This window comes from Stenotrophomonas sp. 05N37 (assembly GCF_056397365.1).
Window position 1 is genome coordinate 165356 of the sequence record NZ_JBFTNG010000003.1, and the last position, 56952, is coordinate 222307.

The window sequence follows — 56952 nt, forward strand, 5'->3', positions numbered from 1 at the left end:
CTACGGTAGAGCCGAGCCACGCTCGGCTGCTCTTCGTGCCGGCAACATGACCGCCTGACCAACGCCGCCTGACCAACGGCGCCTGACCAACGGCGTCGGACCAAGGGCGTCGGACCCAGGGCGTCGGGCAGGTGCCATGCCGGCAACCGCGACGGCGCTTTGATGGGTGTTGCCTTCGGACGCGCACGCCGCGCTGCGCGCGGTTGCCGAGCATGGCTCGGCACTACCGGTCATGGGCGGTGCGGGATTGCCGGCGCGTCATCCGGTCATGGGCGGTGCGGGATTGCCGGCGCGTCATCCGGTCATGCGCGGTGCGGGATTGCCGGCGCGTCATCCGGTCATGCGCGGTGCGGGATTGCCGACGCGTCATCCGGTCATGCGCGGTGCGGGATTGCCGACGCGTCATCCGATCACGCGTGATGTGGCATTGCCGGCACGGCATCCGGCCATATGGCCTGATGCCACGTCGGTAGAGCCGAGCCATGCTCGGCTGCTCTCCGTTCCGACAACATGACCGCCGAACCCAAGGCGTCGGGCTGGTTCCATGCCGGCAACCCCGAGGGCGCTTTGATGGATGTTGCCTTCGGACGCGTATGCCGCGCTGCGCGCGGTTGCCGAGCATGGCTCGGCACTACCGGTCATGCGCGGAGTGAGATTGCGGCGCGTGATCCGGTCATGCGCGATGCGGGATTGCCGGCGCGTGATCCGGTCATGCGCGATGCGGGATTGCCGGCGCGTGATCCGGTCATGCGCGATGCGGGATTGCCGGCACGTGAACCGGTCATGCGTGATGCGGGATTGCCGGCGGGTGATCCTGTCATGCGTGATGCGTGATGCGAGATTGCCGGCGCGTGATCCGGTCATGCGTGGTGCGGGATTGCCGGCGGGTGATCCGGTCATGTGCGATGCGGGATTGCCGGCGCGTGATCCGGTCATGCGTGATGCGGGATTGCCGGCGCGTGATCCGGTCACGCGTGGTGCGGGATTGCCGGCGCGTCATCCGGTCACGCGTGATGTGGGATTGCCGGTACGGCATCCGGTCATGTGGCCTGATGCCACGTCGGTAGAGCCGAGCCATGCTCGGCTGCTCTTCGTTCCGGCACCATGAACGCCAGACCAAAGAAAAAAAGCCCGGCGCATTGGCCGGGCTTTCTCGTCACGGCATCAACCGCGCATCACACCCGGCCGAACACCAGCGCCGCGTTGGTGCCGCCGAAGCCGAAGCTGTTGGACATCACCGTGTTCAACTGCGCCTCCTGGCTGGCGCGCACGATCGGGAAACCTTCGACCAGCGGGTCGAGTTCGCCGATGTTCGCCGAGCCGGCGATGAAGCCGTCGCGCATCATCAGCAGGCAGTAGATCGCCTCGTGCACGCTTGCCGCGCCCAGCGAGTGGCCGGACAGGGCCTTGGTCGAGGACAACGGCGGGATCGATTCGCCGAACACTTCGCGCACCGCCTTCAGCTCGGTGACGTCGCCCAGCGGGGTCGAGGTGCCGTGCGTGTTGAGGTAGTCGATCGGGCCGGACAGGTTGGCCATGGCCATGTTCATGCAGCGCACCGCGCCTTCACCGGACGGGGCGACCATGTCGGCGCCGTCGGACGTGACGCCGTAGCCGACCAGTTCGGCGTAGATGCGCGCGCCACGGGCCACGGCGTGGTCGTAGTCTTCCAGCACCAGCATGCCGCCGCCGCCGGCGATGACGAAGCCGTCGCGGTCCTTGTCATACGGGCGCGAGGCCGAGGCCGGGGTCTCGTTGAAGCGGGTGGACAGCGCGCCCATGGCGTCGAACATCACGCTCATCGACCAGTGCAGGTCCTCACCACCGCCGGCGAACATCACGTCCTGGGCACCGTGGCGGATCAGGTCGGCGGCCGCGCCGATGCAGTGCGCGGAGGTCGCGCAGGCGGCGGACAGCGAGTAGCTCAGGCCCTTGATCTGGAACGCGGTGGCCAGGCACGCCGACACGGTCGAGCACATCGTGCGCGGCACCATGTACGGGCCGACCTTGCGCACGCCACGCGCGCGCAGGATGTCGGCCGATTCCACCTGCCACTGGCTGGAACCGCCGCCGGAACCGGCAATCAGGCCGGTGCGCGGGTTGGCGACCTGGCCCTCGTCCAGGCCGGCATCGGCGATCGCATCGCGCATGGCGATATAGGCGTACGCCGAGGCATCGCTCATGAAGCGCTTCACCTTGCGGTCGATCTGCGCGTCAAGGTCCAGTTCGATGTTGCCGCCGACGTGGCTGCGCAGGCCGGCTTCGGCGTGGTCGGGCAGGGTGCGGATGCCGGCACGGCCCTCACGCAGTGCGCTGGACACCGTGTCCAGATCGTTGCCCAGGCACGAGGTAATGCCCATTCCGGTAATGACGACGCGACGCATCAGAAGTTCTCGGTGGAGGTGAACAGACCTACGCGGAGGTCCTTGGCGGAATAGATTTCGCGGCCGTCCACCAGCATGCGGGCGTCGGCCTGGGCCATCACCAGCTTGCGGTTGATGACGCGGGTAATGTCGATTTCGTAGCTGACGAGCTTCGCTTCGGGCAACACCTGGCCGGTGAACTTCACTTCGCCACAGCCCAGGGCGCGGCCGCGGCCGGGGGCGCCGAGCCAGGTCAGGTAGAAGCCGGTGAGCTGCCACATGGCATCCAGGCCGAGGCAGCCGGGCATGACCGGGTCGCCGATGAAGTGGCAGCCGAAGAACCACAGGTCGGGGCGGATATCCAGTTCGGCGCGTACCAGTCCCTTGCCGTGGGGGCCGCCGTCGTCGCGGATGTCGGTGATGCGATCGAACATCAGCATCGGATCGTTGGGCAGGCGACCGCTGCCCGGGCCGAACAGTTCACCGCGGGCGCTGGCCAGCAGTTGTTCGCGCGAGAACGCGTGGAGACGAGTCATGGAAAGCGCAATCCTGAAGAAGTTGCCATCGGGTGAAGCCGGCCCTGGGGCGGCTGTGTTGCTGGGTTACAAGTGCGCAAGAGTGCAGAGGAAAAGTGATTCAATCAAACGTTTTAACCGTACGCTGGCGTAGTGTTTTCAGCTTGAAAAACGCATGTTGTTGTTATGAAAAGACCATACTCAGGCGTGTGGCTGTAATCTTGTTCATCTAGCAATCCGCTTCCAGGCCCGAGCCTTCCCGACGTGTCCGTTCTGCGCAAAATCATTCACGTGGACATGGACGCGTTCTACGCGTCGGTGGAGCAGCGCGACGATCCGTCGCTGCGCGGGCGTCCGGTGGTGGTGGCGTGGAAGGGCGCACGCTCGGTGGTGTGCGCGGCATCGTACGAGGCGCGGGTGTTCGGGATCCGGTCGGCGATGCCGGCGTTGCGCGCGGAGCGGCTGTGCCCGGACGCGGTGTTCGTGCCGCCGGACTTCGTGCGTTACAAGGCGGTGTCGCGGCAGGTGCGGGAGATTTTCCTGCGGCATACCGACCTGGTGGAGCCGCTGTCGCTGGACGAGGCGTACCTGGATGTGACGGTGCACAAGGGCGGGATGACGGTGGCGACGGAGATCGCGGAGATCATCCGGGCGCAGATCCGGGAGGAGACGCGGTTGACGGCGTCGGCGGGGATCGCACCGAACAAGTTCCTGGCCAAGATCGCCTCGGATTGGCGCAAGCCGGATGGTCAGTTCGTGGTGCCGCCGCATCGCGTGGAGCGCTTCCTGACGCCGCTGCCGGTCAATCGCGTGCCGGGCGTGGGCAAGGTGATGGAGGCCAAGCTGGCCGAGCTGGGGATCGCGACGGTGGGTGATCTGCGCGCGTTGCCGCTGGAGCAGCTGGAAGGGCGGTTCGGCAGTTTCGGTGCGCGGTTGTACCACCGCGCGCGGGGGATCGATGAGCGTGCGGTGGAGCCGGACCAGCCGGTGCAGTCGATTTCGTCGGAGGATACGTTCGCCGAGGATCTGCCGCTGGATGCACTGGACGCGGCAATCGTGGAGCTGGCGGGAAAGACGTGGCAGGCGACGCGGAAGACGGAGCGGGTGGGGCACACGGTGGTGCTGAAGTTGAAGACGTCGCAGTTCCGGATCATTACGCGGAGCTTTACGCCGGAGTCGCCGCCGGAGTCACTGGAAGAGTTGCGCGATATCGCGTTGGCGTTGCGGGCGCGGGTGGATCTGCCGGCGGAGACGCGCTATCGGTTGGTGGGGGTGGGGTTGGGGGGATTCCGGGAGCGTGAGGCGGTGAGCCAGCCGGGGTTGTTCGATCATCTTGATGACTGTTGAGCGTTGGGTGGCGTTTGAAGATCTACGTCAACGTCAACGTCAACTGCAACTGCAATAACGTCAAAAGCTGTGGTGTCCTTGTGCAGACGGTTTGGGCGGCGTGGGTGGGGCTGCGGGACACGCCGTGAATCCATCCCTGGAGGCTCGCGTGCGCCATCCATGGCGCACGACGGTCCCGCAGCCCCACCCACGCCACCCTTTGATACCGTGTCGGTGGGCTGGGGAAGTGCAACGGCTACTGCAACTGCAAGTGCAACTGCGACTGCGACTGCAACTGCGACTACAACTGCAACTGCAACTGCGACTGCAACTGCAACTGCAACTGCGACTGCGACTGCAACTGCAATTGTGACTGCGACTGCTAGGAGCAGCACCCTGTTTAGGGAGGCGGAATTTTTTTTCTAGTTGGGTTGCATTGGGATCGATCGCCGACCGTGCTTCATCATCTGGCGGTGGCATGAGCTGCGAACGATGGGGTGCCTCATCGCTGGCGGCAGTTTGCGCCGCAATCGGGTCGCATCCCGATTGATCGCCGATCGTGTTTCAACATGCGGTGATGGTTCGAGCTGCGAAAAGTGCGGCAGTTCTACATCGCTTCAATCCAACGTCACGGCCACTGCATTTCACCCTTGGCGACCTTCGCACTCACCTCCAACGAGCTGACGCCCTGGAGGGTGGGGTAGCGTTTCTTCATCGCGGCAATCAACGCATCGGCGTTGCGGCTGCGTGCGGTTTCTTCGTCGAAGGCGCGGATGTAGGCCGCTGTGAAATCGAGGGCGCTGCTGTCCAGTTTCGCGCCGCTGGCGTAGTGGCCAGGGATGACGCGGGTGGGCTTGAGGGCCTTGATGGTGGCGAGGGTGGCGAGCCACTTGGCATGCGACTGCGCGCTCTGGGTGTCGGCCATCCAGACGTGTTCGCCGGCGACGATGGGAATGCCGCCGAGGACGGTGCGCAGGGAGGGAATCCAGACGACGGTGCGGTCCGGGGTGGGGCCGTCGAGGCCGATGATGCGCAGCGGCTGGCCGTCGAGGGTGAGGGCGGTGCCGTCCAGCACCTGCGGGATGACGATGCGTGCGGGTTTGTCGGCGCCCATCTGCGGGCCCCAGTAAGCGAGTTTGCCGGCCTGGGTGGCGGTGATGTGGGCGACGGTCTGGGCGGTGGCGACGATGCGGGCGTCGGGGAACGCGTCCTGCAGGGTGGCCAGGCCGAAGTAGTAGTCCGGGTCGCCGTGGCTGATGTAGATGGTGGTGAGGTGCTTGCCGGAGTCGCGGATGCGCTGCACCAGCTGGGCGGCGTCGGAGGCGGCGAACTGGGCGTCGATCAATACGGCGTCGTGCTGGCCGGTGATCAGGGTGGAGGCCACCGAGAACAGCGCCGTGTCGCCGGGATGGTAGGGCTGCACGTGCAGCGCATGGGTCTGGGCGGCGGCAGCGGAGGCCTCGCTTACGGCGGGGGCGGTCACGCCAAGCGCGGTGGCGACGGACAGTGCGAGCGTCAGGGCGGTGCGCGGGAAGTTCGGCATCTCAAGGTTTCCTGTGCGGTACAGCCCCGGCATCACACCGGGACGGGGTAGAGCCGAGCCATGCTCGGCTGCTCTATCGGCGCCGACCACAGGCCGGCGCTTCGGTACGGCCCGGCATCACACCGGGACGGGGTAGAGCCGAGCCATGCTCGGCTGCTCTATCGGCGCCGACCACCGGCCGACGCTTCGGTACAGCCCCGGCATCACACCGGGACGGGGTAGAGCCGAGCCATGCTCGGCTGCTCTATCGGCGCCGACCACCGGCCGGCGCTTCGGTACGGCCCCGGCATCACACCGGGGCCGGGTAGAGCCGAGCCACGCTCGGCTGCTCTGTCGGTGCCGACCACCGGCCGGCGTTTCGGCACGGCCCCGGCATCACGCCGGGACCGGGTAGAGCCGAGCCATGCTCGGCTGCTCTATCGGCGCCGACCACCGGCCGGCGCTTCGGCACGGCCCCGGCATCACGCCGGGACCGGGTAGAGCCGAGCCATGCTCGGCTGCTCTGTCGGTGCCGACCACCGGCCGGCGCCTGCTTCAATACGCAACCGTCGCGATCTGGCGCACGTACTGCGGCGTCTCGATCTCACTGACGAACGCATCGGCGTAGTCGGCGTAGCTGATCCGGCTGTGGCCGTCGGCGGCCGCCAGGAAGGTCTTTGCCTGGGTGCGGAAGCCGCCGCGCTGCGGACCCGGGCCGATCTCGGCAGCGGGGGAATAGAAGGTCCAGTCGAGGTCATCGACGGCCTGCAGCTGCCTGAGCGTGTCGCGGGCGGCCAGGGCGACCGGCTTGTAGGCGTCCGGGAAGCCCTCGGTATCCACCAGCTGCACGCCGGGGGCCACTTCCAGGCTGCCGGCACCGCCGACCATGATGAAGCGCGGCACGCCGGCCTGGCGCGCAGCCTTGACCAGCGCCGCGCTGACGCTGGTGACGGTGCCGGGCGCATCGCCCGGACGCGGGCCGAAGGCGCTGGCCAGCACATCGTGGCCGGCGATCACCGCCGCCAGGGCATCGGTATCGTCCAGCGCGGCGACGGCCAGCTGGGCGCCGTCCAGTTCGGCCGGCAGGTCGTTCTCACGGCGCACGATGGCGGTGACCTGATGACCGCGGGCGAGGGCCTGGCGGGCGATTTCACGACCGATGTTGCCGGTGGCACCAACGAGGGCAATCTTCATGGGGGCGGATCCGTTGAGGAAGGAAGGCCAGCGTATGCGCCATGAATCGTACGAAAAACCGCGTATAACGGTCTAATTTGTTGCACGGATCGATCAGATGGACCGGATAACCGCGATGCATGTGTTCGTGGAGGTGGTCGAGCGCGGCAGTCTCACCGCCGCGGCCGAGGCGCTGGAGATGTCGCGGGCGATGGTCACCCGCTACCTGGCCGAGGTGGAGCGCTGGCTGGGCGCGCGGTTGCTGCACCGGACCACGCGCCGGATCAGCCTGACCGCGCCGGGCGAGGCGGCGCTGCTGCGGTTCCGGCAGATGCTGGCGATCGGCGATGAGCTGCACGGCGAGCTGGCCACCGACAATCCCGAGCCGCACGGGTTGATCCGGGTCACGGCGAGCGTGTCGTTCGGGCAGATCCACCTGGCCGCGGCGGTCGCCGATTTCGTCAAGCGCCATCCGCTGACCCGGGTGGAACTGCTGCTGGTGGATCGGGTGGTCAACCTGGTCGAAGAGCGCGTGGATATCGCCGTGCGCATCTCGCGCGCGATCGACCCGGCGCTGATTGCGCGCTGGCTGGCGCCGTGCCGCTCGGTGCTGTGCGCGGCGCCGTCGTACCTGTCCGAGCGGGGCACGCCGACCACCGCCGACGAACTGGCCGGGCACAACTGCCTGACGCACCATTACGTCGGCAAAAGCGTGTGGCACCTGCAGCGCGACGGCCGTGCGATCGCGGTGGCGGTAGGCGGCAACATCAGCGCCAACGAAGCTTCGCTGCTGCTCGAAGCGGTGCGTGCCGGTGCGGGCATCGCGATGCTGCCGACCTACCAGATTGCCCCGCTGCTGCGCAGTGGCGAGCTTGTTGAAGTGCTGCCCGAGTACGACGTGGAAGGACTGGGCATCCATGCGGTGTACGCATCGCGCCGGCAGCTGCCGACGATCATGCGCAGCTTCCTGGATTTCCTGGTGGAGCGTTTCGCGAGCCCGGATTTCCTGGCGCGGATCTGAGGACGACGTGCGTCGCCTCGCACGCGCGGTGCAGTCAAGTGCGGGTGAGCGGGCGCGCCCAGCGCGCGGCGTACACTGTGCCTTCCCACGTCGTTGAAGCGAGTCGCGTCTTGTCGTATCCGTATCCGTTGGTGGTGTTCGATCTGGATGGCACGCTGGTGGACAGCGCGGCCGATATTGCCGAGGCGCTGAACCGCACCCTGCAGGACTGGCAGTTGCCGCGCGTGCCCGAGGCCACGGTGCTGACCTGGATCGGCGATGGGGTGCGGCGGCTCGTGGAACAGGCCTTCGATGCGGCGGGCAGCCAGACCGACCTGGACGCGGTGATGCCCGGTTTCATGCGTCACTACGAAGCCTGCCTGCTGCGCAGTCCGCGCCTGTTCGACGGCGTCGAGCCGGCCTTGCAGGCACTGCAGGCGCGTGATGTGCGGCTTGCCATCTGCACCAACAAGCCGTCGGCTCTGGTGGCGCCGCTGCTGCAGCATTTCGGCCTGCAGGCGGTGTTCGCCGTGGTGCTCGGCGGCGATTCGCTGCCCGAGCGCAAGCCGAGCGGCGCACCGCTTCGGCATATCGCCGCGCACTTCGGCGTAGCGCCGGAGGCGGCATTGATGGTGGGCGACTCGATCACCGATTACCGCGCTGCCGTCGATGCGGGCATGCCGGTGGCGCTGGTGCGCTATGGGTATCCGCGCGGGCTGGACCTGGACACCGTCCAGGCCGTGGCGGTGATGGATGACCTTCAGGAATTGCTGGCGCTATAGCGCGGGTGAAGCCCTGGTCCACGGAGTAGGCGTGGGGTTGGTGAGACGGCCGGTGGTTGGCGTGTTTTGCTGTTCCAAGGCTGCTTGCCCGCTGTCGTGGGTGTTGTTGGGGGAGCGGGAGCGCGTCGCGCCTTGGTGGCGCGACGGCTGGAAAGGCTGCCGAGCATGGCTCGGCACTACGGCATGCCTGGGGTGGAGCGGCATTCGGGCTGCCGAGCATGGCTCGGCACTACGGCATGCCTGGGGTGGATCGGCATTCGGGCTGCCGAGCATGGCTCGGCACTACGGATGCCTGGGGTGGATCGGCATTCGGGCTGCCGAGCATGGCTCGGCACTACGGATGCCTGGGGTGGATCGGCATTCGAGTTGCCGAGCATGGCTCGGCACTACGGGATGCCTGGGTGGCTCGGCATTACCTCGGCTGGTAACGCACGCTCAGGCGGTACTCGCGGCCGGGCTGGTTGTACCAGCCCACCGTTTCGTACTCGCGGTCGAACACGTTGCTGACCCGACCCAGCACCGACCAGTCACGGCTCAGCGCGTATTCCAGGCGCAGATCGACCGTGCCGTAGCCGGCCAGGCGCACCGTGTTGGCCGCATTGTCATAACGCTTGCCGGCACCGTTGGCCGTGATGCCCGCGCGGAAGCCGCCGAAGCTGCGGTCGATGTCCAGGCGGGCGGTGTTCTGCGCGCGGCGCGCCAGCCAGTTGTCGAACTGCGCGCTGCCATCGGTGCGGTTGCGCGGATCGGTGTGGCTGAGCTGGGCATTGACGTCGAAGCCGGCCCAGGCGATCGCGCCGGTCAGTTCCGCGCCGCGGATACGCGCCTTCTCCACCTGCGACATCATGAAGGTGGTGGCGTCGTAGGTGATCAGGTCATCGATGCGCGTTTCGTACACATCCAGGCCCCAGCGCCAGCCGTCGCCCTGCTGGGCGATGCCGAGGTTGGCGCTCTTGGAGGTCTCCGGATCCAGGCCCGGCACGCCGCTCCACGGATCGTAGAGGTCGCTGAAGGTCGGCGCCTTGAAGGCGGTGCCGTAGCTGGCGTTGAGGCGGAAGCCGCTCCCCAGTTCCATGCCCCAGCCGAGGCTGCCGGTGGTGTGGTTGCCGAACTGTTCGTTGTCGTCGTCGCGCACGCTGGCCTGCAGGTGGTGCGCGCCGAAGCGGCCCTGGTACTGCAGGAACACGCCGGTGTTGTCGCGGCTGTCGACCAGGTAGCCGGCGCTGCTGCCGTCCAGGTTGTCCTGGCTCCAGTCGACGCCGGCGCTGAGCAGCTGGCCGTCGGCGATGCCGATGTCGGCCTGCGCCGAGGCGCTGTCGCGGTGGGTCTGCGCCGCGCCCAGCCAGGTGCTGCCGTTGTAGTTCTCCGACTCGTTGTCGGCGCGGCCGACGTTGACGGTCAGGTTGAAGCGCTCGCCGGGGCTGTAGCGGACCTTGCCGCCGAGCACCTGCTGCAGCGTCTCCGAGTAGTTGTAGTAACCGTCGTAGTGGTTCTCGCCCTTGGCGCGCAGCGCGGTGCCTTCCACGCTCAGCGCGTCGGTCAGCGCGTAGCCGCCACGCAGGCTCATGGACAGGTTGCGGTAGCCGTCGCGGTCGGGTTCGTCGGCGCCGCAGCCGGCGAACGTGGCCGCATCGCCGCGGCAGGCGTTGATGCCGTCGGTGTGCTGGTAAGCGATGTCGGTGCCGAACCAGCCGCGCTCGCCGCTGCCGCCGAAGCCGCCGCTGGCCTCGCGCAGGCCGTTGCTGCCGCCGCCGAGCTGCAGGTGCGGAGCGAAGGTGCCGGTGTTGCGGCGGGTGAAGATCTGGATCACGCCGCCGATTGCATCGGCGCCGTACAGGCTGGACTGCGGGCCGCGCACGATCTCGATGCGTTCGATCTGCGCCAGCGGCAGGTCCTGGATCATCGCCAGGCCGAGGTCGCCGGTATTGATCCGCACGCCGTCGACCAGCACCAGGGTGTGGGCCGAGTTGGTACCGCGCAGGAACAGCGAGCTCTGCTTGCCGAGGCCACCGCTGTTGTTGAGGTTGATGCCGGCACGACCACGCAGCAGGTCCTGCAGCGAGGGCGCCTGGCTGCGCTCGATCTCGGCGCGGTCGATCACCTGCGCCGGCGAGATGCTGTCCTGCAGGGCGATCGGGGTGCGCGTGGCGGTGACCAGCACCTGGTCCAGCGCGGCGGTGTCGTCCTGTGCGGATGCCAGCAGCGGCAGGGCCGACAGTACGGCCAGGGAAAGAACGCGGGTTTGCAGCTTCATCGATGACTCCATGCACCGCGCACGCCCGCGCGGCAAGGGGTGGGGATGATCGCGCTGCAGGGAGTCACTCGACGGAGAGCGGGCACACGGCGCCGCTTGCCGCCGCCATGCCCGCCGCATCGCAACCAGTCGTCTTCCAGGCCGGTCTCCGGGCTCGCATGTCGATGGCGGTGCCATCGCGCCAGGCGCCTTCCCATGCCGGAGCACAGTGGCGTGTTGCCTGGTGTATCCATGCTTACCGTTGCGGGGGCAGCGCCGGAGTGGCGGCGTGGCACAGGGCCTGACGCGTCACCGGCTTCCCGTTTCAACCTGGCGGCATCGCAGCCCCAGGTCACCTGAAAGTGCGCGCAGTCTAAGCCATCGGCCGGGGGGATGGAGCGCAGCGGTTAGAATATGCCTCGCTTTTTCGATGTGATCTCCATGACCCCACTGTGGTTGCAGCACCCCGGCACCGACGCCCGTGACCCCCACCGGCCCGTCGCAGCGGGTCGCCGGCGGGGCGTGGCATGATCCTCGACCTGATCCGCCACGCCAGCACCGGCCGCGATGGCCACCTGGACGGTCGCACCGACCCGGCCCTGGACGAAGGCAGTACCGATGCCCTGTGCGCCCGATATGCCGCGCTTGGCTGGGAACGCGTGCTGAGCTCGCCGCGGCAACGCGCGCTGGCCACCGCCGATGCGCTGGCGCTGCCGCGCGGGCTGGCCGTGATCGCCGATGACGAATGGGAAGAACTCGATTTCGGGGACTGGGATGGCCTGGCGCTGGACGCACTGCCGATGCAGCAGCTGTCGGCGTTCCACCTGGACCCGCATGCCAACCCGCCGCCGCATGGCGAGAGCTGGGGCCACTTCGAGCGGCGCATCGTGCGTGGCCTGCATCGCCTGCTGGATGAGCCCGACGCGCCGTCCACGCTGATCGTCAGCCACGGCGGACCGCTGCGCATGGTGTTGTCGCAGGTCTGCGGGATGCCCATGGCGATGTGCTGGGCGCTGCGCATCGATCACGGCACGCGGTTGCAGCTGCGCGTGGAGCGCGAAGGCGACCGCCTCTGGGGCGAACTGCTGGAACTGCAGCAGGCCTGATCAGGCGTGCTCGTCGTCCGTGTCGAACGGCGGCGCATCGCCGCTGTCGTCGTCATCGCGGCGCTCGGCGGTGCGGTCGTAGACCGGGCCGGATGCCGGCGGGGCCTTTTTCAGCGGCTTGTCGGCGATGATCGCGTCGTACTCGGCGACCAGTTCGATCCGGCGCGCTTCCGGCAGCTCCTGCCAGTGGCAGTCCTGCAGCGCGCCTTCCAGCGAGTAGAGCAGGTTGAGGCTGGGCTTGAAGCCGGCCCGGCGAACCTTGACGAAGGCGCCGACCGCGCCGATCGCGGTCAGCTCCTCGGGCGTGCGCAGACCGACCTGGCGCAGCCATGCCGCGCTCTTGGGACCGATGTTGCGCAGCTTGACGCTCATCCCAGAGCCTCCACGAAGACCGCGGCGATCGCTTCCAGCCCGGCCTGGTCCTCGGCATCGAAGCGCGCCAGTGACGGGCTGTCCAGGTCGAACACGCCGATCAGCGTATCGCCCTTGACCAGCGGCACCACCAGTTCCGAGCGCGACGCCGAATCGCAGGCGATGTGGCCGGGGAAGGCGTCCACGTCCTCGATGCGCTGGGTCACCCGCTGGCTGGCGGCCGCGCCGCACACGCCCTTGTCCAGCGGGATGCGCACGCAGGCGGGCAGGCCGTGGAACGGGCCGACCACCAGCTCGGTGCCGTCGTAGAAATAGAAACCGACCCAGTTGAGGTGCGGCAGCGCGTGGTAGACCAGCGCGGACAGGTTGGCGGCATTGGCGATGCGGTCGCGCTCGCCATGCACCAGCGCGCGGGCCTGGGCCAGCAGCTGGCCGTACTGTTCCGGCTTGCTGCCGGTGAGCGTGGAAGTATCGAACATGGGCCGAGTCTAGCAAGCAGCGGGCTGCGCCGGGACCGTCGATAATGCACCGCACTTTCCCGACCGCTACGCCGATGACCGCCAATCCGCCCCCCGCCCTGTACGTGACCGGTACCGACACCGGCATCGGCAAGACCTTCGCCAGCTGCGTGCTGCTGCACGCCTTGCGCCGGCAGGGCGGCCGCGCGGTGGGCATGAAGCCGGTGGCCAGCGGCTGTGAGCTGACCGCGGACGGCCTGCGCAACGAGGACGCTACCGCGCTGCTCGCGGCCAGCGACCCGCGCCCGGCCTATGCCGACCTCAACCCGTACGCCCTGCCCCTGCCGCTGGCGCCGGAGCTGGCCGCCGCCGAGGCGGGGGTGAGCGTCGCGCTGGCACCGATCGAGGCCGCCTTCGCGCGTTTGCGGGCGCAGGCCGACACGGTGGTGGTGGAGGGGGTGGGCGGCTGGCTGGCACCGTTGTCGGGCATGCTCGACCAGGCCGACCTGGTCAAGGCGTTTCGGCTGCCGGTGGTGATGGTGGTCGGCCTGCGCCTGGGCTGCCTCAACCACGCGCGCCTGACCGCCGCGGCGATCGCGGCCAGCGGGGCAACCTGCATCGGCTGGATCGGCAACGAGGTGGACCCGCAGATGGCGCGCATCGACGACAACATGGCCTTGCTGCGCGCGCGCCTGGCGATGCCCTGCCTGGGGCGGCTGCCGTTCGCGCCCGGGGCGGACCCGGCCGGGTTGGCGGATTGCCTTCGCCTGCAGGAGGCGTAAGGCGTCCGAGCGCGGCGAGGCAGCCACGCATGGCGTGGCACTACCGTGGGAGAGATGCAGCCACGCATGGCGTGGCGCTACCCTGGCCGGCCCCAACCGGGTAGAGCCACCCCATGGGTGGCTGGCGCGGAGTGCGGTTGAGGGGGGCGTTCATCCGCCGCGCAGGGCGCAGGCCAGTCGGCCCAGCGTGCTGATCGCCGCCACATAGCGCTCGTCCAGCTCCTGGCAGCAGGACAGCCGCAGGCAATGCCGGTAGCGCGCGCCGCGCGAATAGACCTGGCCGGGCATGAACACCACGCCGTGCGCCAGCGCCTGCTCGAACAGCTCGCCGGTGTCGATGCCCGGCGGCAGTTCCACCCACAACAGGAAGCCGCCGGTGGGCTGGGTGGCCAGGGTGCCGGCCGGGAAGTGCTGGGCGATCAGGCTGCGCACGTGCCGTACCTGGTCGCTGTACAGGCGACGCAGCCGACGCAGGTGCTGCTCATAACTGCCCGCTTCCAGGAACGCGCCGACCGCTTCGCCGAGCAGGCGCGGTTCGGCCCCGGTGGACTGGAACTTGAGCAGCTGGATGTCCGCAGCGAAGCGCCCGGCATCGAGCCAGCCGATCCGGTAGTCCGGGGCCAGGGTCTTGGAGAAGCTGCTGACCACCATCACCCAGCCATCGTCATCGAAGGCTTTGAGCAGGGGCGACAGCGGCTCCTGGAACTGCAGTTCGGCATACACCGCGTCTTCGATCAACGGAATCCGATGGTGGTTCACCAGCGCGGCCAGCCGCTGCTTCTCGGCCACCGGCATGGTGAAGCCAAGCGGGTTATGCACGCTCGGCATGGCCACGATCGCGGCCAGCGCGCCTTGTTCGAGCTGCGCGGCGACGGCGTCCACGTCCAGCCCGAGGCGCGGGTCGGTGGGCAGTTCGATCGCCTTCAGGCCCAGGTTGCTGAGCAGTGGATACAGGTTGAAATACGACGGCGCTTCGATGCCCACGGCATCGCCCGGCCGGGTGACCGCACGCAAGGCGAGCTGCAGCGCTTCCATCGCGCCGTGGGTCAGCACCAGGCGTTCGACGCTGGTGTGCAGCCCGAGCCGCGGGCCGCGCCGCACGATCTGTTCGAGCAGGCGGGTAGCGGCATTGGGGCGCGCGTAGGTTTCCACCATGCCGGCGCGGCGCAGTACCTGTGCGGTGCTGCGGGCGAGCTTGTCGCCGGGATAGAAGCGGCGGCCCCGGGGCCCGGCGAAGGCGAGGTCGACGATGCCGGGCTGCTGCTGCGCCGCCAGCACACGGGCCATCATCAGCTGCTGGGCCTGGGTGGTCGCCAGCGAGGGGGCCTGGCGCAGCGAGCGGGTGGGCTCGGCCAGTCGCGCGCTGACCACGAAGCCGGCCTTCGGCTGCGGCACCACCAGCCCGGCGTCTTCAAGCTGGCGATAGGCGGCGATGACCGTGTTGAGGCTGAGCTGGCGCTGGGCGGCGAGGCCGCGCAACGAGGGCAGCCGCGTGCCCACCGGGAGCCGGCCGCTGTGGATCGCATCGGCCATTTCGTCGGCCAGGGTCTGGTAGAGGTTGGCTGCCATCGGGTGCCCGCAGGAATCTGTAACCATGCGGATGGCCGAACGCTGGCTCTGTATCCGCTTCCTGGCGCAGCCTAGCATGGACCTGTCAGCGCGCCAGGCCACCGCCGCCGCGCATCCTGGTCATTCCCTCGCGCACGGCGGTGCGGTGTTCGCCGTGCGTTTTTTTTCAGATCAACGGCCGGCGTGTGCGGGCTTTCGCTGGTTTGGGCGGGTACGGGTGGGCTTGCGGGACACGCCGCAAGTACGTCCCTGTAGGCTCGCGTACGCCATCCATGGCGTACGACGGTCCCGCAAGCCCACCCGTACCCGCCCCAGACAGTTGGCTGGTGCGCAGCGAACAGGCTCAAGCACAGCTACAGCGGCAGCCGCAGCGAAGCATCAGCTACAAGCATCAGCCTTGCTGTCTTTGATTCGCGCTTCCAGGGTTTTCGACGGCTACCAGCCCACTGTCTGGGGCGGGGGTGTGGGGGTTCGCGGGACCGTCGTACGCCAGGGATGGCGTACGCGAGCTTACAAGGAGGTACTTGCAGCGTGTCCCGCGAACCCACACACCCCCGCCCAGCGCGGAAGAGGCGCAGACATCGACGCTCCAAAGCAACAGCACCACCACGCAGAAGAGTCGACACCAAGAATCAGCTTCCAGCGATCGCCAGGGATGGCGTACGCGAGCTTACAAAGAGGTACTTGCAGCGTGTCCCGCGAACCCACACACCCCCGACCAGCGCGGGAGAAGCGCAGACATCGACGCTCTAAAGGAAAAGCATCACCGCGCAGACAACGTCGACACCAACCTCGGCTTCTCGCGGTACAGCGTCGGGTACTGCTGCTTCAGGGCCGCCACCTTGGGCGCATCGTTGATCTGGATGTACTGCGATTCCGGATGCAGGGTGAGATAGTTCTGGTGATAGCCCTCGGCCGGGTAGAACCGCTTGCCGCCGTCGACCTGGGTGACCACCGGCGCCGCATACGCCTTGGCGCGCTGCAGCTGGTCGATATAAGCGCGCGTGGCGTCGCGTTGTCTGGGGTCATCGACGTACACCGCCGAACGATACTGGGTGCCGCGATCCGGACCCTGCCGATTGAGCAGCGTCGGATCATGCACCACCGAGAAGAACACCTGCATCAGCTGTCCGTAGCTGACCTTCGACGGATCGTAGGTCACCTGCACCGCCTCGGCATGGCCGGTGCGGCCACTGCCCACGCGCGGATAGCTGGCATCGGCCGTGCTGCCGCCGATGTAGCCCGACACCGCGTTGTCCACCCCGTTGACGTGCTGGAACACCCCCTGCACGCCCCAGAAGCAGCCACCGGCGAAGACCACCTGCGCGCGCGTGATGCCGGGTTGTCTGACATCGGCGCTGCCGCTCGGTGCGGGCACGGTGACCGGCGCCTGTGCCTGCGCGGCATGCACCGGGCCATCCACACTCAGCACGGCGGTGAGCGTGAGTGCCGCGATCACCGCGGCGATGCCGCCGGCAACCAGTTTGTCCATTGCGATCTTCATCGAAGGCCTCCAGGGCTCAACCGAACGTAAAGGCGTAGGCGTGCACACCCGGATCGAGGAACTCGATCTCGAACGTCCGTTCGCGCACCTCGCCGGATTGGCGGATCAACTGATACAACCGGTGCCCGCCGACCTGGCCGCTGCCGTCGGCCGACACATCGCCGCCGGCGGCAGCACCCGGCGGCTGGCCGTCGATGCGCACGCGGTAGCGCACCGGCCTGCCATCCACCGCCGGGGCCAGCACCAGGTGCAGGTCGCGGGCATGGAAGCGGAAGGCGATGCGGCCCCCGGGCGCCTCCAGGCGAGCGTCTTCATCGCCCACCGTCCAGCGCCCGCCCAGCGCCCACTGGTTCAGCGCCAGCGTGGCCGGCACGGTGTAGTCGGTGGCCCGGTCCGGCTGCTGCCCGCCGGGCGAGGCGAAGCTCTGCGCGCGTGCATGGCCGAGGTAGGTCTCCGGCGACTTCAAGTTGCGCATGTCCGCCTGTTGTTCCACCCCATCGCGCGGTGTCGCGCCCGCCATCGCCATCGCCTGCGCCGGCTCGCCGGGCAGCGTGTTGCCGGCCTCGCGCAGCAGTTGGCGGATGATCTGCTCGGACTGGGCGTAGTTGCCTTCGCCGAAGTGGTGCGCGCGGATGCGGCCCTGTGCATCGATGAAGTAGTGCGCGGGCCAGTAGCGGTTGTTGAAGCCGCGCCAGATCGCAAAATCATTGTCGATGGCCACCGGGTAGGTGACCTTCAGGTCTTTCACCGCGCCCTGCACGTTGCCCAGGCTGCGCTCGAAGGCGAACTCCGGCGCGTGCACGCCGATCACCACCAGGCCATGGTCGCGGTAGCGCTCGGCCCACTCGCGCACGTAGGGCATCGCGCGCAGGCAGTTGATGCACGAGTAGGTCCAGAAATCGACCAGCACCACCTTGCCGCGCAACGCCTCGGCGCTCAGCGGCGGGCTGTTGAGCCAGCCGGTGGCCCCGGCCAGCGAGGGCAGGGTGCCTTCCACCGGCAACGGCGTACCCGCCGGTGCGTCGGCGGCCATCATCATCGATCCGCCCGCCGCCGGCGCCTGGACGGGCAGCACATCCAGCAGGCCCTGTTCCAGCTTGGCCGTGCTCACCGTGGACAGGCGGGTCAGCACGCCGGTGTCCCAGCCCATGCCGATCGCCACCACCGCCACCAGCGCGGCCACGCCCAGCGCGCGGCGGATCCACTCGCCCACGCCCAGGCGCTGCTTGAGCGCGGCGAACACCCGCCCGCCGATCCAGATCGCCAGGGCCAGCGAGGTCGCCGCGCCCAGCGCGTAAGCCAGCAGCAGCCCGCTGGTGCCGACGCTGGCGCCATGCAACGCCGCGCCGGTGAGGATCAGGCCGAGGATCGGCCCGGCGCACGGTGCCCACAGCAGGCCGGTGGCGATGCCGATCAGCAGCGAGGTGCCCACCCCGCCGCGGCCGGCGTCACTGGCGGCATCGGCCGATGCGCTCAGCCGCGCGCCCAGGCGCTGGAACGGCGACAGCAGCCGGTTGGCCAGCGACGGCCAGAGCAGGGCCAGCGCGAACACGGCCATCACCACCAGCGCGATCCAGCGCCCGATCTGGTTGGCCTGCGCCACCCATTGGCTGCCGACCGCCGCCAGGCTGGCCACCACCGCGAACATCAGCGTCATGCCCACCAGCAGCGGCAACCCGCTGCGCAGGAATGGCCGGTCCGAACGGGCGAACACAAAGGGCAGCACCGGCAGGATGCACGGGCTGAGGATGGTGAGTACGCCGCCGAGGTAGGCCAGGACAAGCAGGAACATGGTCAGATCCTTCCAGGATGCAGGGGAAAGCGGCGCTCAGGCCGCGCTGAAGCTCATCGCCACGCCGTTCATGCAGTAGCGCAGGCCGGTGGGGCGGGGACCGTCATCGAAGACGTGGCCGAGGTGGCCGCCGCAACGCCGGCAATGGGCCTCGATGCGGATCATGCCCAGGGTGGTGTCGCGGTCTTCCTCGACCGCGCCATGCAGCGGTGCCCAGAAGCTGGGCCAGCCGGTGCCGCTGTCGAACTTGGTGGAGGAGGAGAACAGCGGCAGCGCGCAGCCGGCGCAGTTGAACGTGCCCCGCCGGTGTTCCTTGTTGAGCGGGCTGCTGAACGGCCGTTCGGTGCTCTGCTGGCGCAGCACGGCGTACTGCGCCGGGCTGAGCTGTTCACGCCACTGCGCGTCGGTGCGCATCACCTCGAAGCGACGGGCCGGGGCGGCCGGTGCGGCCGGGGCCGGGCCGCTGCACGCGGCCAGGCCGAACAGGCCGGCGGCGGCCGTCATGGCCCCCATGCCAAGCACATTGCGACGGGAGTAACGCATGGCCGATCTCCAGGTCTGGATACGATGCGGCCATGCTGCGCCCGGCCCGGTCAACGAATCCTCACGCAGGATTAAATTTTCCGTGACACATCCGGGGGCGGATCGGCCGACAATGCAGGCCATTCCCCAGACCGGCCCGCCCGTACCGATGAGCAGCGCCAAGCGTGTCCTGATCGTCGAAGACGATGTCCACATCGCCAACCTGCTGCGCATGCACCTGCGCGACGAGGGCTATGAGGTCACCCATGCCGCCACCGGCGACGAGGGCCTGGCCCTGCTCGAGGCGCAGCCGTGGAGTGCGCTGGTGCTGGACCTGATGCTGCCCGGCGTGGATGGGCTGGAAATCTGCAAGCGGGCCCGGGCAATGACGCGCTACACCCCGATCATCATCACCAGTGCGCGCGCCAGCGAAGTGCACCGCATCCTCGGCCTGGAACTCGGGGCGGACGACTACCTGGCCAAACCGTTCTCGATGCTGGAGCTGGTGGCGCGGGTGAAGGCGCTGCTGCGCCGGGTGGAGGCGATGGCGCAGAACGCGCGCATCGATGCCGGTGAAACCGAGGTGGCCGGGCTGCGCATCGACCCGGTCGCACGTACCGCCCAGGTCGAGGGTCGAGCGCTGGAACTGACCCCGCGCGAGTTCGACCTGCTGTACTTCTTCGCCCGCCATCCCGGTCAGGTGTATTCGCGGATGGACCTGCTCAACCAGGTCTGGGGCTACCAGCACGACGGCTACGAGCACACCGTCAACACCCACATCAACCGGCTGCGCAACAAGATCGAGCGCGACCCGGCCAGCCCGCAGCGCATCCAGACGGTGTGGGGCCGTGGCTACAAGCTGGTGGGCGGCGACGGAGACGCGTCGTGATCCGGCTGACCCTGTCCCAGCGCCTGTCGGTGGTGTTCTGCGCCCTGCTGCTGGTGTGCTGCGGCGCGCTGATGTGGATCCAGATGCGCAGCACCGCCATGCATGAGCAGGAAACCGTGCAGCGCTTGTCGCGCGGGCTGGCCGAGCACATCGCGCGCAGCGGTGAGCTGATGGATGCACGCGGCATGCGCGGTGGCGAGGTTCGCGCGCTGTTCGGCAAGCTGATGGCGGTCAATCCCAGCGTCGAGGTGTACCTGCTGGACGACGAGGGCCGCATCCTCGGCCACGATGCGCCCGATGGGCACCTCAGGCGCGACCGCGTGGACCTGGCGCCGGTCCGCGCGCTGCTGCGCGACGAGCCGTTGCCGATCCTCGGCGACGACCCGCGCAGCGCGACCGGGCGCAAGGTCTTCAACGCCGCGCCGCTGTGGGTGCAGGGGCGCCAGGCCGGCTACATCTACGTGGTGCTGGTGGGCGAGCAGCGCGAGGTGCTGGCCGCCAACATCGCCGCCAACGCCACCCTGCGCACCACCTTGTGGTCATTGGCGATCCTGGCCGCGGTCGGGCTGTTGGCCGGCGTGGTGGCGTTCCGCTGGGTCACCCGGCCGCTGCGCCAGCTGACCCGGCGCATCCAGGCCTTCGACGTGGACGCCGCCGGCGCCGGCACGCCACTGCCGCCGACCCCGCTGCGTCCCGGTGAGCGCGACGAACTGGCCATCCTGCAGCACAGCTTCGGGCACATGGGCCAGCGCCTGGGCGAGCAGTGGCAGCAGCTGCGCGAGCAGGACCTGCAGCGCCGCGAGCTGGTGGCCAACATCTCCCACGATCTGCGCACGCCGCTGTCCTCGCTGCACGGCTACCTGGAAACGCTGGCCCTCAAGGACGCCACGCTCAGCGCCGACGAGCGCCAACGCTATCTGTCGATCGCCTTGTCGCAGAGCCACAAGGTCGGGCGCCTGGCCCAGGCCCTGTTCGAGCTGGCCCGGTTGGAACACGGCGGTGTCGTGCTGGACCGGCAGGCGTTCTCGCTGCCGGATCTGGTCCAGGATGTGTTCCAGAAATTCGAGTTGGCTGCGGAGTCGCGCCGGCAGGCACTGAGCGCCGATATCGCGCCCGGGTTGCCGCCGGTGGTGGCGGACCTGGCCTTGATCGAGCGGGTGCTGACCAACCTGCTCGACAACGCGATCCGACATACCCCCGAAGGTGGCCGTATCACCGTGACGCTGCGCGCGGCCGACGGCGAGGTGCAGATCAGCGTGGCCGACAGCGGCCCCGGGATCGCGCCGGAGCGGCGCGACACGTTGTTCACCGCGATGCCTGCGCTGGGCAGCCAGCGACCGGACAGTGGCGGGCTGGGCCTGCTGATCGTGCACCGCATCCTGCAGCTGCATGGGCGTGACATCTGTCTGCTGGAGAGCCGGGAAGGCGCGTTGTTCGTGTTCTCGTTGCCCGCCGCGCGCTGAGCAGCGCGCGGGGGCTCAGGCCTCTGGCAGCAGCAGCCGGAAGCGCGCGCCACCGAGTACCGAGTCGCAGACATCCGCGCTGCCACCGTGCTTGGTGGCGATGATGTGGACCAGGGCCAGGCCCAGTCCGAATCCGTCGGGGTGTCGCTGCAGCTGCACGTAAGGCTGGAAGATGCGCTCACGATCGGCCGGGGCCACGCCCGGGCCGTCGTCATCCACGGCGATGACCAGCCCCGATCCAGCGACATGCAGGCTCACGACCACCTGACCGACTGCGTGCCGCCGTGCATTGCCGATCAGGTTGCCCAGCGCCAGCATCAGCGCATCGCGGTTGGCTACCAGGGTGCGCTGATGAGGGGGCTGGAAGCAGAGCCTGGGACTGCGGTCGCCGGCGGCGGGAAAACGCTGCCCGAGCGCCTCGAACAGCTGCGCAATGTCCAGTCGGTGCGTGGCGACACGGGGGCTGCGGCCGAACTGTGCGTAGGTCACCCCGGCGGCGGCCAATTGCTCCAGCCGCGCCACATCGGTTTTCAGGCCGTCCAGCAGTTCCGCGCCTTCCGGGTCTTCGTCGCCGATCTGCATCATGGCCAGTGCGAAGCGCATTCGTGCCAATGGGGTGCGGGTTTCATGGGCGACCGCCTGGGACAGGATCCGTTGCCCTTCCATCACGTCCTGCAGTTGCGTGGACATGCTGGACAGCGCCTCACGCAGCGGCCGTACGAGGTGGGTACTGACAACGGGGGCCGCGACTGCCAGCTCCCCCTGCTGGATCGCCAGCGCCATGTGTCCCAGCGCATAGACATCGCGCCATAGCCGATAGACCAGGAAATACAGGGGCAACGCGATGGCGAGGATGAAGATGCCGCTCATCACCGCCGCATCCACGTGCCCGCTGTCGTACCAGGCCACATCGGCCTGCTCGGGCTCGGAGAAATCGCCCAGCACCAGCACCTGTGTGGACCCGGGAAGCCGCTGGTAGCTGAAGTGCCCGTCCGGCGACAGCACCAATCCACCGTGATCCAGATGCTCCAGCGACGGCAGATCCAGGACATGCGGTGCATCTGCCAACGCCATGACCCGCAGCGGGTAGGCGAACTGCATCTGCAGGCGCCGGGTGAGCTGTGGCCAATCTGCCTGAGGGGTGTCGGCATAGCGTGCGTGCAGGAGATGCTGTGTGCCCTGCAGCTGCGTACGTATCTGCAGGTCCTCGCCTTGCTCGGTGAGCGCTGCCCACAGATACAGGCCCGAGGCGATCAGTACCAGGTACGCCAGCACGAAGCCCAGGCAGTAGCGCAGGAACAGGCGGAAGTGACCCTTGCACTGGGCGGGCATGCGGCGGGGGGGCACCGTGCTCAGTCCCATCCGGCTCGATTGAACAGGTAGCCCTTGCTGCGGATGGTCTTGATCCGGTCGGGCACCTCGCCCAGATCGCCGAGCTTGCGACGCAGGCGCGAGATGCGCGCATCGATCGAGCGGTCCAGGCCATCAAAGCCGATCCCGCGCAGGTCGCGTAGCAGATCGTCCCGGCTGAGTATCGTCCCGGCACTTTCGGCCAGGCATAGCAACAGATCGAACTCGGCCGTCGTCAATTCGATACGTGCAGATTGCAGGGTGACCTCGCGCGTATCGCGTTCGATGCGCAGCTGCCCGAAGCACAGTGTCGGCCGTGTCTGCCGCTGGCCGTTGTCGCGACGCAGGTGCGCGCGTACGCGCGCCAGCAGCACCCGCGGCTCGATCGGCTTGCCGATGTAATCGTCCGCGCCCAGCTCCAGCCCAAGCACCTGGTCGATATCGTCGGTGCGGGCGCTCAACATGCAGATCACCCCGGTGAAACGCGGCCGGATCGAGGCGCAGACGGCAAAGCCATCGATGCCGGGCAAGGTCACATCCAGCAGCACCATGGCCGGGGCCAGATCGGGAATACGCTCCACCGCGCATTCGCCGCTGAGCACATGCACCACGTCGTAGCCATGGCGCACGAGATAGGCGCTGACCAGGGCGCCAAGACGCGCGTCATCCTCCACCAGCACGATATCGACCATCGCGGCCCTGCCTTGTCTTCCCTGCCTGGCGCGATCCTAAGGCAGCACGAGCGGGAGCCGAGGTGTGCGCTGAACGTACCCGTCAGCCTGTGCGTCCGGCAGGCCTGCGTGGGGCGAACACGTGGTCGATCCGAGGTGGAACACGTCCGGGGATGTCTTGATCGGACGGTCTGATGGCATGCGTGCGGACACATGGAAGACGTGCCGTAGTGTCGCGTTCCACCCGCTGTTACCGACGGTTACAAACGGTCGAGAACGGTTGCGCGACTCACACGTGCGCTGCACTGACGCGCGCTCGCCGCGAACCCACGCTGTGCACTCCCAACCAAGGAGTCACCCATGTACATCAAGCGTTCCCTCATTGCCCTTTCGTTGGCCCTGGTCGCTGCCACCGCCCAGGCCTCTCCTGACGATCGCGACGGCGCCTATGTCTACGGCGGCGTTGGCAAGACCCACGGCAACTGGAAGGTGCCGGCAGCCCATGGGGCGTCCGGTGCGAAGCAGAAGCAGAGTGGCTCGCAGAAAGGTTACGTCCTCGGCGCCGGCTACCGCTTCGGGCCTTACCTTGCAGCAGAAACCTCTTTCGACACGACGATCGGTAACCGCCGGCAAGCCGGATCAGGCGTTTTCACCAGCCGCGCATTCAACGTCGGCGGCGTAGGCCTGATTCCTGTTGGCGAGCATGTCGAGTTGTTCGGCAAGGTCGCGGTGGGAAGCCGCCAGCAGGGCATTCTGGCGCCGGCCGGCACGGACCAGAAGCGCGTGAAACAGAACAAGTTCGCCACCACGCCCAGCGTCGGTGCCAACGTGTATCTAACCGACGCACTCGCGTTGCGGGCCGAGTACACGATCCCGATGTCGGCCAACAAGAAGGTTCAACAGGCCGCCGGCGTGGAGAAGATGCGCCTTAACAGCTGGAACGTGGGCATGTCCTACGCCTTCTGATCGGCAACGCCATCGCCATCGCCGACCGCTGCGGTCGGCGGTGGCCTTTTCGCGATCCTGGCGGGAGGAACATCTGTATGAGTGGTATCTGTGGCGTCGTCGTGCGCCCTGGAAAATGTTCGGCTGGCCTGCCGCACCGCGTGGACGCCATGAGTGCGGCGTCGCGCCACGGCGGCCGCGCGCCGTCGGCCTGGTGCGACGAGAGCAATGGCGTGGCGATGGCACGAGTGCATCGCGTGGGCGGCACGCCATCATCGCCGCAGCGTTCCCCGTGCGGGCGCTATGTGCTGTGCCTGGACGGTACGCTGTATACCCGTGGGGCGCTGCAGCGCGAGTTTGCGACGTCGGTGGGAGCCACCGAGGACGATGCGACGCTGCTGCTGCGCTCCATCGCTGCCCGAGGGCTGCAGCGCACGTTGACCCAGTGCGATGGGGACTTCGCGCTGGCCGTATGGGACCGCCAGGAACAGGTCCTGTGGCTGGCCCGCGACCGGGTTGGCGCGCGGCCGCTTTACTACGGCTGGTGCCAGGGCGATCTGCTGTTCGGCATGGGGCTGGCCTCGCTGCACGGCTATCCCGGCTTCCAGGCGCCGATCAATCGCGACGCGCTGCCGCTGTTGCTGCGCTTTGGCTACATTCCCGCGCCGCACAGCATCCAGCAGGGCATCTTCAAGGTCGCTGCGGGCTGCGTAGTCCGGCTCACCCCGGCCATGCGCGCCGCGGGGGCGCAGGCCCACGGCGTGCACGCGGGCGGTCGCCGCTACTGGGACGCCCGTGAGGACATCCGCACGGCCATCGATGAGCGCGCACACATGCCGGTGTCCAGTGACGATGCGCTGGAGCGGTTGGAGATGCTGCTGCACCAGGCGGTGGCGCGGCGGACGCCAGGAGGGGGCGGCGCGGCGGCATTCCTGTCCGGAGGTACGGATTCCTCAATAGTCACCGCTGTCCTGCAATCGCAGTCCACGCTGCCGGTCGACACCTTCACGGTGGGCTTCGACGATCCGCGCCACGATGAAGCCGACTGGGCGGACCAGGTCGCGGCCCGGCTCGGCACCCGGCATACCCGTCACATCCTGCGCCGGGGCGAGGCGGCCACCCTGGTGGAGGCGCTGCCGGACATCTGGTGCGAGCCGTTCGCGGATGCGTCGCAGGTGCCGACCTTGCTGGCCAGCATGCTGGTGGCCGATCGCCATCGCGTGGTGATGACCGGCGATGGTGGGGATGAGCTGTTCCATGGGCACGGTGCGTACCAGCGCGCCATCTGCAATGCGGCATGGAACGCGCGCGTTCCCAGGGCGGTGCGCAGCCTGCTGCGGCGATGGCCTGCGGCGGATCCGGAGCGGGCACGGTTGGGTGGCTGGCCTGCAGTGCGTTCGGAACTGGGCGCGGACAGTGTGGAAGCGCATTACCTGCTGCGGGTGTCGCGCTGGCGCGATCCGGCGCGCGTGGTGCTGCACGCACGCGAGCCGAGCACGGTGTTTACCGATCGCGCGCGGTGGCTGGAGGCGGGCGATCCGGCGGATCGCGTGCAGTACCTGGATTTCCTGATGGACCTGGGCAACGGCATCCTGACCAAGATCGATCGCGCCGGTGCGGCGCACGGGCTGCAGACCCGTTCGCCGTTGCTGGATCCGGCCGTGGCGCGCTTTGCCTGGTCGCTGCCCGGCAACCTCACGTTCGCCGGCGGCGAACACAAGTGGATTCTCAAGCAACTGCTGTCGCGGCACCTGCCCGAAAGGCTGGTGTATCGCCCGAAAAAGGGCTTTGGCCCGCCGGTGGCCGCGTGGCTGGCGGGCCCGCTGTTTCCGTGGGCCAACGCGCTGCTGGATGAGCAACGGCTGCACCGCGAAGGCTTCTTCGATGCGGCCAAGGTCGCGCGGATCTGGACCGATTTCTGCGCGGGCCGACGCAAGTGGCATACCCACCTGTGGCCGATCCTGATGTTCCAGGCGTGGCTGGAACGGCACCGGCAGGCGATCGCCGAGGCCTGAACACCGCCCAAAAAAAGACCCGACAGAGGGAGGGTTCTGTCGGGTCTGGGATTGCGTGGGGGGAGGGACCCACGCAAATTCGATGTTGTCCGGCTCAGCCGCGGGTCTTGCCCGGGCGGGGCGCGGCGGCCGCGAACGGCTGCCGGGCGAGTTCGCTGAAGGCTTCAGAGGCTTTCAGCCCCAGCCCGGCCACTTCCTGGCTGGCGCTGGTCCAACGGGCGAGGTTGTCACGTGCCAGTTGCGCGCCTTTGGGCAGCAGCGACTGCAGCGTGCCGGCATCCTGTGACTGCACGATGTCACCGAAGAACCCGCTGGTGGCGGTGATGTTCTTCTCCAGCGTCTTCACCTGCACCCCGAACATGCTTTCGGCATTTTCCAGTGCGAGCCGATGGGCACGCGTGGCCGCGGCGGCCAGCTGGCGGGTGTAGTCGCTGAAGGAATCGGTGAACGCGGACGCCATGGAGGACGGCTCGAGAACGTTGATGCAATGCAGCATACGCCGAAAATATTGCATTGCAACAACTTGTTGCCAGTTGTGGTCCGGTTTCCGGAAAACCCGTTATAAATCAATGGAGTGGGTGGGCGACCCGCCCCGTGCAGCGGGCGCGCAAGCCGGCCAGCGGCCGGCATTGCCGGCCGGACTGGGGACGGTCCGCCGGCTCAGCCGCGGTAGCGGCAGCCGGAGGTGCAGGTTTCGTGCACGGTCACTTCGCTCAGCTGCGGCAGGGCCGGCTTGAGCTCGTTCCAGATCCAGATCGCCAGGCGCTCGCTGGTGGGATTTTCCAGCCCGGGGATGTCGTTGAGGTAGTGGTGGTCCAGGCGGTCGTAGATCGGCTGGAAGGCCGCTTTGACGTCGCCGAAATCCATGATCCAGCCGGTCTGCTCGCCCGGCTCGCCCTCGACCTTCAGTTCCACCCGGAACGAGTGCCCGTGCAGGCGCGCGCACTTGTGGCCCGGCGGCACGTTGGGGAGGAGGTGGGCGGCCTCGAGGGTAAAGACTTTGAAGATTTCCATAGGCGCATTGTACTGGTGGACCCGCCCGGCGGTGACGCCAACAGCCCGGCTGCCTTCACGTAAACATTTCCATCCGGATGAAGAGATGGTAGTTTCTCTTATATCCGTATGAAGAGATGTTATTGGCCGGTTCATGGCCAGGCATGGATTACTGCGGAACTCGTCGTCCACCACCCCACTGAAGTTCATGCCCAAGCACACCCTTCTTGTAGCGGCGCTTTCCGCCGCTCTGGCTACGCCTTTGCCTGCGTTTGCCGATGCCGCCCCCGATGCAACCGCCGATGCCGCCGGCGACAGCAAGACCCTCGCCGCCGTGCGGGTCACCGGGTCCAACATCAAGCGCACCGATACCGAGTCGGCCAACCCGGTGCAGGTGATCGGTCGCCAGCAGTTGGAGGAGACCGGCAAGGCCACCGTCGCCGACGTGCTGCGCTCGATCTCGGCCAACACCGGCAACGCCAACAACGAGACCACCAACAATGGCTGGGCCTCCGGCTCGGCCGGCATCGGCCTGCGCGGCTTGTCGCAGAAGAACACGCTGGTGCTGCTCAACGGCCGCCGCCTGGCCAACTACGGCTTCCCGGCCGGCGGCCTGTCGGACACCTTCGTCAACCTCAACGCACTGCCGCTGGTGGCCGTGGAGCGCATCGAAGTGCTCAAGGACGGCGCCTCGGCCGTGTACGGCTCCGACGCGGTCGCCGGGGTGGTCAACATCATCACCCGGCAGAACTTCCAGGGCGCCGAACTCGGTGGCAGCCTGGGTACCGCCGACCAGGGCGGGCTGGATGAGCAGACGCTCAAGTTCATTGGGGGCATCGGCGACCTGGACACCGACGGCTACAACATCCTGGTCAGCCTGGAAGGCTACAACCGCGAGCGCCTGGACCAGGACCAGCGCGACCTGACCAAGTCCGGCATCTACACCGACAAACCCGGCGGGCGCTGGAACGGCTGGTCGGCCAAGGGCGCGCGCTACCTGGTCAACGGCACTTCGGTGCCGATGCTCGATGCCAACGGCAACTGCCCGGAAGGCACCACCCTGGTGGCCAGCGCGCCGATCGATGGCCTGGCCGGCAACACCTGCGGTTTCAACCAGGCCCCGTACACCACGCTGATTCCCTCGACCAAGCGCTACCAGGCCTACGTCAATGGCACCTTCAAGGTGAACGACAACGTGGAAGCCTTCGGTGAAGTGCTCTACAGCGACATCAAGGGCGTGTCCTGGTTCGGCAGCAGTCCGTTCTTCACCCTGGAAAGCGGTCGCTTCGCGCTCAACGCCGACACCGGCCTGGCCGAGCCGGTCTCCTCCAACCTGCCGGCCAGCAGCCCCTACAATCCGTACGGCCGCGCGGTGCCGATCGAGTACACGTTCTTCAACCTCGGCGCGACGATCAAGACCAACCGGTCGCAGGCCTACCGCGGCCTGGTCGGGCTGCGCGGCAGCCTGCAGGACTGGGATTGGGAAGTGGGCGCGTTCGGTGCGCGCAGCAGCGAGCGGGAAACCGTGTCCGGCGGCTTCGCCAACCGGTACGCACTGGCCGATGCGCTGGCCAGCGGCAGCTACAACCTGCTCAATCCGGCGGCCACCTCCCCGGACGTGCTCAACGCGATCAACATCAGCACGCTGCGCCCGGCCGAGTCGGTGCTGCAGGGCGTGGATGCGAAGATCTCCGGGGCGCTGGGCCGTACCTGGGCCGGTGAGATCGGCTTTGCCGCCGGTGCCGAATGGCGCCGCGAAAAGCTCGATTCGAACAATCCCTGGCAGATCGACGCCGGCCTGCAGATCCGCCCGGCCATCGCCGAAGTGCATGGTGAGCGCAAGGTCACCGCCGCCTATGCCGAAGTCAACGTGCCGCTGGCCGAGCGCCTGGAACTGCAGGCCGCCGCGCGCGCCGACCATTACAGCGATTTCGGCGACGCGTTCTCGCCCAAGCTGAGCCTGCGCTGGCAGCCGTGGGACATCCTTCTGGTGCGTGCGGCCGCCTCCAAGGGCTTCCGTGCGCCGTCGCTGTCGGAGAACTCCAACAGCACCAGCATCGCCTACGGCAGCGTGATCGATCCGCGCGATCCGGACGTGCCGGGCTCGCGCCAGAACCCGACCTTCTTCACCGTCGGCAACAACGACCTCAAGCCCGAGCGCACCAAGAGCTTCAACGCGGGCATCGTGCTCTCGCCGTGGTCCAACACCAGCCTGAGCGTGGACTACTACCGCATCGAGCTGGAAAACCTGGTCGGCACCAACAACACCCAGACCCTGGTCACCGACGACGTCCCCGGCGCGGTGCTGCGCGATGAGCGTGGCAAGCTGCTGGCCGTCTACAACCGCTACCAGAACCTGAGCGAGCTGAAGACCTCCGGCATCGACGTGGAACTGCGCCAGCGCTTCCCGACCGAGCGCGCCGGCGACTTCGCGCTCAGTAGCGCCTTCACCCACGTACGCAACTACAGCCGCCCCACCGTGGTCGGCGGCCCGCTGGTGGATTACGCCGGCAGCAACCTCGGCGCCACGCTGCCCAAGAACAAGGCCACCACCAGCCTGGACTGGAGCTACGGCGACTTCCGCACCGCGCTCACCTGGTACTACACCAGCGGTTACGACCAGAAGGCCAGCGCGGCCGCTACCGCCGTGCAGGACCGCGTGGATTCCTACAGCCAGTTCGATCTGTACCTGGGCTACACCGGCATCGACAAGCTGACCGTGTACGCCAAGATCCAGAACCTGGCCGACGAGGAACCGCCGTACGACGCGTCTTTCCCGGGCATCCGCGCGCCGTACGACTTCAGCCAGTACGACCTGCGCGGGCGCTACTTCACCGTCGGTTTCGACTACCGCTTCTAACGCCTTTGTATCCAACGGGGCCGGCCGCGATGCCGGCCCCCGTTCCATGGGGAATTGCTGTGTCCTTGCATCGTCTCGTGTCACGTCCCATCCGCTGGCTGGTGGGGTCGTTGTGGTTGCTGGCAGCGCCGGCGTTCGCGCAGAGCGCGTATTTCTTCCCGCAGGGCGGCGATTTCGATCCGTCCATTCCCACCCCACAGCAGTTTCTCGGCTACGAGATCGGCAGCCGCTATACCCGGCATGACCAGCTCGTGGCCTACTTCGACGAACTGGCCAGACACTCGGACAAGATCAAGGTCGAGCGCATCGGCAGCAGCTACGAAGGCCGCCCGCTGCTGATCGCCACCATCACCTCGGCGCAGAACCAGCAGCAGCTGGAGACCCTGCGCCGCCAGCACGTCACCCTGGCCGACCCGGCGCAACCGCTGAGCGCGGTCGGGAGCAGCCCGGTGGTGGTGTGGCTGGGCTACAGCGTGCACGGCAACGAAACCTCCAGCGGCGAAGCCGCGCTGCTGACCGCCTACTACCTGGTGGCCAGCCGCAGCGCTGATACCGCGCAGTGGCTGCAGCAGGCGGTGGTGCTGTTCGACCCGGCGCAGAACCCGGACGGGCGCGACCGCGCGGCGAGCTGGCACAACGCGTATGCCTCCTCACCGGCCTCGGCCGATCCGGCCGACAAGGAACATGTCGAGCCGTTCCCGCAGGGCCGCACCAATCACTATTTCACCGACCTCAACCGCGACTGGCTGGCCCTCACCCAGCAGGACACGCGGCCGAAGATCGCCTACTTCCACCGCTGGTACCCCAACGTCCAGATCGACTTCCACGAGATGGGCAAGGACAGTACCTATTACTTCGAACCGTCGCCGGCGAGCATGCACAGCCCGCTGCTGCCGGCATCGTCGTACGCGTTCAACAAGACCCTGGCCAAGTACCACGCGCAGGCGCTGGATGCGCTGGGCTCGCTGTACTACACCGGCGAGAACTTCGACAATTTCTCGCCGGTGTACGGCTCCACCTATCCGGACTTCCACGGCGCGGTCGGGGTGACCGTCGAGCAGGCCAGCTCGCGAGGCCGCGTGCAGGAATCGGTGAATGGCCTGCTGACCTTCCCGTTCACCATCCGCAACCAGGTCGCCACCGGCCTGGGGACGATCCGCGGCGCGGTGACCGAGCGCAGCGGCCTGCTCAAACTGCAGAAGGACTTCTTCCAGTCCGCGCTGAAGCAGGCGGGCCAGCAGCCGGTCAAGGCGTTCGTGTTCGGCGATGCGCACGATCCCGGGCTCACTGCCAAGCTGCTGGACCTGCTGCTGCAGCACCAGATCACCGTGGAAGCGTTGAGCGCTGCGGTGACGGTGGATGGCCAGCGCTTCGAGCCGGGCAGCGCCTACGTGGTGCCCACCGCGCAGCCGCAGTTCCGGCTGGTCCATTCGATCTTCGCCGATACGCCGCCGATCAAGGGCGACGTGTTCTACGGCAGCACCTCCTATGCGATCGCACCGGCCTACGGCGTGGCCTTCGCCGGCAGCCGCAGCCGCATCGCCGGCGGCGCACGGGTCAGTGCCCTGGCGCCCGCGCAGGGCGGGGTAGTGGGGGGCCAGGCCGGCTATGCGTATGTGCTGGACTGGCGCGACTACAACGCCAGCCGCGCGCTGTACGCCCTGCAGGCACGCGGCCTGCTCACCCGCGCGGCGTTCCAGCCGTTCACCGCCGCGACTGCCGAGGGCGAGCAATCCTTCGCGCGGGGCAGCGTGGTAATCCCGGTAGCCGGCCAGCCACTGGCCGGGGCGGCGTTGCTCGCTGCCGTGGATGACGCCGCACGCAGCAGCGGCGTGCGCGTGCATGCCCTGGCCAGCGGGCAGAGCCGCAGCGGCATCGACCTGGGCAGCGACAGCGTGAGGTCGCTGCGCAAACCGGCGGTGGCGCTGGTGATGGGCGAGGGTGTCAGCGCCACCGAGATCGGCTCGGCGTGGTTCGTGCTCGACCAGCAGGTGCAGCTGCCGGCCAGCAAGCTCGACCCGGCCCAGCTGGGCAAGGTCGCGCTGGATCGTTACACCACCATCGTGCTGGCCGGCGGGACCTACGCCGGGGTGGACGCCACCGCGGTGGCGGCGCTGAAGCGCTGGATCAACGCCGGCGGCTCGCTGGTCACCTACGGCACCGCCGCGCGCTGGGCGATCGAACAGAAGCTGGCCGAGGAAAGCCTCGGTGAAGAGGAGCAGCAACCGGACAGCGCACGCCGTGCCTTCGGCGACCAGCGCGACATTGCCGCGATCGAGCGGGTCAGCGGCAACATCCTCAGCGCGGACGTGGACACCAGCCACCCGCTCGGCTTCGGCCTGCCGCGCACGCAACTGGCGATCAACAAGGAAAACGGCATCAGCTTCAAGCCCAGTCGCAATCCGTTCTCCACGGTGGTGCGCGTGGACGAGACGCCGCGCGTCAATGGCTATCTGTCCGAGAGCAACCGCAGCCGCGTTGCGGGCAGCGCCTGGTTGCTGGTGTCGCCACAGGGGCAGGGCAACGTGGTGCTGTTCGCTGACGACCCGGCCCACCGCAAGTACTGGCATGGCACCGAACGCCTGTTGTTGAACGCGATCTTCTTCGGCAACCAGCTCAACCCGACCAAGCCGCGCGGATAAGGCAACGGCGGCCCCCGTAGAGCCGACCGTTGGTCGGCTATCGCGATCCCCGTAGAGCCGACCGTTGGTCGGCTATCGCGATCCCGGTAGAGCCGACCGTTGGTCGGCTATCGGAGCACCCGGGCGAACGGCAGCCGACCAACGGTCGGCTCTACGGCCGGAGGCAAGCCCAAAAAAAAGGGCGACGCAGATGCGTCGCCCTTTTCAATTCAACCGGTCCGCGAACGGATCAGCTGGCGCGACCGCCGCCGCTGCCCTGGCCACGGCCGCCGCCGGCATTGGCGCCGCCACGGCGCTGGCCCTGCGGCTGGCCGCCGCGCGGCGCACCGCGACCGGCACCATCACGCTGGCCGCCGCCGGTCTTCTTCGGACCGGCATGGGCGTGGCGCGGGGCCTCGGCGTGCGGGCGACGCGCGTGCTTGCGCGGCGAACGATCGCCGCCCGGCACTTCGGCCTTGCCCGGCGCGCTGTTGCCCCAGCGGATCGGGGTCTGCGGCTCGAAGCCCGGCACGTCGCGGATGTCCATGTCCTTGTCGAGCAGGCGCACGATCTGGCGCAGCAGCTTGGCTTCGTCCTGCGCCACCAGGGAAATCGCCTGGCCGGTCGAGCCGTTGCGGCCGGTACGGCCGATGCGGTGCACGTAATCCTCGGCCACCATCGGCAGGTCGTAGTTGATGACCTTCGGCAGCTCGTTGATGTCGATGCCGCGCGCGGCGATGTCGGTCGCCACCAGCACGGTCACCCGGCCGGCCTTGAAGTCGCCCAGGGCGCGCAGGCGCTGGCCCTGGCTCTTGTTGCCGTGGATCGCCGCGGTCTTGATGCCGGACTTGTCCAGGAACATGGCCAGCTTGTCGCAGCCGTGCTTGGTACGGCCGAACACCAGGGTCTGCTCGCGGCTGTCCTGGGCCAGCAGGTGCAGCAGCAGTTCGCGCTTGCGCGCGCCATCGACCGGATGCACGCGGTGGGTGATGGTCTCGGCGACGGTGTTCTTCGGGGTCACCTGGATCTGCGCCGGATCGCGCATGAACTCCAGGGCCAGCTGCTTGATGCTCTCTTCGAAAGTGGCCGAGAACAGCAGGGTCTGGCGGTTCTGGCGCGGCAGCTTGGCCAGGATCTTCTTGATCGACGGCAGGAAGCCCATGTCGAGCATGCGGTCGGCTTCGTCCAGCACCAGGATCTCGATGCCGGACAGGTCGACGCTGCGACGCTCGATGTGATCGATCAGGCGGCCCGGGCAGGCCACCAGCAGGTCCACGCCACGGCGCAGCACGTCGAACTGGTTGCCCATGCCGACGCCGCCGTAGATGCAGGCGCTCGGGATGCGCAGGTACTTGCTGTAGCCGCGCAGGCTGTCATGCACCTGGGTGGCCAGTTCGCGGGTCGGGGCGAGCACCAGCGCACGCGGCTTGCGCGGGCCGTTGACGGCCTGCGGGTTGGTGCCCAGGTGCTGCAGCAGCGGCAGGCCGAAGGCGGCGGTCTTGCCGGTACCGGTCTGCGCGCCGGCGAGCAGGTCGCGACCTTCCAGGGCCAGCGGGATCGCCTGTTCCTGGATCGGGGTGGGGGTATCGTAGCCCTGCTCGGACAACGCGCGCAGCAGGAACGGGGCAAGGCCCAAGGATTCAAAAGACATCGGGTGGAAGCTCCAAAGACAAGGTAACGCCAGACCGAATGGCCAGACGCGAGGCAGATCAGAATGTGATCGGCTGACTCGGAGCGTTCCCGTGAACCGCGCTGCGAGAATTGGGTGCAGCCGGCGCGGTGCGCAGACTGGAATGCATGACGAATGGCGTCGGAGTGGGGGCGGGCGACGGATCGTTGATCCATATCGCCGGCGATCCCGAAGGGAAACGGACGGCCGCTGCAGACCCGCATAGTCTAACGGATAGTTGAGATCCCTACCAAATGCCCCTGTTCAGTTTGGCCGAGGGCGCCAGGCGCCGGGATCCACGCCATGCATGGCGGGACGGGCCTGGCAGGGGCCCGCGGCGCGACGGGGGCAGGTCGCCGGCAGCGGCAAGGATGCTTTAGGGTGGGCGATGCGGCGGTGCAGCTGGTGACCGTGTCGCGCATTTGATTACACTTGAAACCTATTTTCGCGATCCCGGATACCCACCCATGAAGCTTGGTTCTTTGAAGGAAGGCGGCCGCGACGGCACCCTGATCGTGGTCTCGCGCGACCTGCGCCATGGCGTGCGCGCCACCGGCATCGCCACCACCCTGCAGCAGGCGCTGGAAGACTGGAGCCACCTGGCGCCGCGCCTGAACGCGCTGTACGAATCGCTCAACGATGGCAGCGCCGACGGCGTGTTCGACATCGACCTGCAGGCGCTGGCCGCGCCGCTGCCGCGGGCGTATGAGTTCGTGGACGGCAGCGCCTACCTGCCGCACGTGGCGCGCGTGCGCCGTGCCCGTGGCGCCGAGGTGCCGGAAAGCTTCTACACCGACCCGCTGATGTACCAGGCCACCAGCGCCGGGTTCTACGGCCCGCGCGACGCGGTCAAGGTGGTCAGCGAGGAGTACGGCATCGACCTGGAGGCGGAGATCGTGGTGGTCACCGACGACGTGCCGATGGCGGTGACCCCGGAACAGGCCGCCGGCCACATCCAGCTGGTCGGCCTGGTCAACGACGTCTCGCTGCGCAACCTCATCCCGGGCGAGCTGGCCAAGGGCTTCGGCTTCCTGCAGTCCAAGCCTCGCTCGGCGCTGTCGCCGGTATTCGTCACCCCCGATGAGCTGGGCGAGGCCTGGCAGGACAGCAAGGTGCACCTGCCGCTGCTGACCCATATCAATGGCGAATGGTTTGGCGCCCCGGAAGCCGGCGTGGACATGCAGTTCAACTTCGCCCAGCTGGTCGCGCATGCGGCCAAGACCCGCCCGCTGGGCGCCGGTGCGATCGTCGGCTCGGGCACCATCGCCAACGAGGACACCAGCAAGGGGGCCTCGTGCTTCGCCGAGCAGCGCACCGTGGAAACCCTCCGCGACGGCAAGCCGAGCACGCCGTTCATGTCCTTCGGCGACGTGGTCCGCATCGAAATGCTCGACGCCGCCGGCGAGAGCATCTTCGGGGCCATCGAGCAGCGCATCGAACAGGCCGCCAAGCCCTGAACGCCACCGCCGCCAGCGCAGACACCGCGATCGAACTGTTCAGCTACTGGCGGTCCAGCGCGGCCTATCGCGTGCGGATCGGGTTGAACCTCAAGCAGCTGCCGTACCGGATCACCCCGGTGCACCTGCTGCGCGACGGTGGCCAGCAGCACAGTGAAGGCTACGCCGCGCTCAACCCGCAGGAACTGGTGCCCACGCTGCGGCATGACGGCCAGGTGCTGCACCAGTCGATGGCGATCCTGGACTACCTGGACGAGGTGTTCCCGCTGCCGGCGCTGCTGCCCGACGATGCCGCCGGGCGGGCGCGGGTGCGTGCGCTGGCGCAACTGCTGGCCTGCGATATCCACCCGCTCAACAACCTGCGGGTGATGCAGTTCTTCAGCGATACCTGGAGCGTGCCGCAGCCCGAGCGCGACGACTGGACCCGGCACTGGATGCAGGTGGGCTTCGAGGCCATGGAGCGGATGCTGGTCGAATCGGTCGATACCGGGCGCTTCTGCCATGGCGACAGCCCCGGCCTGGCCGACTGCTGCCTGGTGCCGCAGCTGTACAACGCGCGGCGCTTCAACGTGGACATGGCGCCGTACCCGACCCTGGCCCGGATCGACGCGGCCTGCCTGGCCCTGCCAGCCTTCGACGCCGCGCGCCCGGAACACCAGCCCGACGCCGCCTGACCGGCGGCAACGGACGCGGTCGTGCCGGCCGTTGGCCGGCTCTCAACATCATTGTTCGAAACCGGTATCGGCAGAGCCACGCCATGCGTGGCTCCGCGCCCCCCTCAGAAGCCGTGGGTGATCGCCGCCGGTGCGCTGTTGGCCGAGAAGTCCGCGTACGGATCGTGCTCGCCGCTGCCGCCTTCGGAGAGGCGGAACTTCAACGCCAGGCCATCGCGCGAGTCGGCCGCGCGCAGCGCTTCCTCCTGCTCGATGATGCCGTTCTTGGCCATCCGGAACAGGCACTGGTCGAAGCTCTCCATGCCTTCTTCCAGCGAGGCTTCCATCGCCGCCTTGACCTCGTGCACCTGGCCGCGGCGCAGCAGGTCGCGGATCATCGGGGTGTTGATCAACACCTCGGTGGCCGGCAGGCGGCGCCCGTCCTTGCCCTTGACCAGGCGCTGGGACACCACCGCGCGCAGGTTCAACGACAGGTTCATCAGCACGTTGCGATGCGCGCTTTCCGGGAAGAAGTTGAGGATGCGCTCGATGGTCTGGTCGGCGTTGTTGGAGTGCAGCGTGGCCAGGCACAGGTGCCCGGTCTCGGCGAAGGCGATGGCCGCCTCCATGGTTTCGGCATCCAGGATTTCGCCGATCAGGATCACGTCCGGCGCTTCTCGCATCGCGTTCTTCAACGCGTTGTGGAAGGCATGCGTATCCAGCCCCACCTCGCGCTGGTTGACGATGGACATCTTGTGCTTGTGCAGGTACTCGATCGGGTCCTCGATGGTGAGGATGTGCCCGGTCGTGGTGCTGTTGCGGTGATCGATCATCGACGCCAGCGAGGTCGACTTGCCCGAACCGGTCGAGCCGACCACCAGCACCAGCCCGCGCGGCGTCATGATGACGTCCTTGAGCACCTGCGGCAGGTTGAGCTCTTCGATGCTGGGGATCTTGCTGCGGATCGCACGGATCACCATGCCGACCTCGCCACGCTGCTTGAAGACGTTCACGCGGAAGCGCCCGGCGTCGGGCAGGGCGATGGCCATGTTGAGCTCCAGCTCGCGCTCGAACTCGGGCACCTGGCCCTCGTCCATCAGCGAGTAGGCGATCTTCTTGACCATGCCCGGCGGCAGGCCGGTGTTGCCCAACGGGTACAGCTTGCCCTCGATCTTGATGTAGACCGGGGCTCCGGTGGTCAAGAACATGTCCGACGCGTTCTTTTCGGTCATCAGCTTCAGGAAATAGCCGATATCCATGCGAAATGTTTCCCCAACAATCGGCCGCGTGCCATTGCAAGCACGCCGCAGGCTTCCGACAATGGCCGCGCTCCTACTTCTGGCGACGGCACCCCCAATGAATCCTAGCTTCGCACAAATACGACGTGTCCCGTACCTCACCCTGCTGATATGCGTGACGGTGTGCACACTCGCGTTCGCCGGTACCGCCCAGGCCCAGGAGGGCGCGCTGGAGCTGATGCAGGCCCGGCAAGCGGTCGACAAGGCCACCCAGGCCGATGCCGACCAGTACGCCCCGGACCTGATCGCCGTGGCCCGGCAAGGGCTGGAACAGGCGCAGCGCGCCGCCGGTGACCGCCGCGAGCGCAAGAACGCCCCGGCCCTGGCCGTTCGCGCCACGGTGGATGCCGACCTGGCCCGCGCCCGCAGCGAAGAAGCCACCGCCACCGCCCAGCTGCAACTGCGCCGCAATGAGGTGACCCAGCTGCAACGCCAGCTCGCCACCGGGGAGAACCGTTGATGACCGTCGCACCGAAGAAGTCGCGCATGCTGCGCGCGTCCACCCTGGTGCTGGCCGCCGGCCTGGCCCTGCCGCTGCTCGCCCAGGCCGCCGAAGACCCGGCCGTGGCCCAGCTCACCCAGCGCCTGATGGCCATCCAGGCCAACCCGGATGCGTCGCAGTTGGCCGCCTTCGAGCGCCTGCAGGCCCAGCAGGCCGTGGCCGAGCTGGCCAAGGCCAAGCGCCGCGACCTGGACCAGGCCCGCTACCTGGCCGAGCGCCGGGTCGAAATCGCCGAAACCAGCGTGCGCGCCGCCCTGGCCCAGCGCGAGGTCGACCAGCTTGAGCGCACCCGCAGCGAGCTGCTGATCGAGGCCAGCCGCCGCGACGCCCAGCGCGCCCGCCAGGAGGCCGAGCGCCTGCGCGTGCAGGCGCAGATCCAGGCCGAGGAAAGCGAGCGCCTGCGCCTGGCCGCCGAGCAGGAGGCGCTGGCCCGCCAGGACGCCGAGACCGCGCTGACCAGCGTGGCCGGCAAGCAGACCGCCCGGCTCAGCGCAGCCCAGCAGAGCGCGGCCAAGCTGGCCCGCGAGGAAGCCGAACTGGTGGCGGGCAGCAAGCTGCCGGGCTCGAAGTTCGACACCCGTGGCGAAGTCTTCACCTTCAATGGCGATGCCTTCGCGGCCGGCAAGGGCAGCCTGTCCGGTGGCGCCAAGGGCCAGGCCAAGGCGCTGGCCGAATACCTGAACATCGGCAAGAAGGGCCGGGTCCGGATCGAGGCCTACGACGCCGCGGCCGGGGTCGGCGAACAGCGCGCCCAGGCGCTGCGCGATGCGCTGGTGGCCGCAGGCGTCAGCGCCAGCCGGTTGCAGGTGAGCGGCAAGAAGGCCGCGGCCACCAAGGCCCGCTCGGCCGAGGTGATCATCGCGCCCTGATGCCGGACGAGGGATCGGTCATGACCGATGGTTGTGACGCAACTTCTTGTTTTCGTTTAATTTTCGTTGTTCTGCGTGTTCAGCCTGAACCTTTGCTGGCACGCGTCGACCATTTCAAATGAAACGCTTGAAGACCCTCCCGACCAAGCGTAGGGTCAGTTGTCCGGGTTGCCTTCCGCGACCCGGACGATTGGAGGGCCGGGCCGATGAACCGAGGGCACGAACCACAGCAGTCTGCAGTCCGGGCAGTCCCGGTTGCGCACGCGGGTTCGGTCGCGGTCATCGTCTGGCGCTCCGCCCAAAAGCAACGCCCCGTGCCGTAAGGCCGGGGCGTTCTTGTTTCTGCAAGACAGCGATAGGAGGTTCATCATGTTCGAAGGTCAGCCCCAGAGCGAGATCGATGCACGCCGCAAGCGTGACCCGGAATTCAAGGCACTTTACGAGCGGCACCAGAAGTTGAATAAAAAGTGCACGGATGCCCAGCTGGGTGTACTTCCGATAGACGATCTCACCTTGGGCCAGATGAAGCGTGAGAAGCTGCTGGCCAAGCAGAAGCTGGAAAGGATGTACAACTCCCCCACGCATTGACGCCTCAAGGGTGCCGGCCTGCCGCCGGCACCCGCCACCGACCGCCGCGGGCGGCGTCCGTCTCCTCGTCGACGGGCGCCGTCCGCGTCGCTCTTTCCGGGCCGGCACGTGCGTGCGTTTCCCGCCGGGCACCGGCTCTGGAGCGCGGCAACCTGACTTTCGACGCCAACCGTCGGATAATCACCGGTCCGGCCGCCTTGCGGCGCGAATCGATGTGAACCGATGGCAATCCACTCCTCCGTACTCGACCTCATTGGCCAGACCCCGATCGTCAAGGCCCAGCGCCTGGACACCGGCGTCTGCGAGCTTTACCTCAAGCTCGAAAGCGCCAATCCCGGAGGGTCGATCAAGGACCGCATCGGCCTGTCGATGATCGAAGCGGCTGAAAAGCGTGGCGAGCTCGCGCCGGGCGCGACCCTGGTCGAGGGCACCGCCGGCAACACCGGCCTGGGCCTGGCGCTGGTCGCCCAGCAGAAGGGCTACAAGCTGATCCTGGTCGTGCCGGACAAGATGAGCCGCGAGAAGATCTTCAACCTCAAGGCGATGGGTGCCGAAGTGCGCCTGACCCGGTCGGACGTGGCCAAGGGCCATCCGGAGTACTACCAGGACATGGCCAAGCGCGTGGCCGAGGAAACCCCGGGCGCCTACTTCATCAACCAGTTCGGCAACCCGGACAACCCGGCCGCGCATGAATTCGGCACCGGCCCGGAAATCCTGGCCCAGATGGACGGCGACCTGGACGCGATCGTGTTCGGCTGCGGCAGCTCGGGCACCATGACCGGCCTGTCGCGCGCCTTCGCCACCGCCTCGCCCAAGACCGAGCTGGTGCTGGCCGACCCGGTCGGCTCGATCCTGGCCGAGTACATCAACGACGGCGTGCTCAACGACAAGTCCGGCAGCTGGCTGGTGGAAGGCATCGGCGAGGACTTCCTGCCCTCGATCGCCGACTTCAGCCGGGTCACCAAGGCCTACGCGATCAGCGACGCCGAGAGCTTCCATACCGCGCGCGAGCTGCTGGGCAAGGAGGGCATCCTCGGTGGTTCGTCCACCGGCACCCTGCTGGCCGCCGCGCTGAAGTACTGCAAGGAGCAGACCACCCCGAAGAAGGTTCTGGTGCTGGTCTGCGACACCGGCAACAAGTACCTGTCCAAGATGTACAACGACTACTGGATGCTGGACAACGGCTTCCTGGAGCGCCCGCAGTCGGGCGACCTGCGCGACCTCATCCTGCGTCCGTACGGCCAGCGCGACACCGTCGTGATCGGGCCGAACGACCTGCTGACCACCGCCTACCAGCGCATGAAGCTGTATGACGTGTCGCAGCTGCCGGTGATGGACGGCGACCAGCTGGTCGGCATCGTGGACGAAAGCGACGTGCTGTTGCATGTCTACGGGGACGAAGCCCGCTTCCGCGACCCGGTCGCCACCGCGATGGTCAGCAAGCTGGACCGGCTGGACGTGAAGTCGCCGATCGAGGCCCTGCTGCCGGTGTTCGACCGCGGCCAGGTCGCCATCGTCATGGACGGAGGCACCTTCCTGGGCCTGATCACCCGGATCGACCTGCTGAACTACCTGCGCCGCCGGGTTCAGTAACCGCCCGGCGCCGGCCGGCGCCGCCGTGAATCAGCGTTTATCCGCGTCAACGGCCGATTAAGCCGCCGCTGATAGACTTCCGCTCCTTTTGCGGGAGCCCCTTCCGGGGCCCTCCATTGCTGGGAAACAACATGTCCGACCACGCTTCCTCCGGGCACGGCAACCGTGCGCTTGCCCTGGCTACCCTGGCCATCCACGGCGGGCAGTCGCCGGATCCGAGCACCGGCGCGGTGATGCCGCCGATCTACGCGACCTCCACCTACGCCCAGTCCAGCCCCGGCGAGCACCAGGGCTTCGAGTACTCGCGCACCCACAACCCCACCCGCTTCGCCTACGAGCGCTGCGTGGCCTCCCTGGAAGGCGGCAGCCGCGGCTTCGCGTTCGCCTCGGGCATGGCCGCCAGCTCCACGGTGATGGAACTGCTGGATGCCGGCAGCCACGTGGTGGCGATGGACGACATCTACGGCGGCACCTTCCGCCTGTTCGAGCGCGTGCGTAAGCGCACCGCCAACCTGCAGTTCAGCTTCGTCGACCTGACCGACCTGGCCGCCTTCGAGGCCTCGATCACCCCGCAGACGAAGATGGTCTGGATCGAAACCCCGACCAACCCGATGCTGAAGATCGTGGACATCGCCGCGGTGGCCGCCATCGCCAAGCGCCATGGCCTGATCGTGGTGGTCGACAACACGTTCGCCTCGCCGATGCTGCAGCGCCCGCTGGAACTGGGCGCCGACCTGGTCCTGCACTCGGCCACCAAGTACCTCAACGGGCACTCGGACATGGTCGGCGGCATGGTGGTGGTCGGCGACAACGCCGAGCTGGCCGAGCAGATGGCCTTCCTGCAGAACTCCATCGGGGGCGTGCAGGGCCCGTTCGACAGCTTCCTGGCCCTGCGCGGCCTGAAGACCCTGCCGCTGCGCATGAAGGCCCATTGCGCCAACGCGCTGGCCCTGGCCCAGTGGCTGGACACCCACCCGGCAGTGGAAAAGGTGATCTACCCGGGCCTGACCAGCCACCCGCAGCACGAACTGGCCACGCGCCAGATGAACGGCTACGGCGGCATCGTCTCGATCGTGCTCAAGGGCGGCTACGAGGCGGCCAAGCGCTTCTGCGAGAAGACCGAGCTGTTCACCCTGGCCGAATCGCTGGGCGGGGTGGAAAGCCTGGTCAACCACCCGGCGGTGATGACGCATGCGTCGATCCCGGTGGAGCGCCGCGCGCAGCTGGGCATCAGCGATGCGCTGGTGCGGCTGAGCGTGGGGGTTGAGGAGTTGGGGGATCTCCAGGTGGATCTGGAGCAGGCGCTCAACGCGGCGTCCGCAGCGGAGGCTGCAGAAAATGCGTAATCCGCTGTCCGCGCTGTCAGCCGTGCAAAGCCTGCGCCTGCATCGCAAGCTTATCTACCAGTTGGCCAAGCGCGAAGTGCTGGGGCGCTACCGCGGTTCCATTGCAGGCATGGCGTGGTCTTTCTTCAACCCGCTGCTGATGCTGGCGGTGTACACCTTCGTGTTCTCCTACGTGTTCAATGCGCGTTGGGCAGGTTCGGTGCAGGGCAGCCGGGCTGAATTCGCGATCATCCTGTTCGCCGGCATCATGGTCCACGGCTTCCTGACCGAATGCATGAGCAAGGCGCCCAACCTGGTGCTGGGCAACGCGAGCTACGTCAAGAAGGTGGTGTTTCCGCTTGAGATCCTGACATGGTCTGCGGTCGCGTCGGCGTTCTTCCATATGCTGATCACGCTGACCGTACTGCTCATCGCGCAGTACCTGCTGCTGGGCCGCCTGCCGCTGACGGTCCTGTACTTCCCGCTGGTCATTTTCCCGCTGGTACTGGTGGCGGCAGGCGTTACCTGGTTCTTCGCCGCGCTCGGCGTCTACTACCGCGACATCGGCCAGATCACCGGCCTGCTGGCGACGGTCCTGCTGTTCATGAGTCCCGCGCTGTACCCGGTGTCGGCGTTGCCGCCCAGCATGCAGAAGCTGATCTATCTCAATCCACTCACCTTCATCATCGAGCAGTCGCGCAACGTGCTGATGTGGGGGGTCGCACCGGATTGGTCGAGCCTGCTCAAGTACTTCATCGGCAGCGTAGTGCTTGCCTACCTTGGCTATTACTGGTTCCAGCTGGTTCGTCGCGGCTTCGCCGACGTTGTCTGACAGTGGTATCCGCTTTGTGAAACTGAATTAAGGGCTCCTCCATGTCCGAACTGGCGATCCAGGTTACGGGTGTTTCCAAGTGTTACCAGGTGTATGACAAGCCGCATGACCGGGTCAAGCAGGCGGTCATGCCGCGTGTTCGCCGTTCAATCGGTCTCAAGCCCCGCCGGTACTTCAAGGAGTTCTGGGCCCTCCAGGATCTCTCCTTCGAGGTGCGCAAGGGCGATACGGTCGGGATCATCGGTCGCAACGGTTCGGGCAAGTCGACCCTGCTGCAGATGATCTGCGGCACGCTGTCGCCGAGCACCGGCGAGATCAAGGTGAAAGGCCGCGTGGCCGCCCTGCTGGAGCTCGGCGCGGGCTTCAATCCCGAGTTCACCGGGCGCGAGAACGTCTTCATGAGTGCCGCCATCCTGGGCCTCACCCACGAGCAGGTGGTGGAGCGCTTCGACCGCATCGTCGCCTTCGCCGATATCGGCGACTTCGTCGACCAGCCCGTGAAGGTGTACTCCAGCGGCATGTACGTGCGGCTGGCGTTCGCCGTGATCGCGCACGTGGATGCGGACATCCTGGTGATCGACGAGGCACTGGCCGTGGGTGACGCCGTGTTCGTCCAGAAGTGCATGCGCTTCCTGCGCTCCTTCCGCGAGCGTGGCACGCTGTTGTTCGTCAGCCATGACACCAATTCGGTCCTCAGCTTCTGCCAGTCGGCCATCTGGCTGGACAAGGGGGTCATGCGCATGCATTCCAGCGCGCAGGAGACCACCCAGGCCTACATCGAGTACTGCGCCCAGGAGAGCTACGGTGACGAGGTAAAGCTGCAGGCACTGGATCGCCGGGAGTTCAAGGGGGGCGTGACGCCGACCGTGCGCGGTCCGGCCAAGGCGGTCGAGGAAGTCACCCTGGAGATGTTCGACAACATCGCCCATTCCGATGGCTGGAAGTCGGGGGAAGCCAGCATCGAAGGCGTGTCCCTGACCAATCTGGACGACCCGTCCCGTCCCTTCTTCTACGGCGGCGAACACGTCCTGCTGCGGATCGCCGCCCAGGTGCACCGCGACATGAGCAGCCCGATCCTCGGCTTCTTCGTCAAGGACAGCCTGGGCCAGTCGCTGTTCGGTGAACACACCTACACCCATGTACAGCCGCCGATGCAGCTGCAGGCGGGGCAGGTGGTGGAGGCGGAGTTCGAGTTCTACCTGCCGCTGTTGCCCAACGGCGACTACTCCATGACCGTTTCCATCGCCGAAGGCGATCCGGTTGCCAACACCCAGCACCATTGGCTGCATGATGCCGTGATCCTCAAGGTGTCGTCCCCCACGTTGCGATACGGCCTGGTGGGCATTCCGTTCGATAGCGTGACGATGCAGGTGGTGGAAAAGCCATGAGTGGATACGAGAGCCAGATCGCGCCGTTGATCAGCCACGATCCGCGCGTGCAGGTCGGCCGTTTCACCTATGGGACCCCGCAGTTCAAGGTGTGGAGCGAGGATGAATCGATCAGCATCGGCGCCTTCTGCTCGATTGCCGACGAGGTGGTCATCTTCGGGGGTGGAGAGCATCGGAGCGAGTGGGTCACCACCTTCCCGCTGCGGATCGCTTTCGGTGACCCGCTCGCCGGTCGTGATGGCCACCCGGCCAACAAGGGGCCGACACGCATCGGAAACGATGTCTGGATCGGTTACGGCGCCACCATCATCTCCGGCGTCACCGTGGGAGACGGTGCCATCATCGGTGCCCGGGCCGTGGTCACGCGCGACGTGCCACCGTATGCGGTAGTGATCGGCAATCCTGCGCGTCAGGTGAAGATGCGCTTCCCGCAGGAGCAGGTGGACGCACTTCTCAAGATCCGCTGGTGGGATTGGCCCATCGAGGACATCCATGCACGTCAGGCCGAACTCTGCGGAGGCAGCGTCGAGACGTTCGTCACCCGATTTCGCTGAACCAGACGGCACGCAGGCCCACGGCCTCACCGCACCAGACAGGACTCACGAGGGAACAATGATCAGCTTCGCCATCAACAATTCGATGTTCATCCAGCCTCGCAATACGCCCGAGAGCGCGTGGCTGGGCCATATTCCCTTCGCAGCATGGCTGGTCGAAACCATGCGGCCGGACATCCTGGTCGAACTGGGCACGCACCGTGGCGCGTCCTATCTGGCGTTCTGCCAGGCCATCCAGGCCTGCGCTGCACCGACGCGCTGCTATGCGGTCGATACGTGGCAGGGCGATGAGCATGCCGGCGAGTACGGTGATGAAGTGTTCCTGTCCCTGCTGGATTACCACCAGCGCAATTACGCCGATTTCTCCCGCCTGATGCGCATGCGGTTCGAAGAAGCGGTGGAGTACTTCGATGACGGCACCGTGGACGTGCTGCACATCGACGGTCTGCACACCTACGAGGCGGTCCGCAACGACTTCGAGACCTGGAAAGCCAAGCTCTCCCGGCGTGCAGTGGTGCTCTTCCACGACATCAACGTGCGCGAGCGTGGCTTCGGCGTCTGGAAGTACTGGGATGAGATCCGCACCCAGTATCCCTCGTTCGCCTTTACCCATACGCACGGCCTGGGCGTGCTGCTGGTCGGTCCCGAGCAGCCGCAGCCGCTGCTTGACCTCTGCCGTCTCGATACGGCCAATGGCGATGCGGTGATCGGCAACCGGCTGTTCGATCAGCTCGGCAAGCTGATCAGTGCCAATGTCGACATCGGCACCCTGGCCCGTGAACAGGGCCGTCTTGCCGGCCTGGTCAACGAGCGCGAGGTCGCGCGCGACGCGCTCCAGCAGGAGAACGGGCAGCTCCGTGCGCAGGTCGCCGAGGCACAGGCCCAGCTGGAGCATCGGACACGTGAGTACCAGGCCGTGGTCGCGCGCAATCAGGAGCTGGTGTCCTCGGCCGAGGCCGTGGGCGTTGTCGAGCATCTGCGTGGCCAGTTGGAGCGCACTCAGTCCCTGCTCGGTGAAAAGGATGCCGAAGCGCAGCGGTTGAATGCTGCCTTGCGTGAGTCGACCGTGGAGCTGGAACGCATGCGTTCGTCGATGAGTTGGCGCCTGATGGGGCCGTTCCGGCGTCTACGCCGGATGTTTGGTTGAGCAGACAAGGATTTCCTCCCCTAAATGACGGCGATGTCTCCATGAAGCAATGGCGTGTTCTGATCCTCGACACGAAGAAGAGCAACCCCAACCACTACATCTGCCTGGCCATGACACGGGCCCTGGCAGAAGCGGATGGGGTCGAGCGCGTGATTCGAGCCGACTACGCTACTGCGATCCAGGATGCGCAGCGCCACGACTGCAACCTGTTCATCGCCTTTGATGGCGAAGAACTGGATCGGCCCATCGTCGAACGGATCGCGCAGGTCTGCGGGCGTAGCGTCCTGTGGGTCACTGAAGACCCGTACGAGCGCAGCGTCAACGTGGCCAACGCGGATCTGTTCGATCTGGTCTGCACGAACGATTCGGGAAGCGTGGCCGGCTACGGGGCAAAGGGCGTCTCGCTGCCCCTGGCAGCTGACCCGCGCTTCCATTTCCATCCGATTCCGGAACAGGACCAGGATCATTACCTGTACGACCTGTTCTTCGCGGGAACCGCCTGGCCGAATCGCTCGGAGTTCCTGGCGCGGCTGCAGTCGGCCATTCCGGAAATCAACCTCAAGCTGGCCCTGCCGGCCAACCCCTACATTCCCGCGCCCAAGCTGGACATGGACCCGAGTGCCTACGACTGGCGCACGCCCAATTCCGAGTTTGCCAGGTTCGCCAATCGCAGTCGGTCGGTCCTCACGCTGCATCGTGCGTTCTCTTCGTCGGGAAATGACCCGGTGGCGCATACCCCGGGGCCACGGTTCTTCGAGGTGGCCCTGGCCGGCGGCTTCCAGCTGGTGGACACGTCCATCGCCGAGATCCGCGTGCAGGACTATTACAGGGAAGGCCACGAGTTCATCGGCTTCAATGGTCCGACCGACTGCATCGAGAAACTCAGGCATTACCTTGCGCACCCCGCCGAGCGTCTTGCCATCGCGCGTGCGGCCCAGCAAGCCACGCTTGAGCAGCATCTTTACCTGCATCGCGTCCGGCAGCTGCTGGCACGTGTCGAGGCATTGCCGGCGGCAGTAGCCCCGATCGCGGTGGACGCGCCGGCCGCCACGCGCCGGAGAGTGCTGGTCGTCTCGCACAATATCCTCGGCGTTGCCCCCTACGGCGGCGTCGAGGTGTACCAGGAATCCGTCCGACAGGCGCTCAGCGGCGAGATCGAGTTCCTGTTCTACACGCCTGACCGCAGCGTCCAGCCGATGGGCAGTCGCTATACCCTGCGCGACGAATCCCTGCAGATCATCGATTCAGTGGACTTCGATGACGGCCTGGATGAGGCGGCATTGACCTGCCCGCGACGCGAATCGGCCTTCTCCGAACTGCTCTATCGCCACGGCATCGAGCTGGTCCACTTCCAACACCTGATCGGCCACCCGCCATCGCTGGGGTTGCTCCCGTCGGCGCTCGGCCTGCGCTCGGTACTCAGCCTCCACGACTATCACGCCGTCTGTTCGCGGTTCAACCTGCTCGATTACCGCGGGGTTTACTGCGACATCCCGTCCCTGCCGATCGAGACCTGCGATGTCTGCCTGAATGCCTGTGCGGGTGCCGCCACCGGCAGCCAGGCGCGTCGGCGGGCGTTCTTCAGTCGTGTGCTGGAGCACATCGACGTCCTGCATGCCAACACCGATGGCGTGGCGGCGCTTTACCAGCGGATGTACCCGGCGCTGCTGCAGCCTGGGCGCATCCGCGTCAACGCCGTGCCCATGCCGAAGGACGACGAGGTGGCAGCGCTGCCCATGCAGCAGTCGCACGCAGGCCGGCTGCGGATTGCGGTGCCGGGCAACTTCACGCGCAACAAGGGCGGCAACGAACTGATCCATGCGTTCAACCAGTTGCGCGACGACGAGGTCGAAATCAGCATCGTCGGACCGGTGCCGGAAGAGTACCAAACGGTCCTGGATGTCCTGAAGATCCCCAATCTCAAACAGCATGGCGCCTACAAGCCAGGCACGCTGAAGCAGATCCTTGCCGGCCACGATCTGTCGATCCATTTTTCGATCTGGCCTGAGACGTACTGCATCAGCCTGTCTGAGGCATGGGCAGCCGGGCTGGTTCCGATCGTCTCCAACATCGGCGCCCTCGGCGAGCGGGTGGTCCACGGGATGAACGGTTATTCGCTGCCGGTCAGTGAACCAGGCACCATGGTGCGCCTGATCCGCCAGCTCATCGCCGACCGCACCGAGATGGAGGCCATCCGCGTCCGCGTAAAGGCGACCATCGGCCCGCACCACGATGACCATATGCAGTGGGTCCGCGACCTGTATGCCGAACTCCTGCCTTCCGAGGCATTCCTCCAGCGCACGCAGAAGGCCACGCGTGGCAATACCATCCGCGACCTCGGCATCCTGCTGGTCGAGCCCAACTGGGTGATTCCGCCACGCGCAGCGCATGTTGCAGACGAGGGCGGCGGGCTGTTGCCGGTGTTGCCGGTAAGCGCGCTGCGAAAGGCGTATCGCTTCTACAAGAAAAACGGTGTCAGGAACACGATCGTGCGAATTCTCCAGGAAGTGATGCGCCGGGTCGGGGGGCAATCATGATGCCCGTCGCCCTGAAGGTGCTGGTCAGCGGCGCGTCGCCGGACAACCAGAATCGCAATGTGGTGCTGCGGCAGTATGTCGCCGAAGGGTTCTCGCAGCTGCCGCAGGTCGCGCAGGTGCTGGCGACGCCGCTGGAGTTCGCCGCAGAGCGGGCAGGTGAACTTCATCCAGACGTGGTGGTCTGCTTTGGTTCCTGCATGCCCGATGACGCCGAGTACGCCGCGCTTCGCCGCTACTGCACGCAGCGCGGTGTGCCGATGGTGTTCTGGCTGCATGACGACCCTTATGAGTTCGACTACAACTACAAGATCCGCGACGTAGCCGATATCGTCTTCAGCAACGACCGCTGGTGCGCCGAGCATTACCCGCACCCATTCGCACGCCACCTGCCGCTGGCCGCCAGTCAGCAGGCCCACTGGCGACCGGTGCGCGACGACAAGAACATCAGCATCTTCTTCTGCGGTGTGGCGTTCGCCAACCGGAAGCGGCTGCTGGGTGACCTTCGACGGACGCTGCAGGCGCACGATGCGATGATCCTGGGGGACGGCTGGCCAAGCGAGCTGCCCTTCTGCAGCAATCGTCGCCTGCCCAACGATCAACTGTCGGATCACTACGCACGCTCGTGGGTAACGCTGAACATGGGGCGCGATTTCAATTACGCCAATGACCGGTTCAAGCTGGAGCCGTCGACGCCCGGTCCGCGGACATTTGAAGCGGCAATGGCAGGCACCACGCAGGCTTTCTTCGTGGAGAGCCTGGAAATCACCGATTACTACACGCCTGGCAGCGAGATCCTGCTGTACAACTCCGCCGCGGAGTTCGCCACGCTGATGGATCGCGTGCTGTCCGATCGCGCGGGCTGCATGCAGATCGCCGCGGCGGCGCAGCGACGGACGATGGACGAACATACCTACCAGGCGCGGGCGGAGCACATTCTGCACGTGGTCGATGAGTGGCGGGCAGCGGGGAACTGAGGCACCTGTACGGCAGAACCTCCGCTATTCGCTCGCCTCCAGTCGATGAGTGCCCGGAGTAGGGGCCACCAGAATCCTGGGATCGCGCATCAGTGTCCACACTTCCTGCTCGGAGGTGGGGGCAAGCTTGATGTGCACTTCCTTGCCGGCGAGTGGCGAGAAATCCAGCGTGATCTTCTGCCATTCCGTTTGCGTGTCCACGTTCGGGGTGATCGACGTGCTGAGCGCCTGGGTGCCCTTGCCCTGGACGCTGACGGTGAACGTGACTGCAGTGGCGCGGTCACGCGGCCACTCCGGATGCACGCGCACTTCTGCGGTAAACAGGCTGCGGCGAGTCGCTTGTACGTGATCAAAGCGCAGCCACTGCCCTGCGTTGATCCAGGATTCCACATGGCTGGGTGGATCGCCGGCGGGCTTGTTGATCGCCAGGATCGCGCCTGCGTTGCGGTTGGCGGAGATATGCGTCCAGCGTCCAAGGTCGATACGCTCGCCGGCCGCCACGAAGCCGCCGTCGTGGCTGAATCTGTAGACCAGTTTGGGCGCTGCCAATGCGCATGCGAACAGCAATGCAAGGGCGCTGCCCAGGCAGGCGTTGGGGGTGATCAGTTGCTTCATGGTCATTGATCCGTCTCCCGCTGTTCCACGCGCTGTCGTAGGTCTCCCTTCCGATGATGCGGCCATAGCAAGGTGATCGCGGCACACAGCAGCACCACTGCCACGAACGCCAGATAATAGGCATGGAACTCACCGACATATCTGCCTGGGGGATAGCGCCAGAAATAGACCATGGAGTACTCGGACAAGATCCCCAGCGCCAGGAGCGACGCTGTTCGCTGGGCAAGCGATTGGACGCTGATGCAGAACGCTATCAGCACCGGGATGATCGAGAACATCATGGTCGGCAGGATGAAGTGATCATCTCGGCGGTAAAGGCCGAGGCCAGGGATCAGTGGCAGAATGAAGAACGCGATCAGCGCAAGGCGGGGTACCCACTGTGCCGACTCTTTATGGAAGACGCCCCGCCAGGTGACGATGCCACCGACCAGGCCCAGAGCAAACCAGATGCGCATGAATTGCTGGAAGAACAGCGATTCGCCGATCTGCCGCCAACTGATCGATCCGCTGGCGACGCCGTAACGAAGGACCAGGTCCAGGGCTTCGGCCGGAAGCACCGCCTTGAGCATGTTCATCCATGGCAGCGCCGAGATGTTCGCCATGCTGGTTGAAGAGTAGAAGCTTCGCGCGACCTCATCTGCGGTGTGATGCAATCCGTACGCCACATCAACGTTGTAGAGATAGTAGGCCCGCAGCGGCGTGGCCCCCCCCGAGATATGTTCTGCGACGAACCATGCAGCCGGTACCGCTACGCACGCGAGCAGCATGCCGCTCAGGCGTGACCACGGCACCGAGGCCCGCTGCAGGCCAACTGCAAGCGTGGACAGCACCAGGACGCCGCAGAGGGAGATATGCGCCCACAGGAAGGATCCATGAGCGAAGAAAGAGGCGCCACTCAGCAGTATCGCCATCTTCCAGTTTCCGCGCAGCGCCTGTGTGCCGGCGCAGCAGAGGAGGGCCACCGCAAGTAGTTTGGGCCAGAGGCCGATGATGCTGTAGACAAGAAATGGCGACGCGAGAAGCAGTACCGCCACGACTCGCGTCGTACGCTCTTTGGTGAACCTTTCAATCAGATTGAGCAGGGGCAGGATGCAGATTGCATTGATCGCCATCCAGAGGTTGGCGTACGAAAATGCAAGCAGCTCCGGATAATCGTAGAACTTGTCATTGAAGTTGAGGCCGAACGAGGGCAGGGCGCCTGCCGTGAGGATGCCGGCCAGGAAGGGGCGATCAAACAATGCGAAGTCCTGCCCGCCGACCAGTCGCCCAGCATGGAGCAGGTACTGCGCTTGGAAGGCGGCCTGGGGAGAGTCACCCGGCGTAACGTTGGTCAGGCTGTAGATGGACCAGAAGAGCGTGGGCCCGCGTGCCGGGCCGTAGTGGTACGCAATCAGCAGGATGTAGCAGGCGAACGCATAGAGGCAAAGCAGAAGCATGGGCTTGGCGAGAGCCTTGATCTCTGCAAGTTGCGAACGAACCCCAAGCAGGCTGGCGGCCGCGAGGAGCCAGAGCGCCGCCCCAGACCAGGCGGGCGCAAGCCACAGCAGCAAGGATGTAAGGGCCGCATGCGCCAACAGTCCAGTCAATAGAATCAGGCCGCAGCGCTCCCATCGGGACGACAGGTCCGATACAAAACGCCCACCCAGCGCGCTTCCAATAAGAAACACGCTGGCAATGTAGCTGGGCCCCAGGAGAGCTGCCATCGCTACGATCTGAAACTGACTCATTTACGATTCCCCGGATGATGCGCTGCCCACTGGCTTGAGCGGGATGTGGCGGCTGATTATAGATTAGGCCGGCCCATGGACGCGGGCCAGTCACCGGTGGCAGCCGCACGCAGCAGGCCCGGCTCCCCGAGGGCGCGGGGTCATCCGGGACGTCACGGGTGATGCGCCGGTCCAATTGCTCTATTCTTCATTCCGCGCGGTCGGAAGGCCGGCCCCTTGCGAGGTGGAGAGTGATGATGGTGGAGCTGTTGGGTGCTTTGGGCTGGACGGCTGCGACAGCCGTGCTCGTCCTTCTTCTCGGCGGAGCCGTGGTCTCCTGTTCGACCGTTGGGCGGGCGCTGAAGGGCGTGGAGTTGCTCGCCTATTCCATCGGCTTCGGTGTACTGGCGCTTGCGGTGCTGGGCGTCGGAGTAGTGTCGATTACCTTCGACTATCACCGAAACGCGACCATTCTATTGGCATTGGCGACGCTGTTCGCCGCCGCGCAGTGGTACCGGACGGGAGTGCTGGCTCGCCTGTTCGGCCGACAAGGGGGAGAGGATGCGTTCCGCGCGCGCTTGGCTGCTGCGGGCTGGGTGCTGATGGCGGTCATCCCGATGCTGATGACCTTCGCTCCGGTGAAGATGCCGGCCGAGCTGCCTGATGGCCCGTATGTCATCAAGAACGCGCATGTGCACGTAAAGGTGCAGGTGATGCTTGGGGATTTTCCGGCTGATAACTACATTCCGTTCGTTGCGGCGCAATACCTGCTGAGGGACATCCCCTTCTCGGAGGTGCGCCCATTGATGCCCGGGCAGGAACTGGCAAACCGCCCCATCTTGATGTCGCTGGCTGCGATCCCCCTGCTTGCAGTGCTCGATCCGCCTCCCAGGCATGAGGGTGAGATGCCGACCTTCCGCTATGTCGGAAAACAATGGCCGGATGTCGGGCGCTTCGGTGATGACCGTAGCTTCCGCAGATTTCTAGCAGTGTCTCTTGTTTTGAACGCGACACTGTTGGTGGGGGCGGCGTTGCTGCTGCAGCATGTCGGCCTTCGTCGTGGATACTGGACCGCCGGGTTGCTGGTCTTCATGAGTAGCCCGTACTTCATCGGGCAGACCTTGTTCTCGTGGCCGAAGTCACTCGCAGCGTTCTTCGTGCTGCTGTCGGCGTACACCCTGATTGCCCGCCACCGTACCTGGGTGGCAGGGTTGATGCTTGTACTTGCTTACTGGGCTCACCCCTATGCGCTTGTCTTCATGGTGGCCTTTGCCGTCTTCCTCCTGATCCGCGAGCGTAATGATCCCGATCCGCGCCGAGGGCTGCTCCCGTTCGCGTTGGTGTGCGGCGTCGGGCTGGTTCTCTGGTGGGCATGGGCAACGTGGTACCTCCAGATATCATCTGACCTGGTAGAGCAGAACCTCTCTGTAAGTGCTGGGCTGGCTCGTCACCTGTATGTGCGTGCGATCAATGTGATCAACACTTTCGTGCCGATCATCTACAGCAGCAGTACGTGGCCGTCGGCGGCTGGCCTGGTGCAGGCTGCGGTGCTGGGGCTGGTCGGCGGGGTCGGGGTGCTTCTCCTCCCACAGGCGCTGTTCGCTGCCATTCAGTGCGTACGCGATCGCTCTTCTGAGTTCATCATCCTGGTCATGCTTCCCTCGGCACTGTTGATCGGTGTGTTCAGTGCCTTGGCAGTGCCCGCCGTTCACGGTCTGCAGGCGATCGCCGTGGTCCTGCTGGCGATCTCGCTGCGGTGGATGCAGGTGCGGAACATGTCGCGCTGGATGTGGTCTCTTGTAGGCGCTCAGATCTTCCTCAATATCGTGGTGTTGGTATATCGCGGCCATGCACTGGTGCATGGATGAGCATCATCCCCGGAGGGTACATGCGTAACATCATGCTTGCTGGCTTCGTGCCGCTTTTCCTGGTGGCCTGCCATCAGCCTCCCCCGCGGGAGTGCACGCTGGGCCCGGAGGTGGGCGTCCAGGTGAGATCACCGATCGACGATTCGGCAAATCGTTCGATTTCCATGGGCAATGGACAGAGCGTACGCGGCTCATTTCTGCCGACGGCAGCGCTGCGCGTCGATGCAGTGGGAGTCCAGATTGGAAACGATGGGGGACGGGCAGATGGTGAAATCTCAATTGAGCTTTGCCAGGACGGTCGCTGCGTGCATGGCCACGCGCAGGTCCAGGGATCCAAGGACAATGACTATCTTGAGGTGCCCCTGAAGCCCGCACTTCCAGTAAGCTTCGACGCGGGCGTGGTGACGTACTCGCTGAAACGCGAGTCCGGCTCGCGGAGCGTCGCGGTATGGGCGTATCCGGGCATTGGGAGCCAGACGTCATTGACTCATGGCGATGACAAACGCGGGGAAGCGCTCAACCTCATGATGCGGCAATACTGAGCGTCCTGCGGTTCGCCCGCTGCGGGGCTGTTGCGGTATGCGCGCCCTGCATCGGGTAGTGGCCGCACTTGGGCCGGCTTCATCGGGGTGAGAACCGCACGCACTCCTGGCAGTCCATCTCTGCGTCGAGCAGCCCGCGGAACTCGCTCAGATTGCGCCGCAGCTCGGGGTCAAGTGCGTCCATGGGGCGATCAACCACGTATCCCAGCGAGGCGCGTTCGGTGCGTGCCTGGCTTACGACCTTGTTCCATTCCTCACTTGGCTTGACGTTCATGTACGGCCACAGTGTCGCCACCGAGGCGAAGAACACGATGGTGGCCGCGCCTGCGCCGGTAGCCAGCATTGCCGACAGGACCGCGAGGCCACGGCCCAACAGGCGAGCCGCAGGGGGCAGCGCGACGAGCAGGGCGGTGAACAGGAAGAACGCAGGGAAAACCAGGTAACGGGTTCCAAAGAGATACGGGGCGATCGCGTTTGGATCAGCGACGGTGTGCAGGCGGAAAATGATCAGACTGCAATAGACCGGCAATGTCAGGGCAGGAAGGGCGATGATTACCAGGACAAAGAGCAGATCCGGTCGTTGGAGTTTCCTGGCCCGCCACAGCAGCACGCCGAACACGGTGACCATGCAGCTCATCAGCGCAATGCCATAGACCGCATCTACATCGTAGGTCGCTGGATTGGGCCACGGGAAGCGGCCATTGGCCCAGAGTGAGCGCGCGCCGGACTGCACAGAGCCCATGTACAGGGCGCCAAAGCGCTCGAGACTTGTGCTGAGCGTCTGCGGCTCCGCCAATGAAGGGGATCCATTGGTGGTCATCAGCACCGCGTGGATACAGGTAGCAGCGGCGAATGCCGCCACCGGCGCCAGGAACCGCGCCGGAAGACGCTGCGCCCAGATGATCGCCGTGATGACTACCAGTGCCGTGGCACTGAATGTGAGGCCAATGCCGAACAGGTGCATCGACCCATAGGCCCATGCCAACGACAGCGTGGCGTCCCGGCGGCAAGACGACCTGATCAGCTGCAATGCATGGCAAGCAGACATCGACGCGCAGGCCAGGCAAAGCAGCTGGGCGGCCATGAAGGGCCACGCAGCAAGTTCAAGGACGGTTGGCTGGAGGATGAAGATAAGCGGGAACGTAGCGGACAGCGTTCTCACCGTACCTCGGCTGAGGTCACCGAACGCGCAGGCGGACCTGCATAACAATGAGAGTGAGGTGGCCAGCAGGCCCAGGACAAGCATCTGTCGCGCAAACCACAGGAGCGCATTGGCGCCGAACAGCCTGGCCTGTAGGAATTCCAGACTGAAAAACAACGGCGTGTAGTGGCCGTTGTATGCCTTGAACAGGAATGGCTGGATGAAGTCCATTCTCTCGCCAGTTGCCCAGGCCCGGGCGATGAACCAACCAGATTCCGCTCTGAACGGCGTTACATTGACGTCGGCAAGTCTGCAGAACGCTGCGATGAATACGGCAAAGCCGAATGCCACTGCCAGAACGGCCATTGGCCGAACCTGCTGCGGGAGCGTGTCTGTATTGGACGTGGTCAAAATGTCACGCTCGGTCTGGATGTGGGGAGGAGGAGGCTGCCTGCTTCAACTACGGAAAGACAGGCGCTTGTGCCCGATATAGCTGGTCAGAACAGGCGTGGCTACACCAATCGCATGTGCGATGGTCTCCGCACCACGGGTTACGCCCATCATCGGTAGCAGCCAACGAGCGAACAACAGGCTCACGCAGAAGGTCTGGACCAACGCGAACGCGTTGACAACCAGGAACCACATGACCTGGGAGTGGGGCGCGTTGCTGGTCTCGGTGAATGCGAGTTTACGCATCAGGATGAAGGCTGCGACCAGGCCAACCATGAAACCCAGTACGATCGAAACCGAGTAGGGAAGCCACAGGCTGAACACGATGCGCGAGCAGAAATTCGCGCCGGCGGCGATGCCGCCGGACACGATGAACATGATGAAGCGCTTGCTGATCACGGCTCGCCCGCCGCAACCT

General features: G+C 66.5%; 50 protein-coding genes and 1 riboswitch (2 of these 51 only partly in view). Of the genes, 27 read left to right on the forward strand and 23 right to left on the reverse strand.

Translation table 11 applies throughout. The annotated features are described in order from the left end of the window. Positions 1-9, forward strand: partial view of an HAD family hydrolase gene (locus tag AC1DGC_RS11370; protein WP_394164261.1) — the 3' portion only. It extends 669 nt beyond the left edge of the window; 9 of the gene's 678 nt are visible here — the last part of the coding sequence; its start codon lies off the left edge, out of view; its stop codon occupies positions 7-9. Between the two features lie 393 nt (positions 10-402). On the opposite strand, the gene AC1DGC_RS11375 is transcribed toward AC1DGC_RS11370, so the two are convergent. The 3 genes from AC1DGC_RS11375 to fabA form a co-directional block, all read right to left on the reverse strand. After that, a complete protein-coding gene (locus AC1DGC_RS11375; protein WP_478047894.1) occupies positions 403-936 on the reverse strand; it encodes a hypothetical protein in 534 nt (177 codons plus the stop codon). 239 nt (positions 937-1175) lie between these two features. Beyond that, positions 1176-2384, reverse strand: a complete 1209-nt coding sequence (fabB, locus tag AC1DGC_RS11380) for a beta-ketoacyl-ACP synthase I (RefSeq protein WP_478047895.1) — start codon at positions 2382-2384, stop codon at positions 1176-1178. Beyond that, positions 2384-2899 (reverse strand): 3-hydroxyacyl-[acyl-carrier-protein] dehydratase FabA, encoded by a 516-nt coding sequence (fabA, locus tag AC1DGC_RS11385; RefSeq protein ID WP_038690696.1) that lies wholly within the window; start codon positions 2897-2899, stop codon positions 2384-2386. Before fabA ends, fabB begins: the two co-directional genes overlap by 1 nt. Before the next feature lie 243 nt (positions 2900-3142). On the opposite strand from fabA, the gene dinB reads away from it, so the two are divergent. After that, complete coding sequence (dinB, locus tag AC1DGC_RS11390; RefSeq protein WP_394164932.1) at positions 3143-4225, forward strand: DNA polymerase IV; 1083 nt, start codon at positions 3143-3145, stop codon at positions 4223-4225. Between the two features lie 607 nt (positions 4226-4832). Here dinB and AC1DGC_RS11395 read toward each other — a convergent pair. Further along, positions 4833-5747, reverse strand: a complete 915-nt coding sequence (locus AC1DGC_RS11395) for an MBL fold metallo-hydrolase (RefSeq protein WP_478047896.1) — start codon at positions 5745-5747, stop codon at positions 4833-4835. A gap of 534 nt (positions 5748-6281) precedes the next feature. Beyond that, positions 6282-6920, reverse strand: a complete 639-nt coding sequence (locus AC1DGC_RS11400) for an NAD(P)-dependent oxidoreductase (protein WP_259207171.1) — start codon at positions 6918-6920, stop codon at positions 6282-6284. 97 nt (positions 6921-7017) lie between these two features. Here AC1DGC_RS11400 and AC1DGC_RS11405 point away from each other — a divergent pair, with 97 nt between their 5' ends. Both AC1DGC_RS11405 and gph read left to right on the forward strand, forming a co-directional pair. Then, positions 7018-7920, forward strand: a complete 903-nt coding sequence (locus AC1DGC_RS11405) for a LysR family transcriptional regulator (RefSeq protein WP_449336251.1) — start codon at positions 7018-7020, stop codon at positions 7918-7920. Positions 7921-8030: 110 nt separating this feature from the next. Then, on the forward strand, positions 8031-8681 hold the full coding sequence (gph, locus tag AC1DGC_RS11410; RefSeq protein WP_394164928.1) for a phosphoglycolate phosphatase: 651 nt from the start codon (positions 8031-8033) through the stop codon (positions 8679-8681). Between the two features lie 412 nt (positions 8682-9093). On the opposite strand, the gene btuB is transcribed toward gph, so the two are convergent. Continuing rightward, entirely contained in the window at positions 9094-10935 is a 1842-nt protein-coding gene (gene btuB, locus AC1DGC_RS11415) for a TonB-dependent vitamin B12 receptor (RefSeq protein WP_394164938.1), read from the reverse strand. 122 nt (positions 10936-11057) lie between these two features. Then, positions 11058-11289: riboswitch (cobalamin riboswitch) on the reverse strand. Between the two features lie 152 nt (positions 11290-11441). Here btuB and AC1DGC_RS11420 point away from each other — a divergent pair. Continuing rightward, on the forward strand, positions 11442-12020 hold the full coding sequence (locus tag AC1DGC_RS11420) for a histidine phosphatase family protein (RefSeq protein WP_449336249.1): 579 nt from the start codon (positions 11442-11444) through the stop codon (positions 12018-12020). Here AC1DGC_RS11420 and AC1DGC_RS11425 read toward each other — a convergent pair whose 3' ends face one another. Then, complete coding sequence (locus tag AC1DGC_RS11425; RefSeq protein ID WP_478047897.1) at positions 12021-12392, reverse strand: TfoX/Sxy family protein; 372 nt, start codon at positions 12390-12392, stop codon at positions 12021-12023. It abuts the gene before it with no gap. Next, on the reverse strand, positions 12389-12871 hold the full coding sequence (locus AC1DGC_RS11430; protein WP_478047898.1) for a GAF domain-containing protein: 483 nt from the start codon (positions 12869-12871) through the stop codon (positions 12389-12391). The genes AC1DGC_RS11425 and AC1DGC_RS11430 overlap by 4 nt, the downstream gene beginning before the upstream one ends. Before the next feature lie 74 nt (positions 12872-12945). Here AC1DGC_RS11430 and bioD point away from each other — a divergent pair, with 74 nt between their 5' ends. Then, entirely contained in the window at positions 12946-13632 is a 687-nt protein-coding gene (bioD, locus tag AC1DGC_RS11435) for a dethiobiotin synthase (RefSeq protein WP_478048000.1), read from the forward strand. A gap of 150 nt (positions 13633-13782) precedes the next feature. On the opposite strand, the gene AC1DGC_RS11440 is transcribed toward bioD, so the two are convergent. The 4 genes from AC1DGC_RS11440 to msrB form a co-directional block, all read right to left on the reverse strand. Next, the gene (locus tag AC1DGC_RS11440) at positions 13783-15201 is read right to left on the reverse strand and encodes an aminotransferase-like domain-containing protein (protein ID WP_478047899.1); all 1419 of its coding nucleotides are present in this window, start codon (positions 15199-15201) and stop codon (positions 13783-13785) included. 763 nt (positions 15202-15964) lie between these two features. Beyond that, positions 15965-16705, reverse strand: a complete 741-nt coding sequence (msrA, locus tag AC1DGC_RS11445; protein WP_478047900.1) for a peptide-methionine (S)-S-oxide reductase MsrA — start codon at positions 16703-16705, stop codon at positions 15965-15967. Between the two features lie 16 nt (positions 16706-16721). Beyond that, the gene (locus AC1DGC_RS11450) at positions 16722-18497 is read right to left on the reverse strand and encodes a cytochrome c biogenesis protein DipZ (RefSeq protein WP_394163770.1); all 1776 of its coding nucleotides are present in this window, start codon (positions 18495-18497) and stop codon (positions 16722-16724) included. Positions 18498-18533: 36 nt separating this feature from the next. Then, the gene (gene msrB, locus AC1DGC_RS11455; RefSeq protein ID WP_259207151.1) at positions 18534-19040 is read right to left on the reverse strand and encodes a peptide-methionine (R)-S-oxide reductase MsrB; all 507 of its coding nucleotides are present in this window, start codon (positions 19038-19040) and stop codon (positions 18534-18536) included. 148 nt (positions 19041-19188) lie between these two features. On the opposite strand from msrB, the gene AC1DGC_RS11460 reads away from it, so the two are divergent. After that, on the forward strand, positions 19189-19908 hold the full coding sequence (locus AC1DGC_RS11460) for a response regulator transcription factor (protein ID WP_259207149.1): 720 nt from the start codon (positions 19189-19191) through the stop codon (positions 19906-19908). Continuing rightward, the gene (locus AC1DGC_RS11465) at positions 19905-21371 is read left to right on the forward strand and encodes a sensor histidine kinase (RefSeq protein WP_478047901.1); all 1467 of its coding nucleotides are present in this window, start codon (positions 19905-19907) and stop codon (positions 21369-21371) included. Before AC1DGC_RS11460 ends, AC1DGC_RS11465 begins: the two co-directional genes overlap by 4 nt. 15 nt (positions 21372-21386) lie before the next feature. On the opposite strand, the gene AC1DGC_RS11470 is transcribed toward AC1DGC_RS11465, so the two are convergent. Then, positions 21387-22703, reverse strand: a complete 1317-nt coding sequence (locus AC1DGC_RS11470; RefSeq protein ID WP_478047902.1) for an ATP-binding protein — start codon at positions 22701-22703, stop codon at positions 21387-21389. Positions 22704-22723: 20 nt separating this feature from the next. Then, a complete protein-coding gene (locus AC1DGC_RS11475; RefSeq protein WP_394163773.1) occupies positions 22724-23413 on the reverse strand; it encodes a winged helix-turn-helix domain-containing protein in 690 nt (229 codons plus the stop codon). Between the two features lie 339 nt (positions 23414-23752). Between AC1DGC_RS11475 and AC1DGC_RS11480 the strand changes: the two genes are divergently transcribed. Both AC1DGC_RS11480 and AC1DGC_RS11485 read left to right on the forward strand, forming a co-directional pair. Then, positions 23753-24358, forward strand: coding sequence for an outer membrane beta-barrel protein (locus AC1DGC_RS11480; RefSeq protein WP_478047903.1), 606 nt, complete (start codon positions 23753-23755; stop codon positions 24356-24358). 149 nt (positions 24359-24507) lie between these two features. Beyond that, entirely contained in the window at positions 24508-26352 is a 1845-nt protein-coding gene (locus tag AC1DGC_RS11485) for an asparagine synthetase B family protein (RefSeq protein WP_478047904.1), read from the forward strand. A 94-nt stretch (positions 26353-26446) separates the two neighbouring features. Here the strand turns inward: AC1DGC_RS11485 and AC1DGC_RS11490 are convergent, their stop codons facing one another. Continuing rightward, complete coding sequence (locus AC1DGC_RS11490; protein WP_394163776.1) at positions 26447-26812, reverse strand: phasin family protein; 366 nt, start codon at positions 26810-26812, stop codon at positions 26447-26449. Between the two features lie 200 nt (positions 26813-27012). Further along, complete coding sequence (gene queD / locus AC1DGC_RS11495) at positions 27013-27366, reverse strand: 6-carboxytetrahydropterin synthase QueD (RefSeq protein ID WP_478047905.1); 354 nt, start codon at positions 27364-27366, stop codon at positions 27013-27015. 187 nt (positions 27367-27553) lie between these two features. Between queD and AC1DGC_RS11500 the strand changes: the two genes are divergently transcribed. Together AC1DGC_RS11500 and AC1DGC_RS11505 are read left to right on the forward strand one after the other, a co-directional pair. Beyond that, positions 27554-30205 carry a TonB-dependent receptor gene (locus AC1DGC_RS11500; RefSeq protein WP_259207136.1) on the forward strand — a complete coding sequence of 884 codons (2652 nt, stop codon included), beginning with the start codon at positions 27554-27556 and terminating at the stop codon, positions 30203-30205. Between the two features lie 59 nt (positions 30206-30264). Next, positions 30265-32847, forward strand: a complete 2583-nt coding sequence (locus AC1DGC_RS11505) for a M14 family zinc carboxypeptidase (protein ID WP_478047906.1) — start codon at positions 30265-30267, stop codon at positions 32845-32847. Positions 32848-33076: 229 nt separating this feature from the next. Here the strand turns inward: AC1DGC_RS11505 and AC1DGC_RS11510 are convergent, their stop codons facing one another. Further along, complete coding sequence (locus AC1DGC_RS11510; RefSeq protein ID WP_394163779.1) at positions 33077-34477, reverse strand: DEAD/DEAH box helicase; 1401 nt, start codon at positions 34475-34477, stop codon at positions 33077-33079. 485 nt (positions 34478-34962) lie between these two features. Between AC1DGC_RS11510 and AC1DGC_RS11515 the strand changes: the two genes are divergently transcribed. Together AC1DGC_RS11515 and maiA are read left to right on the forward strand one after the other, a co-directional pair. After that, entirely contained in the window at positions 34963-35952 is a 990-nt protein-coding gene (locus tag AC1DGC_RS11515) for a fumarylacetoacetate hydrolase family protein (RefSeq protein WP_394163780.1), read from the forward strand. Beyond that, on the forward strand, positions 35949-36626 hold the full coding sequence (gene maiA / locus AC1DGC_RS11520) for a maleylacetoacetate isomerase (protein ID WP_478048001.1): 678 nt from the start codon (positions 35949-35951) through the stop codon (positions 36624-36626). The genes AC1DGC_RS11515 and maiA overlap by 4 nt, the downstream gene beginning before the upstream one ends. Before the next feature lie 104 nt (positions 36627-36730). Here the strand turns inward: maiA and AC1DGC_RS11525 are convergent, their stop codons facing one another. Further along, positions 36731-37864, reverse strand: a complete 1134-nt coding sequence (locus AC1DGC_RS11525; RefSeq protein ID WP_259207126.1) for a PilT/PilU family type 4a pilus ATPase — start codon at positions 37862-37864, stop codon at positions 36731-36733. A 97-nt stretch (positions 37865-37961) separates the two neighbouring features. Here AC1DGC_RS11525 and AC1DGC_RS11530 point away from each other — a divergent pair, with 97 nt between their 5' ends. From AC1DGC_RS11530 to AC1DGC_RS11580, 11 genes are all read left to right on the forward strand, one after another. Then, complete coding sequence (locus tag AC1DGC_RS11530) at positions 37962-38363, forward strand: DUF4398 domain-containing protein (RefSeq protein ID WP_394163781.1); 402 nt, start codon at positions 37962-37964, stop codon at positions 38361-38363. Positions 38364-38389: 26 nt separating this feature from the next. Continuing rightward, positions 38390-39274 carry a hypothetical protein gene (locus AC1DGC_RS11535; RefSeq protein ID WP_259207416.1) on the forward strand — a complete coding sequence of 295 codons (885 nt, stop codon included), beginning with the start codon at positions 38390-38392 and terminating at the stop codon, positions 39272-39274. A 369-nt stretch (positions 39275-39643) separates the two neighbouring features. Then, positions 39644-39862, forward strand: coding sequence for an HP1242/YdcH family protein (locus tag AC1DGC_RS11540; protein ID WP_259207122.1), 219 nt, complete (start codon positions 39644-39646; stop codon positions 39860-39862). A 222-nt stretch (positions 39863-40084) separates the two neighbouring features. Beyond that, a complete protein-coding gene (locus tag AC1DGC_RS11545) occupies positions 40085-41455 on the forward strand; it encodes a pyridoxal-phosphate dependent enzyme (protein ID WP_394163782.1) in 1371 nt (456 codons plus the stop codon). A gap of 131 nt (positions 41456-41586) precedes the next feature. After that, a complete protein-coding gene (locus tag AC1DGC_RS11550; RefSeq protein WP_478047907.1) occupies positions 41587-42801 on the forward strand; it encodes a cystathionine gamma-synthase in 1215 nt (404 codons plus the stop codon). Next, complete coding sequence (locus AC1DGC_RS11555) at positions 42794-43612, forward strand: ABC transporter permease (protein ID WP_394163784.1); 819 nt, start codon at positions 42794-42796, stop codon at positions 43610-43612. The genes AC1DGC_RS11550 and AC1DGC_RS11555 overlap by 8 nt, the downstream gene beginning before the upstream one ends. Positions 43613-43653: 41 nt before the next feature. Continuing rightward, the gene (locus AC1DGC_RS11560) at positions 43654-45000 is read left to right on the forward strand and encodes an ABC transporter ATP-binding protein (protein WP_394163785.1); all 1347 of its coding nucleotides are present in this window, start codon (positions 43654-43656) and stop codon (positions 44998-45000) included. Further along, positions 44997-45554: a CatB-related O-acetyltransferase gene (locus tag AC1DGC_RS11565; RefSeq protein WP_394163786.1), complete on the forward strand. Its 558-nt coding sequence runs from the start codon at positions 44997-44999 to the stop codon at positions 45552-45554. The genes AC1DGC_RS11560 and AC1DGC_RS11565 overlap by 4 nt, the downstream gene beginning before the upstream one ends. A gap of 58 nt (positions 45555-45612) precedes the next feature. Further along, positions 45613-46701: a class I SAM-dependent methyltransferase gene (locus AC1DGC_RS11570; protein WP_394163787.1), complete on the forward strand. Its 1089-nt coding sequence runs from the start codon at positions 45613-45615 to the stop codon at positions 46699-46701. Positions 46702-46742: 41 nt separating this feature from the next. Next, the gene (locus AC1DGC_RS11575) at positions 46743-49238 is read left to right on the forward strand and encodes a glycosyltransferase family protein (protein WP_449335680.1); all 2496 of its coding nucleotides are present in this window, start codon (positions 46743-46745) and stop codon (positions 49236-49238) included. Then, a complete protein-coding gene (locus AC1DGC_RS11580; protein ID WP_449335679.1) occupies positions 49235-50212 on the forward strand; it encodes a CgeB family protein in 978 nt (325 codons plus the stop codon). The genes AC1DGC_RS11575 and AC1DGC_RS11580 overlap by 4 nt, the downstream gene beginning before the upstream one ends. A 24-nt stretch (positions 50213-50236) precedes the next feature. Here the strand turns inward: AC1DGC_RS11580 and AC1DGC_RS11585 are convergent, their stop codons facing one another. Both AC1DGC_RS11585 and AC1DGC_RS11590 read right to left on the reverse strand, forming a co-directional pair. Continuing rightward, positions 50237-50827 carry a hypothetical protein gene (locus AC1DGC_RS11585; protein WP_478047908.1) on the reverse strand — a complete coding sequence of 197 codons (591 nt, stop codon included), beginning with the start codon at positions 50825-50827 and terminating at the stop codon, positions 50237-50239. Between the two features lie 2 nt (positions 50828-50829). Further along, positions 50830-52554, reverse strand: coding sequence for a hypothetical protein (locus AC1DGC_RS11590; RefSeq protein ID WP_478047909.1), 1725 nt, complete (start codon positions 52552-52554; stop codon positions 50830-50832). 236 nt (positions 52555-52790) lie between these two features. Here AC1DGC_RS11590 and AC1DGC_RS11595 point away from each other — a divergent pair, with 236 nt between their 5' ends. Then, the gene (locus tag AC1DGC_RS11595) at positions 52791-54401 is read left to right on the forward strand and encodes a hypothetical protein (protein ID WP_478047910.1); all 1611 of its coding nucleotides are present in this window, start codon (positions 52791-52793) and stop codon (positions 54399-54401) included. Continuing rightward, positions 54398-54943 (forward strand): hypothetical protein, encoded by a 546-nt coding sequence (locus AC1DGC_RS11600; protein ID WP_478047911.1) that lies wholly within the window; start codon positions 54398-54400, stop codon positions 54941-54943. The genes AC1DGC_RS11595 and AC1DGC_RS11600 overlap by 4 nt, the downstream gene beginning before the upstream one ends. Before the next feature lie 79 nt (positions 54944-55022). Here the strand turns inward: AC1DGC_RS11600 and AC1DGC_RS11605 are convergent, their stop codons facing one another. The 3 genes from AC1DGC_RS11605 to AC1DGC_RS11615 all read right to left on the reverse strand — a co-directional run. Then, positions 55023-56450 (reverse strand): hypothetical protein, encoded by a 1428-nt coding sequence (locus tag AC1DGC_RS11605; protein WP_478047912.1) that lies wholly within the window; start codon positions 56448-56450, stop codon positions 55023-55025. A 90-nt stretch (positions 56451-56540) separates the two neighbouring features. Beyond that, positions 56541-56912, reverse strand: a complete 372-nt coding sequence (locus AC1DGC_RS11610; RefSeq protein ID WP_478047913.1) for a GtrA family protein — start codon at positions 56910-56912, stop codon at positions 56541-56543. 17 nt (positions 56913-56929) lie between these two features. Continuing rightward, positions 56930-56952, reverse strand: partial view of an NAD(P)/FAD-dependent oxidoreductase gene (locus AC1DGC_RS11615; protein ID WP_478047914.1) — the end only. 1276 nt of this gene lie beyond the right edge of the window; 23 of the gene's 1299 nt are visible here — the last part of the coding sequence; its start codon lies beyond the right edge, outside the window — the gene reads right to left on this strand; it ends in the stop codon at positions 56930-56932.

Excerpts from the sequence above, each read along its gene's own strand:
- AC1DGC_RS11375 (WP_478047894.1), bottom strand. The coding sequence starts at position 936 with ATGACCGGATCACGCGCCGGCAATCCCGCATCGCACATGACCGGATCA.
- fabB (WP_478047895.1), bottom strand. The coding sequence starts at position 2,384 with ATGCGTCGCGTCGTCATTACCGGAATGGGCATTACCTCGTGCCTGGGC.
- fabA (WP_038690696.1), bottom strand. The coding sequence starts at position 2,899 with ATGACTCGTCTCCACGCGTTCTCGCGCGAACAACTGCTGGCCAGCGCC.
- AC1DGC_RS11395 (WP_478047896.1), bottom strand. The coding sequence starts at position 5,747 with ATGCCGAACTTCCCGCGCACCGCCCTGACGCTCGCACTGTCCGTCGCC.
- AC1DGC_RS11400 (WP_259207171.1), bottom strand. The coding sequence starts at position 6,920 with ATGAAGATTGCCCTCGTTGGTGCCACCGGCAACATCGGTCGTGAAATC.
- AC1DGC_RS11405 (WP_449336251.1), top strand. The coding sequence starts at position 7,018 with ATGGACCGGATAACCGCGATGCATGTGTTCGTGGAGGTGGTCGAGCGC.
- btuB (WP_394164938.1), bottom strand. The coding sequence starts at position 10,935 with ATGAAGCTGCAAACCCGCGTTCTTTCCCTGGCCGTACTGTCGGCCCTG.
- AC1DGC_RS11420 (WP_449336249.1), top strand. The coding sequence starts at position 11,442 with ATGATCCTCGACCTGATCCGCCACGCCAGCACCGGCCGCGATGGCCAC.
- AC1DGC_RS11425 (WP_478047897.1), bottom strand. The coding sequence starts at position 12,392 with ATGAGCGTCAAGCTGCGCAACATCGGTCCCAAGAGCGCGGCATGGCTG.
- AC1DGC_RS11430 (WP_478047898.1), bottom strand. The coding sequence starts at position 12,871 with ATGTTCGATACTTCCACGCTCACCGGCAGCAAGCCGGAACAGTACGGC.
- bioD (WP_478048000.1), top strand. The coding sequence starts at position 12,946 with ATGACCGCCAATCCGCCCCCCGCCCTGTACGTGACCGGTACCGACACC.
- AC1DGC_RS11440 (WP_478047899.1), bottom strand. The coding sequence starts at position 15,201 with ATGGCAGCCAACCTCTACCAGACCCTGGCCGACGAAATGGCCGATGCG.
- msrA (WP_478047900.1), bottom strand. The coding sequence starts at position 16,705 with ATGAAGATCGCAATGGACAAACTGGTTGCCGGCGGCATCGCCGCGGTG.
- AC1DGC_RS11450 (WP_394163770.1), bottom strand. The coding sequence starts at position 18,497 with ATGTTCCTGCTTGTCCTGGCCTACCTCGGCGGCGTACTCACCATCCTC.
- msrB (WP_259207151.1), bottom strand. The coding sequence starts at position 19,040 with ATGCGTTACTCCCGTCGCAATGTGCTTGGCATGGGGGCCATGACGGCC.
- AC1DGC_RS11460 (WP_259207149.1), top strand. The coding sequence starts at position 19,189 with ATGAGCAGCGCCAAGCGTGTCCTGATCGTCGAAGACGATGTCCACATC.
- AC1DGC_RS11470 (WP_478047902.1), bottom strand. The coding sequence starts at position 22,703 with ATGCCCGCCCAGTGCAAGGGTCACTTCCGCCTGTTCCTGCGCTACTGC.
- AC1DGC_RS11475 (WP_394163773.1), bottom strand. The coding sequence starts at position 23,413 with ATGGTCGATATCGTGCTGGTGGAGGATGACGCGCGTCTTGGCGCCCTG.
- AC1DGC_RS11480 (WP_478047903.1), top strand. The coding sequence starts at position 23,753 with ATGTACATCAAGCGTTCCCTCATTGCCCTTTCGTTGGCCCTGGTCGCT.
- AC1DGC_RS11485 (WP_478047904.1), top strand. The coding sequence starts at position 24,508 with ATGAGTGCGGCGTCGCGCCACGGCGGCCGCGCGCCGTCGGCCTGGTGC.
- AC1DGC_RS11490 (WP_394163776.1), bottom strand. The coding sequence starts at position 26,812 with ATGGCGTCCGCGTTCACCGATTCCTTCAGCGACTACACCCGCCAGCTG.
- queD (WP_478047905.1), bottom strand. The coding sequence starts at position 27,366 with ATGGAAATCTTCAAAGTCTTTACCCTCGAGGCCGCCCACCTCCTCCCC.
- AC1DGC_RS11500 (WP_259207136.1), top strand. The coding sequence starts at position 27,554 with ATGCCCAAGCACACCCTTCTTGTAGCGGCGCTTTCCGCCGCTCTGGCT.
- AC1DGC_RS11510 (WP_394163779.1), bottom strand. The coding sequence starts at position 34,477 with ATGTCTTTTGAATCCTTGGGCCTTGCCCCGTTCCTGCTGCGCGCGTTG.
- AC1DGC_RS11515 (WP_394163780.1), top strand. The coding sequence starts at position 34,963 with ATGAAGCTTGGTTCTTTGAAGGAAGGCGGCCGCGACGGCACCCTGATC.
- AC1DGC_RS11525 (WP_259207126.1), bottom strand. The coding sequence starts at position 37,864 with ATGGATATCGGCTATTTCCTGAAGCTGATGACCGAAAAGAACGCGTCG.
- AC1DGC_RS11530 (WP_394163781.1), top strand. The coding sequence starts at position 37,962 with ATGAATCCTAGCTTCGCACAAATACGACGTGTCCCGTACCTCACCCTG.
- AC1DGC_RS11535 (WP_259207416.1), top strand. The coding sequence starts at position 38,390 with ATGCTGCGCGCGTCCACCCTGGTGCTGGCCGCCGGCCTGGCCCTGCCG.
- AC1DGC_RS11540 (WP_259207122.1), top strand. The coding sequence starts at position 39,644 with ATGTTCGAAGGTCAGCCCCAGAGCGAGATCGATGCACGCCGCAAGCGT.
- AC1DGC_RS11545 (WP_394163782.1), top strand. The coding sequence starts at position 40,085 with ATGGCAATCCACTCCTCCGTACTCGACCTCATTGGCCAGACCCCGATC.
- AC1DGC_RS11550 (WP_478047907.1), top strand. The coding sequence starts at position 41,587 with ATGTCCGACCACGCTTCCTCCGGGCACGGCAACCGTGCGCTTGCCCTG.
- AC1DGC_RS11555 (WP_394163784.1), top strand. The coding sequence starts at position 42,794 with ATGCGTAATCCGCTGTCCGCGCTGTCAGCCGTGCAAAGCCTGCGCCTG.
- AC1DGC_RS11560 (WP_394163785.1), top strand. The coding sequence starts at position 43,654 with ATGTCCGAACTGGCGATCCAGGTTACGGGTGTTTCCAAGTGTTACCAG.
- AC1DGC_RS11565 (WP_394163786.1), top strand. The coding sequence starts at position 44,997 with ATGAGTGGATACGAGAGCCAGATCGCGCCGTTGATCAGCCACGATCCG.
- AC1DGC_RS11570 (WP_394163787.1), top strand. The coding sequence starts at position 45,613 with ATGATCAGCTTCGCCATCAACAATTCGATGTTCATCCAGCCTCGCAAT.
- AC1DGC_RS11575 (WP_449335680.1), top strand. The coding sequence starts at position 46,743 with ATGAAGCAATGGCGTGTTCTGATCCTCGACACGAAGAAGAGCAACCCC.
- AC1DGC_RS11580 (WP_449335679.1), top strand. The coding sequence starts at position 49,235 with ATGATGCCCGTCGCCCTGAAGGTGCTGGTCAGCGGCGCGTCGCCGGAC.
- AC1DGC_RS11585 (WP_478047908.1), bottom strand. The coding sequence starts at position 50,827 with ATGAAGCAACTGATCACCCCCAACGCCTGCCTGGGCAGCGCCCTTGCA.
- AC1DGC_RS11590 (WP_478047909.1), bottom strand. The coding sequence starts at position 52,554 with ATGAGTCAGTTTCAGATCGTAGCGATGGCAGCTCTCCTGGGGCCCAGC.
- AC1DGC_RS11595 (WP_478047910.1), top strand. The coding sequence starts at position 52,791 with ATGGTGGAGCTGTTGGGTGCTTTGGGCTGGACGGCTGCGACAGCCGTG.
- AC1DGC_RS11600 (WP_478047911.1), top strand. The coding sequence starts at position 54,398 with ATGAGCATCATCCCCGGAGGGTACATGCGTAACATCATGCTTGCTGGC.
- AC1DGC_RS11605 (WP_478047912.1), bottom strand. The coding sequence starts at position 56,450 with ATGGCCGTTCTGGCAGTGGCATTCGGCTTTGCCGTATTCATCGCAGCG.
- AC1DGC_RS11610 (WP_478047913.1), bottom strand. The coding sequence starts at position 56,912 with ATGTTCATCGTGTCCGGCGGCATCGCCGCCGGCGCGAATTTCTGCTCG.